General features: G+C 70.5%; 43 protein-coding genes (1 of these 43 cut by a window edge). 18 read left to right on the top strand and 25 right to left on the bottom strand.

The genetic code is table 11. The annotated features are described in order from the left end of the window. The 3 genes in view from C1A17_RS13205 to C1A17_RS13195 are tightly spaced (at most 1 nt apart) and all read left to right on the top strand, a layout consistent with a single transcriptional unit that may run on beyond the window. Window positions 1–474: the 3' portion of an ABC transporter permease gene (locus C1A17_RS13205; protein ID WP_101653410.1), read on the top strand. It extends 471 nt beyond the left edge of the window; 474 of the gene's 945 nt are visible here — the last part of the coding sequence; the start codon falls outside the window, past its left edge; it ends in the stop codon at window positions 472–474. 1 nt (window position 475) lies between these two features. After that, window positions 476–2,407, top strand: a complete 1,932-nt coding sequence (locus C1A17_RS13200) for a dipeptide ABC transporter ATP-binding protein (RefSeq protein ID WP_101653409.1) — start codon at window positions 476–478, stop codon at window positions 2,405–2,407. After that, on the top strand, window positions 2,404–3,849 hold the full coding sequence (locus C1A17_RS13195) for an LLM class flavin-dependent oxidoreductase (RefSeq protein ID WP_101653408.1): 1,446 nt from the start codon (window positions 2,404–2,406) through the stop codon (window positions 3,847–3,849). Before C1A17_RS13200 ends, C1A17_RS13195 begins: the two co-directional genes overlap by 4 nt. A 165-nt stretch (window positions 3,850–4,014) precedes the next feature. On the opposite strand, the gene C1A17_RS13190 is transcribed toward C1A17_RS13195, so the two are convergent. Together C1A17_RS13190 and C1A17_RS13185 are read right to left on the bottom strand one after the other, a co-directional pair. Further along, window positions 4,015–5,697, bottom strand: coding sequence for an acyl-CoA dehydrogenase family protein (locus C1A17_RS13190; protein ID WP_101653407.1), 1,683 nt, complete (start codon window positions 5,695–5,697; stop codon window positions 4,015–4,017). Beyond that, complete coding sequence (locus tag C1A17_RS13185) at window positions 5,694–6,314, bottom strand: TetR/AcrR family transcriptional regulator (protein WP_137319005.1); 621 nt, start codon at window positions 6,312–6,314, stop codon at window positions 5,694–5,696. Before C1A17_RS13185 ends, C1A17_RS13190 begins: the two co-directional genes overlap by 4 nt. Before the next feature lie 72 nt (window positions 6,315–6,386). Between C1A17_RS13185 and C1A17_RS13180 the strand changes: the two genes are divergently transcribed. Next, complete coding sequence (locus tag C1A17_RS13180) at window positions 6,387–7,922, top strand: class I adenylate-forming enzyme family protein (protein ID WP_101653405.1); 1,536 nt, start codon at window positions 6,387–6,389, stop codon at window positions 7,920–7,922. Between the two features lie 171 nt (window positions 7,923–8,093). On the opposite strand, the gene adhP is transcribed toward C1A17_RS13180, so the two are convergent. The 3 genes from adhP to C1A17_RS13165 form a co-directional block, all read right to left on the bottom strand. Further along, the gene (gene adhP / locus C1A17_RS13175) at window positions 8,094–9,116 is read right to left on the bottom strand and encodes an alcohol dehydrogenase AdhP (protein ID WP_101653404.1); all 1,023 of its coding nucleotides are present in this window, start codon (window positions 9,114–9,116) and stop codon (window positions 8,094–8,096) included. Between the two features lie 284 nt (window positions 9,117–9,400). Continuing rightward, complete coding sequence (gene exaC, locus C1A17_RS13170) at window positions 9,401–10,924, bottom strand: acetaldehyde dehydrogenase ExaC (RefSeq protein WP_101653403.1); 1,524 nt, start codon at window positions 10,922–10,924, stop codon at window positions 9,401–9,403. 158 nt (window positions 10,925–11,082) lie between these two features. After that, complete coding sequence (locus tag C1A17_RS13165; protein ID WP_101653402.1) at window positions 11,083–12,717, bottom strand: helix-turn-helix domain-containing protein; 1,635 nt, start codon at window positions 12,715–12,717, stop codon at window positions 11,083–11,085. Between the two features lie 204 nt (window positions 12,718–12,921). Here C1A17_RS13165 and C1A17_RS13160 point away from each other — a divergent pair, with 204 nt between their 5' ends. Beyond that, entirely contained in the window at window positions 12,922–14,355 is a 1,434-nt protein-coding gene (locus C1A17_RS13160) for a sodium/glutamate symporter (RefSeq protein WP_101653401.1), read from the top strand. Between the two features lie 546 nt (window positions 14,356–14,901). Here C1A17_RS13160 and C1A17_RS13155 read toward each other — a convergent pair. From C1A17_RS13155 to groES, 3 genes are all read right to left on the bottom strand, one after another. After that, entirely contained in the window at window positions 14,902–15,198 is a 297-nt protein-coding gene (locus tag C1A17_RS13155) for a DUF503 domain-containing protein (RefSeq protein WP_101653400.1), read from the bottom strand. 114 nt (window positions 15,199–15,312) lie between these two features. Then, window positions 15,313–16,905: a chaperonin GroEL gene (groL, locus tag C1A17_RS13150; protein WP_101653399.1), complete on the bottom strand. Its 1,593-nt coding sequence runs from the start codon at window positions 16,903–16,905 to the stop codon at window positions 15,313–15,315. Window positions 16,906–16,969: 64 nt separating this feature from the next. Then, the gene (gene groES, locus C1A17_RS13145) at window positions 16,970–17,263 is read right to left on the bottom strand and encodes a co-chaperone GroES (RefSeq protein WP_101653398.1); all 294 of its coding nucleotides are present in this window, start codon (window positions 17,261–17,263) and stop codon (window positions 16,970–16,972) included. 1,381 nt (window positions 17,264–18,644) lie between these two features. On the opposite strand from groES, the gene C1A17_RS14300 reads away from it, so the two are divergent. Beyond that, the gene (locus C1A17_RS14300) at window positions 18,645–20,441 is read left to right on the top strand and encodes an AMP-binding protein (protein WP_180953335.1); all 1,797 of its coding nucleotides are present in this window, start codon (window positions 18,645–18,647) and stop codon (window positions 20,439–20,441) included. Between the two features lie 17 nt (window positions 20,442–20,458). Here the strand turns inward: C1A17_RS14300 and C1A17_RS13135 are convergent, their stop codons facing one another. The 8 genes from C1A17_RS13135 to C1A17_RS14295 all read right to left on the bottom strand — a co-directional run bounded on the left by C1A17_RS13135 (window position 20,459) and on the right by C1A17_RS14295 (window position 28,666). Then, window positions 20,459–21,301, bottom strand: coding sequence for a formate/nitrite transporter family protein (locus C1A17_RS13135; RefSeq protein ID WP_101653690.1), 843 nt, complete (start codon window positions 21,299–21,301; stop codon window positions 20,459–20,461). Between the two features lie 85 nt (window positions 21,302–21,386). Then, on the bottom strand, window positions 21,387–22,610 hold the full coding sequence (locus C1A17_RS13130; RefSeq protein WP_101653397.1) for a resuscitation-promoting factor: 1,224 nt from the start codon (window positions 22,608–22,610) through the stop codon (window positions 21,387–21,389). Window positions 22,611–22,742: 132 nt separating this feature from the next. Then, complete coding sequence (locus C1A17_RS14730; protein ID WP_101653396.1) at window positions 22,743–24,005, bottom strand: resuscitation-promoting factor; 1,263 nt, start codon at window positions 24,003–24,005, stop codon at window positions 22,743–22,745. A 181-nt stretch (window positions 24,006–24,186) separates the two neighbouring features. Beyond that, window positions 24,187–25,107 carry a TatD family hydrolase gene (locus C1A17_RS13120; protein ID WP_101653395.1) on the bottom strand — a complete coding sequence of 307 codons (921 nt, stop codon included), beginning with the start codon at window positions 25,105–25,107 and terminating at the stop codon, window positions 24,187–24,189. Then, window positions 25,107–26,630, bottom strand: coding sequence for a methionine--tRNA ligase (gene metG / locus C1A17_RS13115; RefSeq protein WP_101653394.1), 1,524 nt, complete (start codon window positions 26,628–26,630; stop codon window positions 25,107–25,109). Before metG ends, C1A17_RS13120 begins: the two co-directional genes overlap by 1 nt. Before the next feature lie 113 nt (window positions 26,631–26,743). Then, window positions 26,744–27,619 (bottom strand): 16S rRNA (cytidine(1402)-2'-O)-methyltransferase, encoded by an 876-nt coding sequence (rsmI, locus tag C1A17_RS13110; RefSeq protein ID WP_101653393.1) that lies wholly within the window; start codon window positions 27,617–27,619, stop codon window positions 26,744–26,746. A 34-nt stretch (window positions 27,620–27,653) separates the two neighbouring features. Continuing rightward, window positions 27,654–28,169 (bottom strand): DUF4190 domain-containing protein, encoded by a 516-nt coding sequence (locus C1A17_RS13105; protein ID WP_101653392.1) that lies wholly within the window; start codon window positions 28,167–28,169, stop codon window positions 27,654–27,656. Between the two features lie 182 nt (window positions 28,170–28,351). Then, on the bottom strand, window positions 28,352–28,666 hold the full coding sequence (locus tag C1A17_RS14295) for a DUF4190 domain-containing protein (RefSeq protein ID WP_180953334.1): 315 nt from the start codon (window positions 28,664–28,666) through the stop codon (window positions 28,352–28,354). Window positions 28,667–28,967: 301 nt separating this feature from the next. On the opposite strand from C1A17_RS14295, the gene C1A17_RS13095 reads away from it, so the two are divergent. The 3 genes from C1A17_RS13095 to C1A17_RS13085 all read left to right on the top strand — a co-directional run bounded on the left by C1A17_RS13095 (window position 28,968) and on the right by C1A17_RS13085 (window position 32,844). Then, on the top strand, window positions 28,968–30,725 hold the full coding sequence (locus C1A17_RS13095) for a dolichyl-phosphate-mannose--protein mannosyltransferase (protein ID WP_245873756.1): 1,758 nt from the start codon (window positions 28,968–28,970) through the stop codon (window positions 30,723–30,725). A 36-nt stretch (window positions 30,726–30,761) separates the two neighbouring features. Continuing rightward, entirely contained in the window at window positions 30,762–31,898 is a 1,137-nt protein-coding gene (locus C1A17_RS13090; protein ID WP_101653390.1) for an acylneuraminate cytidylyltransferase, read from the top strand. A 61-nt stretch (window positions 31,899–31,959) separates the two neighbouring features. Continuing rightward, window positions 31,960–32,844 carry an N-acetylneuraminate synthase family protein gene (locus C1A17_RS13085; RefSeq protein WP_101653389.1) on the top strand — a complete coding sequence of 295 codons (885 nt, stop codon included), beginning with the start codon at window positions 31,960–31,962 and terminating at the stop codon, window positions 32,842–32,844. Window positions 32,845–32,906: 62 nt separating this feature from the next. Here C1A17_RS13085 and C1A17_RS13080 read toward each other — a convergent pair whose 3' ends face one another. Beyond that, a complete protein-coding gene (locus C1A17_RS13080; protein WP_101653388.1) occupies window positions 32,907–33,809 on the bottom strand; it encodes a hypothetical protein in 903 nt (300 codons plus the stop codon). Beyond that, on the bottom strand, window positions 33,806–35,395 hold the full coding sequence (locus C1A17_RS13075) for a polysaccharide pyruvyl transferase family protein (RefSeq protein WP_180953333.1): 1,590 nt from the start codon (window positions 35,393–35,395) through the stop codon (window positions 33,806–33,808). The genes C1A17_RS13080 and C1A17_RS13075 overlap by 4 nt, the downstream gene beginning before the upstream one ends. A 168-nt stretch (window positions 35,396–35,563) precedes the next feature. Between C1A17_RS13075 and C1A17_RS13070 the strand changes: the two genes are divergently transcribed. Further along, on the top strand, window positions 35,564–36,556 hold the full coding sequence (locus C1A17_RS13070; protein WP_180953332.1) for a glycosyltransferase family 2 protein: 993 nt from the start codon (window positions 35,564–35,566) through the stop codon (window positions 36,554–36,556). Then, window positions 36,553–37,944 (top strand): polysialyltransferase family glycosyltransferase, encoded by a 1,392-nt coding sequence (locus C1A17_RS13065; protein ID WP_101653385.1) that lies wholly within the window; start codon window positions 36,553–36,555, stop codon window positions 37,942–37,944. The genes C1A17_RS13070 and C1A17_RS13065 overlap by 4 nt, the downstream gene beginning before the upstream one ends. A gap of 7 nt (window positions 37,945–37,951) precedes the next feature. On the opposite strand, the gene C1A17_RS13060 is transcribed toward C1A17_RS13065, so the two are convergent. Continuing rightward, window positions 37,952–39,394: a hypothetical protein gene (locus C1A17_RS13060; RefSeq protein ID WP_101653384.1), complete on the bottom strand. Its 1,443-nt coding sequence runs from the start codon at window positions 39,392–39,394 to the stop codon at window positions 37,952–37,954. Window positions 39,395–39,582: 188 nt separating this feature from the next. Here C1A17_RS13060 and C1A17_RS13055 point away from each other — a divergent pair, with 188 nt between their 5' ends. Genes C1A17_RS13055 through C1A17_RS14285 form a run of 3 tightly spaced genes read left to right on the top strand, consistent with a single transcriptional unit; the run spans window position 39,583 to window position 44,215 of the window. Continuing rightward, complete coding sequence (locus C1A17_RS13055) at window positions 39,583–40,578, top strand: glycosyltransferase family 2 protein (RefSeq protein ID WP_101653383.1); 996 nt, start codon at window positions 39,583–39,585, stop codon at window positions 40,576–40,578. Beyond that, window positions 40,575–41,990, top strand: a complete 1,416-nt coding sequence (locus C1A17_RS13050; RefSeq protein WP_101653382.1) for a polysialyltransferase family glycosyltransferase — start codon at window positions 40,575–40,577, stop codon at window positions 41,988–41,990. The genes C1A17_RS13055 and C1A17_RS13050 overlap by 4 nt, the downstream gene beginning before the upstream one ends. After that, on the top strand, window positions 41,990–44,215 hold the full coding sequence (locus C1A17_RS14285) for a DUF6716 putative glycosyltransferase (protein ID WP_101653381.1): 2,226 nt from the start codon (window positions 41,990–41,992) through the stop codon (window positions 44,213–44,215). The genes C1A17_RS13050 and C1A17_RS14285 overlap by 1 nt, the downstream gene beginning before the upstream one ends. On the opposite strand, the gene C1A17_RS13040 is transcribed toward C1A17_RS14285, so the two are convergent. The 5 genes from C1A17_RS13040 to C1A17_RS13020 all read right to left on the bottom strand — a co-directional run bounded on the left by C1A17_RS13040 (window position 44,202) and on the right by C1A17_RS13020 (window position 51,925). Then, window positions 44,202–45,731, bottom strand: a complete 1,530-nt coding sequence (locus tag C1A17_RS13040; RefSeq protein WP_101653380.1) for a hypothetical protein — start codon at window positions 45,729–45,731, stop codon at window positions 44,202–44,204. The genes C1A17_RS14285 and C1A17_RS13040 overlap by 14 nt on opposite strands. Next, window positions 45,728–46,297: a GtrA family protein gene (locus C1A17_RS13035; RefSeq protein ID WP_101653379.1), complete on the bottom strand. Its 570-nt coding sequence runs from the start codon at window positions 46,295–46,297 to the stop codon at window positions 45,728–45,730. The genes C1A17_RS13040 and C1A17_RS13035 overlap by 4 nt, the downstream gene beginning before the upstream one ends. Further along, window positions 46,294–47,409 (bottom strand): glycosyltransferase, encoded by a 1,116-nt coding sequence (locus tag C1A17_RS13030; RefSeq protein WP_101653688.1) that lies wholly within the window; start codon window positions 47,407–47,409, stop codon window positions 46,294–46,296. Before C1A17_RS13030 ends, C1A17_RS13035 begins: the two co-directional genes overlap by 4 nt. 193 nt (window positions 47,410–47,602) lie before the next feature. After that, complete coding sequence (locus C1A17_RS14655) at window positions 47,603–49,582, bottom strand: N-acetylmuramoyl-L-alanine amidase (RefSeq protein WP_101653378.1); 1,980 nt, start codon at window positions 49,580–49,582, stop codon at window positions 47,603–47,605. Between the two features lie 192 nt (window positions 49,583–49,774). Then, window positions 49,775–51,925: an acyltransferase family protein gene (locus C1A17_RS13020; protein WP_180953331.1), complete on the bottom strand. Its 2,151-nt coding sequence runs from the start codon at window positions 51,923–51,925 to the stop codon at window positions 49,775–49,777. Window positions 51,926–52,218: 293 nt separating this feature from the next. Between C1A17_RS13020 and C1A17_RS13015 the strand changes: the two genes are divergently transcribed. The 4 genes from C1A17_RS13015 to C1A17_RS13000 all read left to right on the top strand — a co-directional run bounded on the left by C1A17_RS13015 (window position 52,219) and on the right by C1A17_RS13000 (window position 57,289). Next, window positions 52,219–53,178: a methionine ABC transporter ATP-binding protein gene (locus tag C1A17_RS13015; RefSeq protein ID WP_101653376.1), complete on the top strand. Its 960-nt coding sequence runs from the start codon at window positions 52,219–52,221 to the stop codon at window positions 53,176–53,178. Beyond that, window positions 53,175–53,849, top strand: coding sequence for a methionine ABC transporter permease (locus C1A17_RS13010; protein ID WP_101653375.1), 675 nt, complete (start codon window positions 53,175–53,177; stop codon window positions 53,847–53,849). The genes C1A17_RS13015 and C1A17_RS13010 overlap by 4 nt, the downstream gene beginning before the upstream one ends. Window positions 53,850–53,985: 136 nt before the next feature. Then, window positions 53,986–54,822 (top strand): MetQ/NlpA family ABC transporter substrate-binding protein, encoded by an 837-nt coding sequence (locus C1A17_RS13005; RefSeq protein WP_101653374.1) that lies wholly within the window; start codon window positions 53,986–53,988, stop codon window positions 54,820–54,822. A gap of 238 nt (window positions 54,823–55,060) precedes the next feature. Continuing rightward, window positions 55,061–57,289, top strand: coding sequence for an HNH endonuclease signature motif containing protein (locus C1A17_RS13000; RefSeq protein WP_146000641.1), 2,229 nt, complete (start codon window positions 55,061–55,063; stop codon window positions 57,287–57,289). Window positions 57,290–57,497: 208 nt separating this feature from the next. Here C1A17_RS13000 and C1A17_RS14650 read toward each other — a convergent pair whose 3' ends face one another. After that, window positions 57,498–57,626, bottom strand: a complete 129-nt coding sequence (locus tag C1A17_RS14650) for a DNA polymerase V family protein (protein WP_245873755.1) — start codon at window positions 57,624–57,626, stop codon at window positions 57,498–57,500. Window positions 57,627–57,671 lie beyond the last annotated feature (45 nt).

The raw sequence follows: 57,671 nt of genomic DNA, 5'->3' as shown, positions 1-57,671 counted from the left end.
TTCGCCTTCCCCACCCTGCTCCTCGCGCTGCTCCTCATCGCCACGCTCGGCCCCTCGCCGCTCAGCCTCGTGCTCGCCGTCGGGGTGGGCACCGCGCCGGGGTACGCACGGATCGTGCGCGGTCAGCTCCTCACCGCCCGCACCTCCGGGTACGTCGAGGCGGCCACGGCGCTCGGACACGGGCGCCGGCGGATCATCGGCCGCCACATCCTGCCGAACGCGCTGCGCCCCCTCGTCGGGATCTTCACGATGTCGATCGGCCAGTCGATCGTGTGGGCCTCGAGCCTCGCCTTCCTCGGCCTCGGCGTCGCCCCGCCGTCACCGGAATGGGGTGCGCTGCTCGATGCCGGGCGGACCTACCTCACCGCAGCCGGATGGCTCGTCATCATCCCCGGGCTCGTCATCGCGCTGCTCGCCCTCGCCGCCACCACCCTCGGCACCTCCATCCGGAACCGCCTCGAGACAGGAGACTGACATGACCTCCGAGATCCTCGCACCCGCCCGCTCGGGCCACGCCGCCCTCCCGACGCCTCCCGTTGCGGACGCGCTCCCGGCGGGCCCGCCTCCCCCGGCCGCCACCGAGCCGCGGCTGCAGGTGAGGAACCTCCACGTCGGATTCCGCCGCGACGGCGGGCTCCGGGAGATCGTCCACGGGCTGTCCTTCGACCTCCACCCCGGCCACTGCGTCGCGATCGTCGGCGAATCGGGGTCGGGGAAGAGCGTCACCGCCCGGACGCTCGTCGGCCTGCCCGGCCGCGGCGCCGAGGTCCGCGCCGACGCCCTGCGGCTCGGCTCCGACGACCTGCTCACCCGGGGCGAACGGGACTGGCGCCGGATCCGCGGCGCGCAGATCGGCTTCGTCCTCCAGGACGCTCTCGTGTCGCTCGATCCGCTGCGACCCGTGGGGTCCGAGATCGCCGAGGCGCTCCGGCTCCACGGCACCGGCCCGCGGTCCGCGCGCCGTCGTCGCGTCGTCGAGCTCCTCGCCGCCGCCGGTGTGCCCGAGCCGGAGGTCCGCGCCCGGCAGCGTCCCGGGGAGCTGTCCGGCGGACTCCGGCAGCGCGCGCTCATCGCCTCCGCGATCGCGCTCGGCCCGCAGGTGCTCATCGCCGACGAACCCACCACCGCCCTCGACGTCACCGTCCAGGCGCAGGTCCTCGGCGTGTTCGAGCAGATGAAGGCCGCCGGTCGGTCGCTCGTCCTCATCAGCCACGACCTGTCGGTCGTCGCCCACCTCGCCGACGAGGTGCTCGTCATGCGCGGCGGACATGTCGTCGAGCAGGGGCCGGTTGCCCAGGTGCTCGCCGACCCGGCGCACCCGTACACCCGGGCCCTCATCCGCGCGGTGCCGAGCGCCGCCACCCGCGGCCGGCGGCTGAGCGGCCCGGAGGCCGCCCCGCCTGCCGTCGCAGTACGCGGCACCGGGAGTGCGGGCGGCGCATCCGGTGCACCTGACGCCCGCCCGGCCGCCCCGGTGCCGGCCGTTCCGGAGCTCTCCGCGGCACTCCCTGCGATCGCCGCGGAACGGGCGACGGAGGTCGTGCTCGAGGTGCGCGACCTCGTCCGGGTGTTCCCCCGCCGCGGGGGGACGTCCCAGCGGGCCGTCGACGGCGTGTCGTTCCGCCTCCGACGCGGCGAGGTCCTCGGCATCGTCGGCGAATCGGGCTCCGGCAAGTCGACGACCGCCCGCATCGCCCTCGGGCTCGAGACCGCGGACTCCGGCGAGGTCATCCTCCTCGGGCACCCGTGGTCGGCGCTGTCCGAACGGCACCGCCGGGCCCTGCGCACCCGGATCTCCGTGGTGCACCAGGATCCGCTGAGCTCCTTCGACCCCCGCTTCACGGTCGAGCGCGTCATCCGCGACGCGCTGCCGGGCGGCCGAGGCGACGTGCACCGTCTCCTCGCGCTCGTCGGACTCGGTCCCGAGGTCGCCGGCCGGAACCCGGCGACGATGTCCGGCGGGCAGCGGCAGCGCGTCGCGATCGCCCGGGCGCTCGCCCCGGAACCGGACGTCCTCGTGCTCGACGAGGCGGTGTCCGCCCTCGACGTGTCCGTCCAGGCGCAGATCCTCGACCTGCTCGCCGACCTGCGGCGGGATCTGGGGACGAGCGTCCTCTTCATCTCCCACGACCTCGGCGTCATCAGCCATCTGAGCGACCGGGTGCTCGTGATGAAGGACGGGCGGGTCGTGGAGTCCGGCAGCCCGAGCGCGATCTTCGATGCCCCCGCCCACCCCTACACCCGCACGCTCGTCGACTCGCTCACCACGCTCGACCGGGCGGCGGCCACCGCCACCGCCCGCTCCCCCGCCGGAGATGCCCGACGATCCGCCGGTGCCCGCCTCCGACCACGCCCGACCCTGACCACGAGAACGAACCCGACACCTGAACCGAGGAGATCACCATGACCCGCCCGCTGCTCTTCAACGCTTTCCTCATGAACACCCCGTCCCACATCCAGCACGGCCAATGGCGCCACCCGGACGCCGGGCAGGTCGAGTACCAGGGCCTCAACCTGTGGCTCGACCTCGCACGGACCCTCGAGCGCGGCCTGTTCGATGCGATGTTCTTCGCCGACGTATCCGGCCTCTACGGCCCGGCCGGCGGCTCCTACGTCGACAACGTCCACGAGGGGCTGCAGATCCCGAGCAACGATCCGACCGTGCTGCTCGGAGCGCTCGCCGCGGTGACCGACCGCATCGGGCTGGCGACGACCTCGAACGTCATGCAGAATCCCCCGTTCAACTTCGCGCGCCAGATCTCCACCCTCGACCACCTGTCGAAGGGCCGCATCGCGTGGAACATCGTGACCTCGACACAGGAGAACGCGGCGCGGAACTTCGGCCTGCCGGGCCTCGTCGAGCACGACGCGCGCTACGACTGGGCCGACGAGTACGTCGACGTCGTCTACAAACTGTGGGAGGGGTCCTGGGACGAGGGCGCCCTGCTCAAGGACCGGGAGGGCGGACGCTTCGCCGACCCCGCCCGGATCCACAAGATCCACCACATCGGCGAGCGCTACCGGGTCGAAGGCCCGCACCTCCCGGCGCCGAGCCCGCAGCGGACCCCGCTGCTGTTCCAGGCCGGCGGCTCGCCGCGCGGCATCGCGTTCGCCGCCCGCCACGCAGAGGCCGTCTTCATCGCCACCCCGAACCCCGAGGTCGCCCGCGAGCACATCGACGGCGCCCGGCAGCAGGTCGTCGCCAACGGCCGCCGTGCGGACGACATCCGGTTCTTCCAGGGGATGAGCTTCGTCATCGGGAGCACCGAGGCCGAGGCGCAGGCGAAGAACCGCGACCTGCTCGACTATGCCTCCGACACCGGGTACGCGACGCACGCCTCGCTCGGCATCCTGCCCGACGGCACCCGGCTGCCCGCCGACACCCCGCTCAAGGACATCCCGAACAACGGCGGCCGCGGACACATCGACTGGCTGCGGGCCGCGACGCCGGGACGCGAGCCGGTGCTCGGGGACCTCGCCCGGAACCGGATGATCGGACAGTCGCTCGTCGGGACGCCCGAGCAGATCGCCGACCGGCTCGCGGAATGGCAGCGGGCCGGGGTCGACGGGATCAACGTCGTCAACTGGCGCCTCCCGGAGTCGTACACCGAGTTCATCGATCATCTGCTCCCGACCCTCCAGGAGCGCGGGCTCGCGAAGACCGAGTACGGCCCGGAGACCACTCTGCGCGGGCGGATCTTCGGCCACGACCGGCTGCCCGACCGGCACCCGGCGGCCCGCTACCGCGGAGCCTTCGGCGACCGGTCGGCCGCGGCAGCCGAGGCGAACACGGGGGCCGCAGAAGCGGATCCGGCGCGCACCCCGGCCCTGTCGGGCTCGCGCTCCTGAGCTCCCGCGAGGTCCCGGCCGGCTGCGCCTCGGGTTCGGCGCCTCGGGTCCCGGCCGGCCGCTCCCCGGGTGCAGCTCCCCGGGCGCGGCTCCGCGCCTCGGGTGCCGTCCCTCGGGTGCGGCGCCCCGGTTCCCGGCCGGCCGTCCCGGGACCCGCATCGCTCCCTACGCCCGGTCGACGAGGAGGTCGATGTCGACCCCGGCGGGCAGTGCGCCGTACTCGCGCCCGCGATCGGCCCCGAGGCGGGCGGCGACGAAGCTCGTCGCCACCGCCTCGGGCGCGGATCCGAGGAGGATCGCGGCCTGGAGGAGCAGCGCCATCTGCTCGACGAGCACCCGGCCGCCGCCCTGCACCCCGGCGAGGGCCGCGGCGTCGCCGCCGGACACCGCGGTGAGCGCCGACTGCAGCGCGCCGGCGAGCGCCTCGTAGGCGCGGTCGTACTCCGGCAGGCGGCCGAGGCCGGTCTCGAGGAAGCCGAGGAACGCCTTCGCCGAGTGCGGCTCCCGGGCGAGCGCGCGGAGCACGTCGAGGACGATGACGTTGCCGGACCCCTCCCAGACCGCCATCACCGGCTGCTCCCGGTAGCGCCGGGCGAGCGGGAACGCCTCGGTGTAGCCGTTGCCACCCAGGCACTCGAGCGCCTCGTAGGCGTGCTCCGGGCCGCGCTTGCACACCCAGTACTTCGCGACCGCGGTGGCGAGCCGTCGGAAGTCCGCGCGCTCGGATCCCGCCGACCGCCCCGGATCCGCCCCCGCCGCGGCGTCGTCCGCGTCGTGCGCCCCGGCGATATGGAGCGCCGTCCAGGTCGCAGCCTCGGCCTCGAGCTGGAGGTCGGCGAGGACCGCGCGCATGAGCGGCTGATCGATGAGGGTCGCGCCGAACGCCGCGCGGTGCCGGGCGTGCCAGGCCGCCTCCGCGACGCCCTGCCGCATGCCGGCCGCGGAGCCGAGGATGCAGTCGAGCCGGGTGCGCGACACCATCTCGATGATCGTGCGCACCCCGCGCCCGGGCTCGCCGAGCAGGCGGCCCCGGGTGCCGTCGAACTCGACCTCGGAGGACGCGTTGGACCGGTTGCCGAGCTTGTCCTTGAGGCGCTGGATGCGGAAGGGGTTGAGCTCGCCGCCGGGCAGCACGCGGGGCACGACGAAGCAGCTGAGCCCCTCGGGCAGCTGGGCGAGGACGAGGAACGCGTCGGACTGGGGCGCGGAGCAGAACCACTTGTGCCCGGTGATGAGGTGGTCGTCCCCGTCCGGGACCGCGGTGGTGGTGTTCGCGCGGACATCGGACCCGCCCTGCTTCTCCGTCATCGCCATCCCGAAAGTCACCGCGGACTTCTCCGCCGGGTCGATGCGGCGCGGGTCGTAGGCGGCGGCCGTCGCCCGGGGCACCCAGAACTCCGCGAGCGCGGGGTCGGCGCGCAGCGAGGGAACGACGGCGTGCGTCATGGACACCGGGCACGCGTGGCCCGGCTCCACCTGGGAGAACAGCATGAAGCGGGCGGCGCGCTCCGCCTCGGCCCCGGCTCCGCCCTGCGTCCAGGCGAGCGCGTGGGTGCCCGCCTGCAGGGACTCGTCGATGATCCGGTGGTAGGCGGGGTGGAACTCGATGTCATCGACCCGGTGGCCCCAGCGGTCGTGGGTGTGGAGCCGGGGCGTGTGCTCGTTCGCCAGGCGTGCGTCGTCCTGGAACCCGGCGCTGCCGACGACGCGTCCGATCCGGCCGAGTTCCTCCGTGTCCGCCTGCAGCGCGTACCGGGCCACCGCCTCCTGCAGCGCGGTGTCGAGGGCGAACTCGTCGACGTCCGTGCGGGGCGCGGACTGGTTGAGGACGGTGTGTGTGACGGTCATGGCGCTCCTAGGGCTCGGCGGGAGTGGCGGGTGATCGCGCGGACGAGGTGGTCGACGGCCGGCGGCTCGGGGCTCGGCAGCGCGTCGTCGAGGACGTCGATGAGGTTCTCGGAGATCGTGCCGACGAGCGCCCGCGCGGCGATCACCGCGTCCGGCCCGGCGATCGGCGTTCGGCCCGCGCCGGCACTCGTCCGGGACAGCCCGGCGGCGATGAGCTCGGCATAGGACCGGCGCAGCCGCAGGCGCTCGCGCTGCACCGCCTCCGGAACGGGCTCGATGAGCAGGGCATGGGCGAGGCGGCGGCCGGCCACGGCGCGCTCGATGAACACGCGGACCACCGCGCCGGCGCACTCCTCCGGGGTGCGGGCGTCCGCGATCCCCCGGGCGACGGCCTCGAGCTCGTGCTCGGCGGCCTCGGCGAACACCGCGGCGAGGAGCGAATCGCGGTTGCGGAAGTAGGAGTAGACGAGCCCGGTGCTGCACCCGGCCCGGCGGGCGACCTCGGCGACGCTCGCCGCACCGAATCCGCCCTCGGCCACGAGATGGCGTGCGGCTCGCCGGATCCGGGCACGACGTGCGGCGGCGTTGGCCCGCGTCCGCGTCGTCTCCCGGTACACCCGGCCCCCTTCCGGCAAGAACTGAATCGTGGTTCAATATTTGCAGTGTGGCACCGATCACAAGGAGAAGCAATGAAGCTCAGCACACTGCTCGACGCCTCCGTCCGCTGCGATCCGGACAAGGAGGCCCTCGTCTACGGCTCGGAGCGGGTGGCCTATCGGGACCTGCGCGACCGCGCCCTGCGGGCGGCGAGCGTGCTCCGCGCCAACGGGATCGAGGCCGGGGACACCATCGGGATCATGACCTTCAACGTGCCGGGGTTCGTCTACGCCGCCTTCGGCGCCTGGTACCTCGGCGCCACCGTGGTGCCGGTGAATCACAAGATGCAGCCGCCCGAGGTCGCGTACACGATCGGGCACTCGAAGGCGAAGCTCGGCATCGTCAGCGCGGAGCTCGCCGAGATCGCCCGCACCGGGGCGCCGGACATCCCCTGGCTCGCGACTGAGTCCGAGGAGCCGGAGAGCTTCGACGCGCAGCTCGCCGCCGCGACCCCTGCGGACCCGGCGGAGCTCGCGGACTTCGACGACGAGGCGGTCGCCCAGGTCCTCTACACCTCGGGCACGACGAGCGCCCCCAAGGGCTGCATCCATCCGCACCGGAACATCGCCCAGGTCGCCATGCTCATCGCGCTCAACATGGGTTACCGGGCCGATGACCGCTTCCTCATCTGCATGCCGATCTGGCACTCGGCACCGCTCAACATCAGCCTCATGCCGATGATGCTCGTCGGCGGCACGGTCGTCCTCCAGCGCGAGTACCACCCGGTGGAGTCGATGAAGATCCTCGCCGCGGAGCGGATCACCACCTTCTTCGGACCGACGATCGCCTATGTCGCCCCGATCCTCACCGCGAAGAAGCTCGGCATCGACTTCTCCTCCTACGACTTCTCCACCGTCCGCCGCTGGACCTACGGCGGCGCACCGATCGATCGGGAGACGGCGAAGATGCTCATCGACACCTACGGCACCGATCAGTTCTACAACCTCTTCGGGATGAGCGAGATGGGTCCCACCGGGTGCCTGCTCCCGCCCGAGGACCAGGTGCGCAAGGCCGGGTCGGTGGGCCGGGCGGCGATGGTCGGCAACGAGATGCGGGTGGTCAAGGCCGACGGCACCGAGGCGGGCCCGGGAGAGACCGGGGAGATCTGGTTCTCCGGGGACTGCCGGATGCGCGGCTACCTCGACAACCCCGCGGCGACGGAGGCGGCGTTCGAGGGCGACTGGTACCGCTCGGGCGATGTCGCCCGGATCGACGAGGACGGCTACCTCTACATCGTCGACCGGATGAAGGACGTCATCATCGTCGGCGGCGAGAACGTCTATTCGCTCGAGGTCGAGGAGGCGATCATCGCGCACCCGGACGTCGTCGACGTCGCGGTCGTCGGCCGACCGGATCCGGAGTGGGGCGAGCAGGTGGTGGCGGTCGTGACGACCGCGGACGGCGCGGAGCTCGACGTCGAGACGCTGCGCGACCACCTGTCCGACAAGCTCGCCCGGTACAAGCTCCCGCGCGAGGTCATCGTCACCGAGGCGCTGCCGCGCAATCCGTCCGGCAAGCTCCTCAAGCACCGCCTCCGTGACGAGGTCGCCCACCCCTCCGACGCCTGAGCAGTCAGACGCCTGAGCCGTCAGGCGCCTGAGCCGGACTCCGCCGCGCTCGACGCGCATGCAGCAGGCGGCCGTCGGCCCGTGGAATCGACTGCGATTCCACGGGCCGACGGCCGCCTGGGCGATCCTCGGGGCGTCCGGTGCGTTCCTCACCTGCCCCGGACGTGCGCCTCAGTACTCGATGACGACGCGGCCCTCGATCTTGCCGTGCTCCATCTCGTCGAAGACGGCGTTGATGTCCTCGAGCGGGCGCTTGCTGTACGTCGGCTTGATCTTGCCGGCGGCGTAGAAGGCGAGCGCCTCGTCCATGTCCTGGCGGGTGCCGACGATCGAGCCGCGGATCGTCAGTCCCTTGAGGACGATGTCGAAGATCGGCGCCGGGAACTCGCCCGGGGGCAGCCCGTTGAACACGATCGTGCCGCCGCGCCGCGTCATGTCGATCGCCTGGCGGAACGCCGCCGGGTGGACGGCGGTGACGAGCACGCCGTGCGCTCCCCCGGTCTTCTCCTGGATCTCCTCCGCGGGGTCGACCGCGAAGGCGTTGACGGTGAGCTCCGCGCCGTGCTTCTCCGCGAGGGCGAGCTTGTCGTCGGCGACGTCGACCGCGACGACCCGCATGCCCATCGCGACCGCGTACTGCACCGCGATGTGGCCCAGGCCGCCGATGCCGGAGATCACGACCCACTGGCCGGGGCGCACCTCGGTCCGCTTGAGCCCCTTGTAGACGGTGACTCCCGCGCACAGCACCGGGGCCACCTCGTACGGGTCGGCGCCCTCGGGGATCTTCGCGGCGAAGTCGGCGTCGACGAGCATGTACTCCCCGAACGAGCCGTCGACGGAGTAGCCGCCGTTGGTCTGCTGCTCGCACAGGGTCTCCCAGCCGGTGCGGCAGTACTCGCACTGCCCGCAGCCCGAGGCGAGCCAGGCGTTGCCGACCATGTCGCCGACCGCCACGGACGTCACGCCCTCGCCGACCTCCTCGACGACTCCCACGCCCTCGTGGCCGGGGATGAAGGGCGGTTCGGGCTTGACCGGCCAGTCGCCGTGGAGGGCGTGGAGGTCGGTGTGGCAGACGCCGCTGGCGATGAGCTTGACGAGGGCCTGGCCGCGGCCGGGCGTGGGCTTCTCGACGTTCTCATCGACGGTGATGGAATCGCCGAACTGTTCGACCACTGCTGCTTTCATGATGATCATCCTTCTCGTGTCGGTTCTGTCGGGGATGGGTCGGGACGCTGCCGGGGATTCATCGGAGACGGGTCCCCGGGTGATGCGTCGGTGGGTCGGGTGGTGCGTCCCGGGCGTCGGTGACCGGGACGGGGGAACGGTGGGCCGGCCGAGGGATGCCCTCGGGTCGACGAGGGACAGAGGCCCGGTCGCACCTCGGCCGAGGGGGGGCCGGGGGCGCCCGGTGGGGCGTCGGATCCGCTGCCGGGCCGGCGGACCCGGCCGGGACGTTCGACGTCCCGGCCGGGCGCGGCTCAGAAGAACCCGAGCGCGTTCTCGGAGTAGCTCACCAGCAGGTTCTTCGTCTGCTGGTAGTGATCGAGCATCATCAGGTGGTTCTCACGTCCGATGCCCGAGCTCTTGTACCCGCCGAATGCCGCGTGCGCGGGGTAGTTGTGGTAGTTGTTCACCCACACGCGACCGGCCTGGATCTCGCGGCCCGCCCGGTAGGCGGTGTTCGCCTCACGGCTCCACACGCCGGCGCCGAGGCCGTAGAGGGTGTCGTTGGCGACGGCCATCGCCTCGGCGTAGTCCTCGAACGAGGTGAGCGCGAGGACCGGGCCGAAGATCTCCTCCTGGAAGATCCGCATCGAGTTGTCGCCCTGGAACACCGTCGGGGAGACGTAGAACCCGTCGGCGAGGTCGCCGTCGAGGTGGGCCTGCTCGCCGCCGATGAGGACCTTCGCACCCTCCTGCTTGCCGATGTCGAGGTAGGACTTGATCTTCTCGAGCTGGTCGTTCGAGGCCTGCGCTCCCACCTGGGTGTCGGTGTCGAGCGGGTTGCCCTGCTTGACCGACTTCACGCGCTCGATGCCGGCGGCGACGAAGTCGTCGAAGATCGACTTCTGGACGAGGGCGCGCGACGGGCACGTGCAGACCTCGCCCTGGTTGAGGCCGAACATCGCGAAGCCCTCGAGGGCCTTGTCGTAGAACGCGTCCTTCTCCCGCGCCACGTCGGCGAAGAAGATGTTCGGGCTCTTGCCGCCGAGCTCGAGGGTCACCGGGATGAGGTTCTGCGAGGCGTACTGCATGATGAGGCGGCCGGTCGTCGTCTCGCCGGTGAAGGCGATCTTGCGGATCCGCTTGTTCGAGGCGAGCGGCTTGCCGCACTCGACGCCGAAGCCGTTGACGATGTTGAGCACGCCCGGGGGCAGCAGATCGCCGATGAGCTCGACGAGCACGAGGATCGATGCCGGGGTCTGCTCGGCGGGCTTGAGCACCACCGCATTGCCGGCTGCGAGCGCCGGGGCGAGCTTCCACACCGCCATGAGGATCGGGAAGTTCCACGGGATGATCTGGCCGACGACGCCGAGCGGCTCGTGGAAGTGGTAGGCCACGGTGTCGTCGTCGATCTGGGACAGCGTGCCCTCCTGGGCGCGGATCGCCCCGGCGAAGTACCGGAAGTGATCGACGGCGAGCGGCAGGTCCGCATTGAGCGGCTCCCGGATCGCCTTGCCGTTGTCCCAGGTCTCGGCGACCGCGAGCATCTGGAGGTTCTCCTCGATCCGGTCGGCGATCCGGTTGAGGATGACGCCGCGCTCGGCCGGGGACGTCTCCCCCCAGGCGGGCGCCGCCTTGTGCGCGGCATCGAGGGCGACCTCGATGTCCTCCGCGGTGGACTGCGCCACTTCGCAGAACGGCTTGCCGTTGACGGGGCTGATGTTCTCGAAATAGTTCCCCTTGACCGGGGCGACCCATTCCCCGCCGATCCAGTTGTCGTAGCGGGACTTGAACGTGACCTTCGAGCCCTCGGTTCCGGGCTGTGCGTAAACGACCATGCCAACTCCTTCGTCGTCATCGTGTCCGTCCCCGGCACCGTTGCCGGGAGATGCGTCCACGCTAATGCGCCGGAGGTTGCCTCAAGGTTGCAACGAGGCGAGGACGGGTCACGGTCCGGCCGGCGAGGCTGCTCGGGACCCGGCGGAGCGCGGTCCGCTCATCCTCCGCCGAGGAGCTCCTCGAGATGCGCGACGACGAGGCTGCGCTTGGGCGACCGGGCGGGCAGGATCCGCAGCCCCAGGCGCCACGCCTCCTCGTCGTGCCGGGCCTCGGGGCGCTGGAGGTAGTCGAAGAGCTCGTCGGCGGTGGCGCTCTCGAGCACCGCGGTCCGCACCACGGCCGCGAGCCGGACGCGCTCCTCGCCGACGGCCGCGGACTCCGAGGCCGGCAGCAGCTCACCCCGGTAGTCGGCGAGGGCGGCGCCGATGTCCCCGCGCGCGAGCGCGGCGGTGACGCGTGTGAAGTCGGCTGTGACCCCGGGCGGCAGGCGATAGGGACGGGAAGGCAGCTCGGTGTCGGGGCACCACCGGTCGAACACCTTGCGCAGGCGGGTGATCTCCGCGCGGAGCGTGACCCCGGTGAGCGGGTCGCCGTCGGCCGAGAGCAGGTGCGCGAGGTCCGCGCTCGTCACGCCCTCCGGGTGCAGTGCGAGCAGGGCGAGGATCTCGGCGTGCCGCAGGCGCAGGCGCACCGAGCCGCCGGGGACCTCGAGCAGGGGCACCGTGCCGCCGACGAGCCGGACGACCGCCCGCGGCAGCGGTTCGGAGCGGTGTGCATCCGGGGAGTCGTGTGCGGCTGCGGGGCCGTGTGCGGCGGCGGGGCCGGTGGCGGCCGGGACGCCCTGTGTGTCCGCAGGGTCGGCAGTGGTCGGGAAGCCGAGGGTGGTCATGGCGCCGGAGGTGAGCGCGGTCCCGCCGGTGAGCCCGATTCCGGCGGTGGTCGTGGCGTCAGCGGCAATCGCCGATCCGGCGACGATCGTGGATCCGGCCGCTGCACGGACGCCACCGCCGCCGATGCCGCGGGGCACGGACAGCGAGCCGGGCGCGGTGGCAGGGATCGCCTCGGGCCCGGCACCGGGTTTGGGGTGGCCGCCGGGTCCGGGGTGACCGCCGGTCGCGGCACCGAGCTCGGGGACGAATCCGCTCTCCTGAGTCGTGTCCGCCTCCCGGTGGAGCAGCATCCGCATCTCCGCCTGTGCCGCGGCGACCGCCGCCTCGACGAGCGGCTGGCTGTGGCGGGCGACCGCCTTCTCGTCCCCGGTGAGATCGACGACGCCGAGGATCCGCCGGGTGCGGGGATCGCGGATCGGCACCGCGGTGCAGCTCCACGGGTGGACGGAGCGCGCGAAGTGCTCGGGCCCGGTGATCTGGACCGATGACCCGGTGGCGAGCGCGGTCCCCGGGGCCGAGGTCCCGATCGACTCCTCCGACCAGTCCATCCCCGGCTCGAACCCCATGCCCGCGGCCCGGCGAAGTGCGTCGTCGTCCCCGAGGATCCAGAGCATCCGGCCGTGGGCATCGGCGATCGCGACGAGCAGACCGGTGCCCGCGGCGGGCGCGGCGTGCAGCTGCTCGAACACCGGGAGGACGTGCCGGAGCGGGTGGGCACTGCGCGCCTCGGCGAGGGCGGAGGCGTCGAAGGCGTGGACCGGCCGACTCCGCTCGGGGTCGCGCCGGTGGTCGAGGGACCGCTGCCACGAGGAGCGCACGATCTCGCGCAGGCCGCTCACCGCGGTCAGTCGACCGGTGTCGAGCTGCTCATGGGCACTGAGCACATTCGACGGGTTCGCCATCGTCGGGCACCTCGCAGGGGATCCGCGGCGCGCATCGACGCGCCGGTCCGGCGGACGACGGTGTCCGCGGGTGCCACCAGTGTAGGCGCGAACCCGGCGCCCGACCAGGTTCGGCGGCGATCCCGCTGGTCGCCGGACTGCACAGCACGGCAGGCCACCCTGTACTCTGTGAGAACTCGGACCGCTTGCTGAAAGGCTCCTGAGATGTCTCCTTCGACCGTCGGCCTCGCCCTCCTTCTCCTCGGCATCTTCGCGATCGTCGGCACGCTGATCCGTGTCAGGAGCCGCAGGACCCAGAAGCTCTTCCTCCCGGTGTCGATCATCGCCGGGTTCATCGCGCTCATCCTCGGGCCCGAGGTGCTCGGCCGGCTCGCCGGTCTCGTCGGCCTCGACGCGCTCACCGAGGGCGGTCTGTTCGGCGCCGACGTGATGAGCGTGTGGTCCGAGCTCCCCGGCCTCCTCATCTCGGTCGTCTTCGCCACGATGTTCCTCGGCGAGGCCATCCCCTCCCCCAAGCGCGCGGTCACCCTGCTCGGCCCGCAGCTGTCCCTCGGCGTGACCTTCGGCGCCGGTCAGTACGTCGTCGGCATCCTCGTCGCAGTGCTCCTCCTCGTCCCTCTCTTCGACATCAGCCCGATGTTCGGCGCGCTGATCGAGATCGGCTTCGAGGGCGGGCACGGCACCGCGGCCGGCATGGCCCCGGTGATGGCGGAGCTCGGCTTCGAGGAGGGCGGCGACCTCGCGCTCGCGATGGCCACCGTCGGCATCGTCAGCGGCATCCTCATCGGCGTCATCGCGGTCAACTGGGCGGCCCGCACCGGGCACTCGCAGTTCCTCGACTCGAAGGCCGAGCTGCCCGAGGACGAGCAGCGCGGCGTCTACGCCGGCGACGACCAGCCCTCGGGCGGCAAGCTCACCGTGCGGGCCTCCTCGCTCGAATCCCTCACCCTCCACATCGGCATCGTCGGGCTCGCCATCGTCATCGGCCAGCTCCTCCTCATGGGCATGCAGGCGATCGAGCGCGCACTGTGGGCCGACTTCGTCGAGATCTTCGCCTACGTCCCGCTGTTCCCCCTCGCCATGCTCGGTGGAGTGATCATCCAGCTCGTCATCGACCGGACCGGACGCGGCGACCTGCTCGACCGCGGGACCATGGAGCGGATCCAGGGCGCCTCGCTCGACCTCCTCATCATCGCGGCGCTCGCCACGCTGTCCCTCGATGCGATCGCGAACAACTTCGGTCCCTTCGCGATCCTCGCCGTCGTCGGCATCGCGTGGAACGTGTTCGTCCTCTTCGTGCTCGCCCCGCGCTACATCTCCCGCTTCTGGTTCGAGCGCGGCATCGGCGACTTCGGCCAGTCGATGGGCGTCACCGCGACCGGCCTTCTCCTCATGCGGATGGCCGACCCGAACCGGAAGAGCCCGGCCTACGAATCGTTCGGCTACAAGCAGCTCGTGTTCGAGCCGTTCTTCGGCGGCGGCATCATCACCGCGGCCGCGATCCCGCTCATCGTGCAGTTCGGACCGTTCCCGTTCCTCATCGGCATGAGCATCCTGCTCATCGCCGCGATCCTCTCCGGACTGCTGTACTTCGGCAGGAACCCCCGCTTCGGCGACTTCGAGACCAAAGCCGACTGACCGGAGCCCGGTTCGATCCTGTGCCCGGCACGGCCCTGCACCCCCGACTCGGCCTACCCGTCCACCCGGCACGGCCCTGCACCTCCGACTCGGCCTACCCGTCCACCCAGCACGGCCCTGCACCTCCGAGACTCGGCACGGCCCTGCACCCCCGAGACCCTGCACGGCCCTGCACCCCCGACACCCGGCACGATTTACCCGTCCACCCGAGACGCACCTCCGGCACCCGGCACCCCCTGATGCCTCCGCACCCATCGACTGGTCACTTGTGGTCGGATACTCGCGAGTACTCGGCCGAATGTGACCACTCGAGTTGCCCCACCGGGAACGTGCGTCCAGGGCCTCAAGGGGTATGTCCCGAGGCTTCTGTATGTGTCTCAGAGCCTTCCGGGTGCATGCCTCCAGCGCCTCCGGCACCTCTGATGCCCCCGTACCCGTCGAGTGGTCACTTGTGTTCGGATACTCGCGAGTACTCAACCGAACTTGAACACTCGACGCGTGGTGTCGCTCACCTGACAGGAAGAGGCAACCTTCGGATGGGTAAGTTCAGTCGTCCTCGGTGGTGCGAAGTCCGCGGCCGACGGACAGGAGCTCGATCTCGGGGCGCTCGGCCACCAGCCGCTCGACCGAGTCGAGGACCCGCACCACGTGCTCCCTGTCCGCTCCCACGGCCGAGGCGCCGATCGCCGCGCGGCGATGCAGGTCGAGGTGGTCGACCTCGCCGACGCTGACCTGGAACCTGCGTCGCACCTCGGCGATGATGGGCCGCACGACCGAGCGCTTGGCCTTGAGCGAGTGCACGTCCCCGAGGCGCAGGTCGACCTCGATCCATCCCATCCACATGGTTCCAGGGTGGCAGACGCGGCCTCCTGAATGCGCTGCGGGCCCGGAACCGCAGTTCCGGGCCCGCAGCGGTCTCACCTCATGGGGTGATCACCGAAGGGTGCGGGGCGACGATCAGTCGTCGTCCTCGTCCTCCTTCTTCTCGACCACGAGGGTCTCGGTGGTGAGCACGAGGGCCGCGATCGAGGCCGCATTGCGCAGCGCCGAACGGGTGACCTTGACCGGGTCGATGATGCCGGCGCCGATGAGGTCGCCGTACTCGCCGGTCGCGGCGTTGTAGCCCTGGCCGGACTCGAGCTCCGCGACCTTCGAGGCCACGACGTAGCCGTCCTGGCCCGCGTTCTCGGCGATCCAGCGGAGCGGCTCGACGACGGCCTTGCGGAGGATGGCGACACCGGTGGCGGCGTCATCGCTCAGGCCGAGGTCGTTGCCCTCGAGCGCCTTGACGGCGTGGACGAGAGCGGAGCCGCCGCCTGCGACGACGCCTTCCTCGATGGCCGCACGGGTGGCGGACACGGCGTCCTCCACACGGTGCTTGCGCTCCTTGAGCTCCACCTCGGTGGCGGCGCCGACCTTGATGACCGCAACACCGCCGGCGAGCTTCGCCAGGCGCTCCTGCAGCTTCTCCCGATCCCAGTCGGAATCGGTGTTGGCGACCTCGCCGCGGATCTGCGCGACCCGGCCGGCGACGTCCTCATCGGATCCGGCACCGTCGATGACAGTGGTGGCGTCCTTGGTGATCGTCACGGTGCGGGCACTGCCGAGCTGCTCCAGGGTCACCTGGTCGAGCTTCATGCCCATGTCCGCGGTGATGACCTGGCCGCCGGTGAGGACGGCGAGGTCCTCGAGGATCGCCTTGCGGCGGTCGCCGAAGCCCGGGGCCTTGACCGCGGCGACGTTGAGGATGCCGCGGATCTTGTTGACGACCAGGGTCGACAGCGCCTCACCCTCGATGTCCTCGGCGATGATGAACAGCGGCTTGCCGGCCTGCTGCACCTTCTCGAGCACCGGGAGCAGATCCTGGATGTTCGAGATCTTACCCTGGTTGATGAGGATGTAGGGATCGCTGAGGACGGCTTCCTGGCGGTCGGCGTCGGTCACGAAGTACGGAGACAGGTAGCCCTTGTCGAACTGCATGCCTTCGGTGAACTCGAGCTCGACCGAGGAGGCCTGGCTCTCGTCGATGGTGATGACGCCGTCCTTGCCGACCTTGTCGAAGGCCTCGGCGATGAGCTCGCCGATCTCGTTCGACTGGGCGGACAGGGCTGCGACGTGGGCGATCTCCTGGGAGTCGGCCACCTCGCGGGCGATCTTCTTCAGCTGCTCCTCGACGACCTCGACGGCCTTCTCGATGCCGGTCTTGAGCTGACCGGGAGCAGCGCCTGCGGCCACGTTGCGCAGACCCTCGTGGACGAGGGCCTGGGCGAGCACGGTCGCGGTGGTGGTTCCGTCGCCGGCGACGTCGTTCGTCTTGGTGGCGACCTCCTTGGCGAGCTGGGCGCCGAGGTTCTCGTAGGGGTCGTCGAGCTCGACCTCGCGGGCGATGGTCACACCATCGTTGGTGATGGTGGGCGCACCCCACTGCTTGTCGAGCACGACGTTGCGGCCGCGCGGGCCGAGCGTCACCTTGACGGTGTTGGCGAGGACGTCCACGCCGCGCTCGAGCGCCTTGCGCGCCTCATCGTCGAACTGCAGAGTCTTGGGCATACGTCACTTCCTTGAGATTGCGTGTGGAATCCGGTGAACGGAGTGGAATCCGGTCGGAAGCGGTTCAGCCGATGACGGCGAGCACGTCGCGCGCCGACAGGACGAGGTACTCCTCGCCCTGGTACTTGACCTCGGTCCCGCCGTACTTGGAGTAGATGACCTTGTCGCCGACGTTGACGTCGAGCGGCACGCGGTTGCCGTTGTCGGCGACGCGACCGGGGCCCACGGCGACGACCTCGCCCTCCTGGGGCTTCTCCTTGGCGGTGTCGGGGATGACCAGACCGGAAGCGGTGGTCTGCTCAGCCTCGACCTGACGGATGACGAGCCGATCGTCGAGCGGCTTGATGGAGACCGACATGTTCGGCACTCTCCTTCGTAAGTAGTCGTTTCGAAATCCCGGGGTCGGGGCCGTTCCGGACGGCCGCGCAGGTGCGCGGACGCCCCGTTCGGATCCTGCCGGTCGCTCGTCGTCGCGGGTGCCGAGCAGCCGGATTCCGGCCCGGGGTCCTGTTAGCACTCACTGGTGTGCTGTGCTAATTCGACTCTAGATCCGGGCTTGGCACTCGGTCAACTCGAGTGCCAGAAACCGCCTCGGCCCATAGCGAACACGGCCGAGGTCCGGTGCGGCTGGGCAGACGGTCAGGCGGGGAAGCAGGCTGGCAGCGGCGAGGCGCACTGCCGACGGGACGCGGACCCCTGCCGGCTGGGGTGACCGGCGGGTAAGCATGCCGCTGGCGGGATGCGGACCCCTGGCGGCTCGGGGGCCCGAGGTCGGGGCCCGGGGCGAGCGTAGCGGGCCGGGAGCTCCACGGTCGGGCGACAGGTGCGGACGCACCCTGGCCCGAGGCCACGCGGGCCCCGAGTTCCGTCATCAGGTGACAGCCGCGGATGCGCGCCTGGCCCGAGGTTGCGTGCGGCGGCAGCTCCACGACCCGGCCACAGCGGCGGACCTACACCTGACCCGAGGTTGCGCGGGCCGGCAGCTCCACGACCCGGCCACAGCGGCGGACGTGCTCCAGACCCGAGGGTGCTCGAGCCGGGTGGAGGTCGCAACGTGGGAGCACATCGAAAGTGCAACGCATACTGCGATTGCACGCACGGACTGCGCATTCTGCGCCCGCCACTGCAGTTTTCGTCGCATGTCCACGGCACCCCTGAAGGCTGCGTCGGCAATCGCAGTTTCCGTCGCATGCTCACGGCACCCCTGAAGGCTGCGCCCGCCACCGCAGTTTCCGTCGCATGTCCACGGCACCGCCGAAGGTTTCGCCCGCCATCGCAGTTTCCGCTGCAGGGCAAGCGACGTGCTGACTGCTGGCGCATAGCCGGGAGCGATCCAGCTCCGGGGTGCACGTGATCTGGAACAGTCCGTCCCCGAAGTGCGGGCATACCGGAAGCCCGCGCCGACGAGCAGATTCCTGACAAACCGTTTGTCGCCCCGAGGTGCGGGCACCTGACAAGCCGCCGAACCAAGGCCAACCGAAGCGGCCCGAACCAAAGCCCTCCGACCCGAGGCCAGTCGACCCGATCCGAACCGAAGCTCACCGACCCCAACCCGGTCAGTGCACACGCCCGGGTTGCGGACGCCCGCCCTGCATTCTTGACGCCCGTCCTAAAATCGCCCTAGCGATCATTCACCGTGTCGTGAATCGCACGGTGAATCGCTCCGTGAACCGCACCAGTATCCCGGTCCGCGCGTCACCCGCCGGACCCACCGCTGAACACCGTCGTTTGGAGGCCCCATGTTCACCACGTCCGCCGAGATCTACGAGCACTCGTTCCGGATCCACGCCACCCGCACCGCCGTCCGCGAGGACGACCGCGAGTTCACCTATCGCGACATCTGGGCCTGGTCGGACGCGACGATCGATCTGCTCCGTGAGCTCGGCGTGCAGGAGGGCGACGTGGTCGCGATGTACGCCGGCAACCGCGCCGAGTGGATCGTCTACGATTCGGCCACCGCACGCCTCGGCGCGGTGAAGACCCCTGCGAACTACATGTCCGCGCTCGACACCGTGATCTACCAGCTCGAGTTCGCCGGCGCCTCGGTCGTCATCACCGACTATGAGCTCGGCAGCGCGCTCGCTGCACGCCTAGCAGAAGCACCCGGATCCGCCTCCCCGGACGCCGATGGCACCGCACCCGGTTCCGCCACCTCCTCCCCCGCCCGGCCCACGATCATCCAGCTCTCCGACCCGGAGGGTCGCATGATCCCCGGCGCCGTGCCGTTCCCCGAGGTCCCCGGCCCGGACCACGCGCTGCGCACGGGCGAGAACCCCGGCGACCCGGAGGCGCGCTCGCATCTCAACTTCACCGGCGGCACCACCGGTCGGCCCAAGGCGGTCGCCCACACGCGGCGCTCGGCGGCGTCCGCGTCGTACATCCAGATGATCGAGGCCGAGATCTCCGTCGGCGAGCAGATGCTCGTCATGTCGCCCCTCGCACACGCGGCCGGGGCCCTCGCGCTCGCTGGTATCGGCCGCGGGGCGACGGTGCGCATCCTCACCGCCTTCGATGCCGAGCGCGTCGTCGAGCTCCTCATCGACGAGGGCATCACCTGGACCTTCATGGTGCCGACGATGATCTATCGCGTCCTCGACATCATCGACGCGCTCGACGAGCTCCCCGAGCTGCGGCTCCGCACGATCGTCTACGGCGCCGCGCCGATGTCACCCACCCGGCTCGAGCACGGCATGCGGATCTTCGGCCAGGTCTTCATCCAGCTCTTCGGCCAGACCGAGGCGCCCCAGTTCTGCACCCGGCTGTCCAAGCTCGACCACGACCTCGAGCGCCCGCACCTGCTCGCCTCATGCGGCAATCCGTCGCTGTTCACCGACGTCAAGGTCACCGACGACCGGGGCGAGGAGCTGCCGATCGGCGAGTTCGGCGAGATCACGGTGAAGACGCCCTTCGCCCTCACCGAGTACGTCGGCAACCCCGGGGCTACCGCGGAGAAGTTCTGGGGCGAGTGGGTCCGCACCGGCGACATGGGCGTGATGGACGCCAAGGGCTACGTCTACCTCAAGGACCGCCGCAACGACATGATCATCTCCGGCGGGTTCAACGTCTACTCCCGCGAGGTCGAGGACGTGCTCGCCGGACATCCGCAGGTGTCGCAGGCCGCGGTGATCGGGGTCCCGCACCCCGACTGGGGCGAGGCGGTGCACGCCGTCGTCGTGCGCCGCGCGCCCGAGGCCCCGGGCGCCGACGCCGCGGACGGCACCGCTGCCGAGGTCGCCCCGGGAACCGCTCCCGCCGCCGATTACGCCGCGGGAACCGCTCCCGCCGCCGGCTCTCCCGCCGCCGAGGTGGCCCCTGCTGCCGCGGCAGGCGCAGGTGCCGGGGAATCCGCGACACCGGGCACCGGTGAGCTCACCGCGGAGGCCCTCATCGACCACTGCCGCGGGAAGGTCGCGAACTACGCCCGGCCGAAGACCGTGGAGTTCGTCGACGAGCTTCCGCAGACCCCGTTCGGCAAGATCGACAAGAAGGTGCTCCGCGCTCCGCACTGGGAGGGCCGCGACCGCGCGATCGGCTGAGTCCGGCAGGGCGCCGCTCAGCTCGCCTCCTCCTCGAGGTCCTCGAGGGAGAGGTCGCCGCGGCGCACCGCGGACAGGATCCTGCGGGTGCGGAGGAGACGCGGCAGGGTGATGATCGCGAGACCGCCGAGCATGTTGAGCGGGATGACGACGACGAACCAGCCGAGGAAGTCGAGCACCGTGATGTCCGCCCCGGCGAGCATCGCTCCGAAGATGATCATCGCGTTGAGCGCCCCGTGGAGCATGCCGAAGCCGATGACGAGGAATCCGGAGATCATGCAGAGCAGCGCGACGACGACATCGTTCGAGGTGCCCTGCTGCATGCGGGTCGACAGCGTGATCGTGGCGCCCGCGAGCAGCGCGAGCCCGATCGTCGTGCCGACGGAGCCGGTGTCGAGGTAGCCGTTCGCGGTGTCGATGATCGTCCCGTGGTAGTCCGGCAGCGCGAGCACGGTGAGCCAGGCGAACACGAGCCCGCCGGCGAGGTTGCACACGAGCGTCACCGACCACAGCCGGAGCAGCTGCACCCACGTCCCCTGCCCGGCGACGATCGCGTTGATGGGGAGGAGGAACTCCTCGGTGAAGAGCTCGGAGTGTGCCATCTTGAGGGCGAGGAGACCCACACCGAACGCCATGCCGGCGAGGATGTCGGAGTCGGTGGCCTGCTTGACGAGGATCATCGCGAGGATCCCGAGGCCGATGTCGATGCCGCCGAACAGTCCGGTGACGATGAGCTCGACCCAGGTGCGATTGAGCCGCTCGGTCCCCTCGGTCACCGTGAAGGCCGCTTCGCCGAGCAGCTCCTCCTCGATGTCGAGGTCGGTGTCGCCCATCCGCTCGCGCTGCTTCTTCTCATCCACCATGGGAGAAGACTACGGGTCCGCCACGTCGGTGGACGCGGCGGACCCGTGAGGTCCGGGAGCGGCGGTCAGGCCGCCGGCGGGATCAGGCGCAGGCCCACTGGCTCCAGCCGGCCTTCTCCTGGAGGATCTTGGCGCGCTTGAACTGCTCCTGCGGGCTCGCATCGATCGGGTTGCCCTTGCCGCCCACCGACTGCCAGGTGGCGAGCTTGAACTGGAACAGGCCGAAGTGGGCGCGGTTCTGCTGATTGACCGCCCGCGGGTTGAACTCCGATTCGCACTTGACGATTGTGTACCAACGGGTGCCGGGACCGCCGAGCATGTCGATGATCTCCTGCTTGCTCATCGTGCCGCCGGAGTCGCCGGAGTCGGAGCCGCCGGATCCCGAATCGGAGCCCGAGTCGCCCGACGAACCGGAATCGGAGCCGCCGCCGGTGGAGGAGTCGTCTTCGGGTGCGGCCGGGCGCGGTGCGCGGGTGCCCTTGACGACGACCTCGTCGACCGGCTCCGAGACGACCTTCTCCGACACCTTCTCCTTCTTGACCTCGGCGCCGTCGACCGTGCGGATGTCGTACACGACCTCCCGCACGCCGTCCTTGCCCTCGGTTTCGACCTTCGTCTCACCGCGATCCATCGACGCGGACTCCTTGACGGTGGTCTTCTTCTCGATCTTCTCCTCGACGGTCGTGGTCTCGTTCTTCACCCGCAGCACGTCGACAACCTGGCCATCGGACACCGGAGCGGTGAGCGGAGCGGACACGATGTCCTCGTCCGCCACCTCGATACCGGCCTCGGACAGCACCTCGGACACCGTCGCGGCGGCGGCGTTGACGACCTTCTGCTCACCATCGGCCTTCACGGTCACCCCCTTCGGGGTCACCACCTCGATCGCCGCACCGTCCTCGGTGAGCGTCTCGTCGAGCGGCACCGACACCTCGGCGCCCTCGGCCTCGACGCCGAGGTCCGCAAGGGCCTGGCCGACAGTGTTCGCCGTCGTCCACTCCTCGACCGGCACGCCGTCGACGGTGAGATCGAGATCCTTCGCGGTGTTCACCACGATCGTCATGTCCCGCTCGACGCGCGTCTCCGCGCCGGGCTGCACGGCATCGCGCTCATCGACCTCGAGACCCTGCGCCTCGAGCACATCGCCCACCGAGGAGCCGAACGTCCGAACCTGCTCGGACTGCCCGTCGACGGAGAGGTTCACCGACTTGTTGAGCGCCACGAACGCACCCGTACCGCCGACGAGCGCGGTGATGATCACCGCCTGGCCGGCGATCTGAACCTTGCGATTGCGCAGGATGTCCATGTATCTCCTCGAAGTGCTGCCGGCGAGGGTCGCTCACCGGGTCGCGCTTGTCATGTCTCTGCAGGTCCTCGGCCGAGGTTCCCGCGGGTCGTGCGTGCGATGGTCGGTCCGTCGTGCTCCTCGGTGCGGGGCTCAGCGGATGCCGAGCTTGCGGGTGCAGGTCGGCCACGCGCCCCAGCCCTGGGAGGCCTGCACCTTCTTCGCGATGTCGATCTGCTGCTCGCGGGTCGCCTGGTGGGCGTTGGGGGCGTACTTGTGGCCGCCGAAGGCCTTCCACGTCGGCGCCGAGAACTGCAGGCCGCCGTAGTAGCCGTTGCCGGTGTTGATCGACCAGTTGCCGCCGGACTCGCACTTCGCGAGCCGATCCCACACGCTGCCGTCGTCGACGCTCGGAGCCTTCTCGCCGGAGTTGCCGCCGCCGGATTCCTTCTTCTCCGAGGACTCCTTCTTCTCCGAGGACTCCTTCTTCGAGTCGGAGTCCTTCTTCGAGTCGTCCTTCTTCTCGGAGCCGCCGGTCGTATCCCGGTCCGGAGCGGGAGCGGCGGGACGCGGTGCGCGGGTGCCCTTGACGACGACTGCGTCGACGGGCTCCGAGACGACCTTCTCCGACACCTTCTCCTTCTTGACCTCGGCGCCGTCGACCGTGCGGATGTCGTACACGACCTCCCGCACGCCGTCCTTGCCCGCGGTCTCGACCTTCGTCTCACCGCGATCCATCGACGCGGACTCCTTGACGGTCGTCTTCTTCTCGATCTTCTCCTCGACCGTCGTCGTCTCCGACTTCACGCGGAGCACATCGAGCACCTGTCCGTCGGTGACCGGAGCGGTGAGCGGAGCGGACACGATGTCCTCGCCCGCCACCTCGACGCCGGCCTCGGACAGCACCTCGGACACGGTGGCAGCGGTCGCCTCGACGATCATCTGCTCGCCGTCGGCCACCACAGTCACGCCCTTGGGGGTGACGACGTCGACGATCGCGCCGTCCTCGGTGAGGGCCTCGTCGAGCGGCAGGGAGACCTCGGCACCCTCGGCGTCCACGCCGAGGTCGGCGAGCGCCTGGCCGACGGTGTTCGCGGTGGTCCATTCGTCGAGGGCGATCCCGTCGACGGTGAGATCGAGATCCTTGGCGGTGTTGACGACGATGTTCATGTCCCGCTCGATACGGGTGTCCGCGCCGGGCTGCACGGCATCGCGCTCGTCGACCTCGAGGCCCTGCGCGGTGAGCACGTCGCCCACGGTCGACCCGAAGGTGCGCACCTGCTCGGACTGCCCGTCGACGGTGAGGTTCACCGACTTGTTGAGCGCGACGAACGATCCGGCGCCGCCGACGAGCGCGGTGATGACCACGGCCTGGCCGGCGATCTGGACCTTGCGATTGCGCAGAATCGAGTGCACGCGGGTTCCTCCGAGGGAGTATGGGGGCAGGAAGAAGACTGCACCAAGCGTAACCGGTTCGTTATCAAAATGGCAATCCTGTTACATGCGCGAGACAACGCCCGAGGTCAGGGCCGCAGCACCGGTCGCTCACCGGGTCACGGCGCAGGTCACGAAAGGGTGTCGTCGCCTGCTCCCGGCGTCACAGCTCCCAGGTGCCGAAGGCCTGCTCGGCGTTCGCGCTCACCTGCTCACACACCTCGGCGAGGGGTTCCTCGCGCACCTCGGCGAGCTTTCGCAGGGTCACCGCAGTGAGGTATGGCCCACCAGGGCGGCCGCGGTGCGGGTGCGGGGTGAGGAACGGTGCATCGGTCTCGCTCAGCAGCAGGCGGGGCGGGACCACGGCGGCCGCGTGGCGCAGGTCGGCGGCATTCTTGAACGTGATGTTCCCCGCGAAGGACATGAAGAAGCCGCGCTCGGCGCAGGCCCGGGCGAACTCCGCGTCCCCGGAGAAGCAGTGGAACACCGTGACATCCGGCGCCCCCTCCTCGTCGAGGATCCGGAGCACGTCGGCGTGGGCGTTCCGGTCGTGGATCTGGAGCGCGAGCCCCTGCCGCTTGGCGATCTCGATGTGGGCGCGGAACGACTCCTGCTGCGCGGCGATGCCGTCGTCCTCGGTGCGGAAGTAGTCGAGTCCGGTCTCCCCCACGACGCGGATCCTCTCCCCCGCGGCGAGCTGCTCGATCTCGGTGAGCGACTCCTCGAGGAGGCCCACCGCGGCCAGCCGCGGCGCCTCGTTCGGGTGGATCGCCACCCCGCCGAGCATCCAGTCCCGGCCGGCGGCGGCCTCGGCGGCGACGACCTCGGCGGTCCAGCGCGCCGAGCGCATGTCGCACCCGATCTGCACGATCCGGGTGACCCCCGCCTGCTGGGCGGTGTCGTGGAAGAACGCGAGCGGCGGGAACTCCTCGTCAGCTCCCGGCTCGACCTCCGGCGCGGGCTCGCCCGACTTGATCGGACCGCGGGCACCGGTGCAGATGTCGAGGTGGGTATGGGTGTCGACGCCCGGAACCGGGAGCGGTTCGGGCACCTCAGGGTAGTCTCCTGCGGCGCGCGAGGCCATCAGTCCTCCTGGAACTTGGGGAACACCGGGACGGGCGCGGGCAGCGGAGTGCCGGCGACGAGCGGGGTGTCGAGGGCGGCGAAGTCGCGCGCGTCCGCGGGCACCGCGAGCAGGTCGAGGAGGCGGGCGGTGGACTCCGGCATCACCGGCTGGACGAGCAGGGTGATGATGCGCACGACCTCGATCGTCACCCACAGCACCGTGGCCATCCGCGTCTCGTCGGTCTTCCGGAGCTTCCACGGCTCCTGCGCGCTGAAGTACTTGTTCGCCGCCGCGAGCACCTTCCAGCACGCCTCGAGGTAGAGGTGGAGGCTCTGTGTGCCGACGTGCTCGGCGGCCTGCGCGTAGGCGCCGCGGGCGGCGGCGAGGAGCGCCTCGTCGTCGGCGGTGAGCTCGCCCGGGGTCGGGACGGCGCCGCCGCAGTTCTTCGCCACCATCGACAGCGAGCGCTGGGCGAGGTTGCCGTACTCATTGGCGAGGTCGGTGTTCTTGCGGGTGACGATGCCCTCGTGGGAATACGAACCGTCCTGGCCGTAGGAGAACTCGCGGAGCACGAAGAAGCGGACGGTGTCGAGCCCGTAGCCCTCGACGAGCGCATAGGGATCGACGACGTTGCCCACCGACTTCGACATCTTCTCGCCCTTGTTGAAGAGGAAGCCGTGGGCGTGGACGCGGCGGGGCAGCTCGATCCCGGCGCTCATGAGGAAGGCCGGCCAGTAGATCGCGTGGAAGCGGGCGATGTCCTTGCCGATGATGTGGACGTCGGCGGGCCACCAGCGCTCGAAGGCGGCCGGGTCGTGCGGGAACCCGGCCCCGGTGAGGTAGTTGGTGAGCGCGTCGACCCACACGTACATCACGTGCTTCTCGTCCCCGGGGACCGGGATCCCCCAGTCGAAGGTCGTCCGCGAGATCGAGAGGTCCTTGAGACCGGAGGCGACGAACGAGGCGACCTCGTTGCGGCGCACGTCCGGGCCGACGAACTCGGGGTGCTCGCGGTAGAGCTCGAGCAGCGGCTCCTGGTACTTCGAGAGGCGGAAGAAGTAGGACTCCTCCTCCGTCCACGTCACCTCGGCGCCGGAGGACTGGGCGACGCGGATGCCGTCGACGACCTCGGTCTCGTCCTCGGCGAAGTACGCCTCGTCCCGCACCGAGTACCACCCGGAGTAGGAGTCGAGGTAGATGTCGCCGTTGGCCTCCATCCGCCGCCACAGCTCCTGGCAGGTGGCCCGGTGGTCGGCGTCGGTGGTGCGGATGAAGCGGTCGTAGGACACGCCGAGCATGTCGTCGAGCGCCCGGAAGGCCGCGGAGTTCGTGTCGGCGAGCTCCTGGGTGCTCACCCCGAGCTTCTGCGCCGTCTGCTGCATCTTGAGGCCGTGCTCGTCGGTGCCCGTCATGAAGAAGACGTCCTCGCCGGCGAGCCGGTGGAATCGCGCGATGGTGTCTGCGGCGATGTACTCGTAGGCGTGCCCGATGTGCGGGGCGCCGTTCGGGTACGCGATGGCGGTGGTGATGTAGAAGCTCATGGACACCCAGTCTACTGATCGCACCGGGGCGCTCGGGCCCGCGTCCGCGGTGCTCGGCCCGGTCCCCGCGGGCCGCCGATCCGCAGTGCGCACACCGCTGATCCGCGCCCCGCTCAGTCCTCGGCGTGGAGGTACTCCTCGTACATCGCGCGGGTGGAGATCCTATGGCGCTCGGCGACCTCGGCCGCGGCCTTCTTCGCCCGCATCCCGCCGTCGACGAGGCGTCGCATCTCGGCGAGGTGGTCGGCGGGCTCGGCGGCATCCCCCGGGTGTCCGGCGACGACGAGGGTGAGTTCGCCGCGCAGCCCCTCCGCCGCGCGGTCGCGGAGCTCGGAGGCGGTCCCGCGGAGCACCTCCTCGTAGGTCTTCGTGAGCTCGCGCGAGATCGTCATCGGCCGGTCGGGGCCGAAGGCGGCGACGATGTCGTCGAGCGCCGCGGCGATCCGGTGGGGGCTCTCGAAGAAGACGAGCGTGCGCTCCTCGCGGGCGAGCGCGGCGAGAGCGCGGGATCGCTCCCCGGCCTTCCGGGGAAGGAATCCCTCGAAGGCGAAGCGGTCCGAGGGGAGGCCGGACAGCGCGAGCGCGGTGAGCACGGCGGACGGGCCGGGCGCCGAGGTGACGGGCAGGTCGCGGTCGGCGACCGCGCGCACCACCCGGTAGCCGGGGTCGGACACCGCGGGCATCCCCGCGTCGGTGAGGAGCACGACCCGCTTGCCCGCAGCGACGGCGTCGGCGATGTCGGCGGCCTTCGCGTCCTCGTTGTGGTCGAAGAGGCTGATGATCGCCGAGGTGTGGGCGAGCCCCAGCCGATCGGCCAGCCCGAGGAAGCGCCGGGTGTCCTCGGCGGCGATGAGGTCGGCGGCCCCGATCTCGTGCCGCAGCCGCTCCGAGGCGTCGCCGAGGTTCCCGATCGGGGTCCCGACGAGCACGAGGCACCCGTCCCCGGTGCGGGGGGCGGGCGCCTCGGGCGCGGGATCGGCAGGGGTCACGGTGCGAACCGGATGCGGCAGGGCGGGTGCGGGGTCAGTAGCCGGCGGTCGAGCCCCAGATGGCGAGCCCGAACATCCCGACGAAGAACAGGATGTAGAGGACCCAGAACAGCACCCACAGGCCGAGCACGACGTAGCCGACGATGAGCCCCCACAGCGCCATCTGCTCGCCGGCCTCGCCGGTCCGCTTGATCTGGCTCTTGCCGAGGTGACCGAAGATGATGCCGAGGATCGAGGTCATGCCGCCGGTGGCGATGCCGACGAGCGACATGATGAGCGACAGGAGCGCCATGGTGTTCGTCGGCCGCGTCTGCACGTAGCCGCCGGGGGCGCCGTAGCTCTGCGGTGCGGCGTAGCCGGACTGCGCGGCGTAGGGGTCGCCGCCGTAGGACGCGCTCTGGCCGTAGCCGGCGTCGCCGTACTGGGCGCCCGCCGGAGCGGACCCGTACGCCGGGGCGGCGTAGGCGTCGTAGGCCGCAGCGCCGCCGGGATAGCCGGCGGAACCGCCGCTCGTGCCGTAGGGATCGGGCTGGTAGCCGTTGCTGGACATGTGGGGACTCTCTTCTCTCTCGACCGTCTGGGATCAACGGTAGGCCGTCGCGGACGGCCCCGGCAATCGGAGGATGTCACGGTTCGGCAATATCCGCGTCGAACCTGTCGCACAGCAGACCGGGCGCAGGGCGAACGGGGCGGACGGAAGGCGAGCAACCGGCGGACGGGCCGGCAGGACGCTCAGAGCCGCCCGGTCATCCCGAGGAACACCCCGAGTCCGATCGCGAGGAGGAACAGCAGGATGCACAGGGCGGCGACGGCGTAGCCGATGATGATGCCGGTGAGGGCCATGCCGCCGCCCTCCCGACCGGTCCGCTTGATCTGCGACCGGGCGATGTGCCCGGTGACGACCGCGCCGACGGCTGCGAGGAAGGCGAGCGGGATGAGGATGCCGAGGAACAGTCCGAGGAATCCGAATGCCCCGGCCCCGATCCCGAGGAGCATCGAGGTCAGGGCGAGCGGGTGCGCCGGGGACGGGGCGGGTGCCCCGCCCATCGGCGCCATGGTCGGCGATGCCGCGTAGGGGTGCGGGTGCGGGTACTGCGGCGCGGGGTGGCCGGGCGCCTGCTGCCCTCCGGGATACCCGCCCTGCGGGGCTCTGGGATACCCCGGCTGCGGGACACCGTGTCCGTCCGGCGATCCTCCGGCGGAGGGGATGTTCGGGTCGTGCGCCATGGCTGCGTCAGCTGCTTCCGGTCGGGGTCGAGGGTTCCCAGCCTATGCGCCGGTCGCGGCATCGACCACCCCCCGGGCGAGAGGACCCGAGCCCCGCTCGCGGCTGTCTACACTGATCCGTGTGAGCTTCTCGACCCTCGGATCCCGACTGCTGCCCGTGCGCTCCCCGCACGCGCTGCTCGGCTGGCTCATCCCGGCGCTGCTCGCGGTCCTCGGCGGGGCGCTCCGGTTCCACCGGCTCGAGTTCCCCTCCCGCCTCGTGTTCGACGAGACCTACTACGTCAAGGACGCCTATTCGCTCACCCGGTTCGGCTACGAGCGGGACTGGCCCGACGAGCCCAATGCGGCCTTCGAGGCCGGGGACGCAGACATCATCCTCGACTCCCCCGCGTACGTCGTCCACCCGCCGCTGGGCAAGTGGATCCTCGGCTCCGGCATCGAGCTGTTCGGCGCGGACTCCTCGTTCGGCTGGCGGTTCGGCGCCGCCCTCATCGGGGCGCTGTCGATCTTCCTCCTCGCCCGCATCGCGATCCGCCTGTTCTCCTCGCTGTGGATCGGCTCGATCGCCGGCCTGCTCCTCGCGGTGGACGGCGAGCACTTCGTCCACTCCCGCACCGGTCTGCTCGACATCTTCCTCATGTTCTTCATCCTGCTCGCCTTCGGATTCCTCGTCCTCGATCGCGAGTGGGCCGACCGGAGGCTCGTCGAGCGGATGACCCGGGCACCGGACTCTCCCGGGTCCGGCGGTCCCCGGCCGCGCGCCGAGGTGCCGGCGGCCCCCGCTGCGGGGTCCGGTGCTGCCTACGCGCAGCCGGCCTCGGTCGCCACCCGCCCACAGTCGGCCTCGGTCGCCGAGCGGCTCCGGCCGCAGCCGCTGCGCTTCGTCTCCGAAGTCCTCGACTCCGCGACGCGCGGCGGCGCGGCGACCCGCCGACTGCTCGTCTCCCCCGAGTTCGGGCCCTCCCTGGGCCTGCGGCCGTGGCGGCTGGCCGCCGGGATCAGCCTCGGCCTGGCGATGGGCGTCAAGTGGTCCGGGCTCTACGCCCTCGCGGTGTTCGGGATCCTCGCGGTCCTGTGGGACGTCGGCGCCCGGCGCCGCGCCGGCGTGCGTCGTCCGTGGACGGCCGCCCTCGTCAAGGACTCCGTCCCCGCCTTCCTCTCCCTCGTGCCCGTCGCCCTCGTCGTCTACGTCGTGTGCTGGCTGGGCTGGATCCTCAATCCCGGCGGCTGGGACCGGTCCTGGGCGGCGGACAACCGCGGCTGGTGGTCGTTCCTGCCCGACTGGCTCGCGAGCCTCGGGCACTACCACTACACCGCCTACACCTTCCACGTCGGGCTCGACTCCGAGCACCCGTACATGTCGAACCCGTGGGGCTGGATCGTCCAATGGCGCCCGACCTCCTTCTTCTACGAATCCTTCGAGCAGGGGGAAGCCGGCTGCGTCGCCGAGCGCTGCTCGCAGGCGATCACCTCGCTCGGCAACCCGGTGATCTGGGGACTCGCACCCGTCGCGATCGTCCTCGTGCTCGGCGCCTGGCTGCTCCGCCGCGACCGGCGGGCCGGTGCGATCCTCGCGGGACTCCTCGCCACCTGGGTCCCGTGGTTCTTCTACCAGGACCGGACGATCTTCACCTTCTACACCATCGTCATGGTGCCCTTCGTCGTCCTCGCCCTCGCCTACTGCCTGGGTCTGCTGTGGGGCGAACCGGACGCCGGGCGCGACCGCACCGATCGCGTGCTCCTCGGCAGGCGCCTCGCGGTGGGCCTCGTCGTCGCGTGCGCGATCCTCGCGTTCGCCTGGTTCTACCCCGTCTACACCGGGCAGATGCTGCCGTACGAGGACTGGCGTGCACGAATGTGGAACCCGACGTGGGTGTAGTACGCTGAAAGCCTTGTGACTCAACAGCTGAACTCGATGCGGACGGTTGCGATCATCCCCGCCCGCGGCGGATCCAAGGGCATCCCGCTCAAGAACCTCCAGAAGGTCGCCGGCACCACCCTGCTCGCGCGGGCGGTCGAAGCCGCCTCGCAGGCGACCCGGGTCGACCTCGTCGTCGTCTCCACCGATCACGACGGCATCGCCGCGGAGGCCGAGCGCGCCGGAGCGACCGTCGTCCGCCGTCCCGACGAGATCTCCGGGGACCTGGCGAGCAGCGAGGAGGCCCTCCTCTACACCATCGACCAGCTCCCCGAGGACTACGCCATCACCGCGTTCCTCCAGTGCACCTCGCCGTTCATCGACCCGCAGTCGATCGACAGCGCGATCGAGCGGGTCGCCTCCGACGAGGCCGACGTCGTGTTCTCCGCGGTCGAGGACCACAGCTTCCTGTGGACGCTCGACGACGCCGCCCGGGCGCAGGCCGTCGGCCACGACGCCGCCTTCCGACCGCGCCGCCAGGACCGCAAGATCCACTACAACGAGACCGGCGCCTTCTACATCATGCGCACGGCCGGGCTGCAGGAGCACCGCCACCGGTTCTTCGGCCGGATCGAGATCGAGGAAGTTCCTCTCGAGCAGGCCCGCGAGATCGACACCATGGCCGACCTCACCCTCGTCCGCGCGATCGCCGCGGCCGGCGGCAGCCCCACGGTCCTCGACGTCGACGCCCTCGTCACCGATTTCGACGGCGTCCACACCGACGATGCGGGATACGTCAACGAGCACGGGGACGAGATGGTCCGCGTGCACCGCGGCGACGGGATGGGCGTGAGCCGACTCGTCAAGCACGGCGTGCCGTTCCTCATCCTGTCGAAGGAGCGCAACCCCGTCGTCACCCGCAGGGCGGAGAAACTTCACGTCGAGGTCGCCCAGGGGATCGACAATAAGGCCGATGTGCTCCTCTCGTGGATGCGGGAGAAGGACCTCGATCCGGAGCGCGTCGCCTACGTCGGCAACGACATCAACGACCTCGAGGCGTTCTCCGTCGTCGGCTGGCCCGTCGCGGTGGCCGACGCACATCCCGAGGTGCTCCTCGCCGCGCGGCTGGTATTGTCGCACCGCGGAGGGCACGGGGCGGTCCGCGAAGTGTGCGACCTCATCCCGGCGGAATGAACGACTGCATGATCCAGCACGAGCACCACCGAGCCCGTACACCTACCAGAAAGAAGGTCTCATGTCTGTGAACGAGATCAAGCCGGTAGCCATCGGCGACATCCTCGTCGGCCCCGGCCAGCCGGTCTACATGATCGGCGAGATCGGCATCAACCACAACGGTGACGTCGAGATCGCCAAGCAGCTCATGGACGTCGCTGCGAAGGCGGGCGCCCAGGCGGTCAAGTTCCAGAAGCGGAACCCCGATGTCGCGGTCCCGGAGGACCAGAAGTCCAAGCCGCGCGACACCCCGTGGGGCGAGATGACCTACCTCGAGTACAAGTTCCGCGTCGAATTCGAGGACGAGGAGTACACCGAGATCGACCGCTACGCGCGCGAGATCGGCATCCAGTGGTTCGCCTCGCCGTGGGACATCGACTCGGTGAAGTTCCTCGATCGCTTCGATGCCGTGACCTACAAGATCGCGTCCGCCTCGGTCACCGACATCCCGCTCCTCGAAGCCGTCAAGGCCACCGGGAAGCCGGTGATCCTGTCGACCGGGATGTCGACCCTCGAGCAGATCGACAAGGCCGTGGCGACCCTCGGCACCGAGAACCTCGTGATGATGCACGCCACCTCGACCTACCCGCTGCCGCCGGAGGAGGTCAACCTGCTGGCCATCCCGGCCCTGCGCGAGCGCTACAACGTGCCGGTCGGCTACTCGGGACACGAGATCGGCACCGCGATCTCGATCGCTGCGGTGGCACTCGGCGCCGTCACGGTCGAGCGCCACATCACCCTCGACACCGACATGTGGGGTTCGGACCAGAAGGCGTCGATGGAGCCCGACGAGTTCATCCAGCTCGTCGCCGACATCCGCACCGTCGAGACCGCCCTGGGCGATGGCAAGAAGCGCGTCATGCCCGGCGAGGAGTCGAAGATCGAATCGCTCCGCGTGGTCAAGTGATCACCCGCCGCTGACGGCCTCGACCGCCGCCCCTGACCTCACCGGTCGGGGGCGGCCGTCATTCACCGGCGGGGTGCGAGCACCGCGTCGAACGGCTCGGGGAAGTGCCGGTGGACGTCCGCGACGTCCCTGCTCCCGAGGTAGTGGAGCAGGACGGCGCGGCGCCGCACCTCCGGATCGCCGAGGTCGACCATCGAGCGCAGGGTGTTGATCCCGGGCGGGAGCAGCCCCGCTCCCGCGGTCCGGCGCACGGCGAGGCTCATGCACACCTGGTCGAAGAAGTGTCCGAGGCGCGGCACGGTCTCGAGCAGCCCCGCCGCCCGGATCTGGTCCCCGATCTCGACCATGAGCGCGGCGAAGCCGTCGCGCTCGGCGCGGCGGACGAGCACCGCGCCGTTGTTGAGGAAGGGCATGTCGGAGGACTCCCCGCGGAGGAACCAGTCGTCGTAGGAGTACGCCGCGAGCGCCTCCGGACTCACCGGCCGGGCGCCGGCGACCGCGCACAGTCGGTTCCAGGTGTCCGCGTCGAAGGCGTGATTGCCCGCGTAGGTCGCTGCCACCGGGGCGCTGAGATCGAGGTCGGGGCGACCGGTGAGGATCATGTCGGAGTCGAGGTAGAGCTGTGAGCCGGCCCGGCCGACGCCGTAGCCGGCGAGCCGGTCGTGGAACCGCTCGAGCTCCGGCGGCCCCGGGCGGCGCTGCGCGTGCACGACCTCCCAGCCGTTCGCGGTGAGCCGGCTGCGCTGCGGCGGATCGAGCGGCTGGGTGTGCACCGCGTACCGCCGCACGCGGGGCAGATGGACCCGGGCCGAGGCCCCGAGCACGCACAGCTGGTCGACGAACCCGATCGGGGTGCCGGAGAGGGTGCGCGGCGCGTACTCGCGCTTCGCCCCGTAGTCGACCTCGTTGAAGGTCACCACGATGTCGAAGCCGGGAGCGCGCCGGAACGGGTTCCAGCCGCTCATCCGGACCGCTCCTCCCCCGGACCGCCGCGGTGGTCCGGATCCTCCGTGCGGGTCTCGTCCCTTGCGCGTCCGGGCCGCGCCGCACCGAGCGTGCGCCCCACCCGCCGAAGCCGCCACCGGGCCGCGTGCACCGTGCGTCTGCCGAGCGCGGCGGCCTCCTCGCCGTAGCCCCGCGAACGCAGCGCGGAGAGCTCAGCGCGGGTCGAGTCGTGGGCGGAGCGGGAGTCGGCGAGCTCCGTCCCGACGGTTCGCAGGCGCTCCTCCGCGGAATCGGCGCTCGCCCGCGCCTCGTCGCGCTCGCGCTCGACCCGGCCGATCCGCTCCTCGAGCTCGCGCAGCTGCCGGCGCAATGTCCTCTCGGTCGCCCGGGTGGTGCGATCCGCGGACACCCGGTCCTCCTCGGCTCCGCCGGCGGAGCGGACGTGGAAGCTCTCGACGTCGGTGTGCTCGGCCGCCACCGGCCGGAACGGGAGGGGATCCGCCGTCCCGCCGTCGAGGACGGAATGGATGCGTGCGAGGTTGCCCAGGGTCGTCTCCCACATCCGATCCTGCTGGGCGTCGATGTCGGAGCGGAGAGCCGCGCGCTCCTCCCAGGCTCCCTCGACCGCCGCGACGATCCGGTCGGCGAGGTCGGGGGCCTGCGGGTCGAGGACGAGCTCGGGGTGGCCGATGTCGGCGGCGAAGAAGCCGAGCTTCGCGTGGAGATCGAGCGACAGCGGCACGCTGCCGACCCCGAACGGGATCATCTGCGCGTGGCCGCGCGCGCCGAGCACGAAGGGGATCCGGGAGAACAGCTCGATGCCCTCGCGGTAGTCGATGTCGTACCCGTACAGCGGGCGGGTGCGATCGGCCGGCAGCCGCGCGGCGAGTGCATCGGAGAACTGCCGGTCGTCGGGATGGAAGGGCGTGTTCCACACGTCCCAGCCGTCCTCGTGCAGGCGGAGCACCGCGTCGAGGGTCGCCGCGTGGATCGCCTCGGCGTCGAATCCGGCGTCCTGCTGGCGCCGGTGCACGAGCATCTGCACCGCGAGCGCCCGGGTCTCCGGCGGCCGCACCCCCTCGAGGTCCCGGTAGATGCGGGATTCGAGGGTCGTCGGACACGGCTGGTAGGCGATGCCCTCCGCGCCGCCGGGCAGCAGGCGCCCCATGCTCTCGATCGACCCGGTGTTGCGCAGTCCGAAGAAGACGGCGCGCTCCTTCACCGCGCTCGCGTGCTCGATGAGGAGGTCGTCGAAGTCGGGCTGTCCGGGGAACCGGTTGTTCCCGACGGCGAACACGACGATCGGCACCCGCAGCCGGTCGAGCGCCTCGCGGGAGATGTTCCACTGCCAACCGGAGTTCCGGTTGGGGTTGGTGTCCTGGAGGAACAGCCCCCCACCGCCGACCACCACGGCATCGGCGCAGGCGTTGATGTGGTCGACGAGATCGAGCCCGACCTCCTTGCGCAGCGGAGCCGAGCCGACGAACCGGAACGCCTCGCCCTCCCCGTATCCGTGGAACAGATCCCGGATCACCGGGTAGAGGACCTTGTCCCCGTAGTTGCCCCAGGTCGGGATGTCGAAATGGAACAGGCGCACGCGTTTCATACCTCTCATCCTGCCCTACGTGTGAGAGTCTGGACAGCGATACCCGCACCGGGACCCCGTTCGCGAGCGCCGCTCCATCCGCCTGCGACCACCGCCCTGGCCGCGCACGCACGCCGGCGGTCGGATCCCGGAACCGCCCGCAACCGAGACCGAGGACAGCAGAGGACGATGTCGCAGCCAGCAGTGAGCGTCGTGATCCCCGCGAAGGACGCCGAAGCCTATCTCGCCGAGGCCCTGGAGAGCCTGACCACGCAGGGCCTGCCGGCCGCTGAGATCGAGGTGCTCGTCATCGACGACGGCTCGACCGACGACACCGTCGCGATCGCGGAGTCGTGGACGTCACGGCTGCCCCGGCTCCGGGTGCTCCGCAACCCCGGTCCGCACGGACCCTCGGCCGCCCGGAACGTCGGCATCGCCGCCGCCGAGGGGCGCGCCATCACCTTCCTCGACAGCGACGACTGGTTCGGCCCCGGGCACCTCGCAAGGATGATAGAGGTGCTGAACCGCCTTGGTGTCGACTTTGTTCGTTCGGACATTGTTCAAGTCGAAGGTAAGCGTCGTCAGTTGAGTTCAGCTCCAGTTGCACGGCGCGGAGTACGTCTTCACACTCGCGATTTCGTTGTCGATCGCGCCGAACGCACCATGGTCGACTTTCCGAACGCCTCGTGCGGCGTCTACGCGAGCCGATTGCGCGAGGCAGGCCTCCTCTATTTTCCGGCCCAGTTCATCACTGCCGAAGATCGCTACTGGAACTGGAGAATCTTCATTGCAGAGTTGACGTTCGCTGTAGTCGATTCTCAGGGATACTTCTACCGCAGAGGCGTCAGCGGTTCACTCACAGCGGTCTACGACGAAAGACAACTCGGGTTCGCGCACGTGTTCGACACTCTCATTCGGGAAATTAGGTCCGAGCCGGAGAATGAACGATATCTCACAAAGGCAGTTCACAACCTGATTTCGCTCTATCACTGGCACTTGAAGCGGGAGGAGATGATTCCTCCCAAACTATTAGCTGCGATGTCGCAATCAGTTGTGGCTACCGCGGCCAGCGTAGACCCCGAGGTCATCGAGAGGGTGTGGTCGACGTTCACCGAGGCGCGGCAGCAGGACCTCGCCCGCGTCCGGCGGCGGATCGCCGCGGAGAGGAAGGTCCCGGCATGAAGCAGCTCTTCTTCGTCTCCTCCCCGTTCCAGCTCGTCACGCTCGTCGCCGCGATCGAGGCGGATCTCATCGCCGAGGCCGAGGAGCGGATCGTCGTCATCGCCGACAACCGCATCGCCTACGAGGTCGGCGAGGGGTTCTACCGCTCGGAGATGTCCCAGCTCCTGCTCGCCCGCTTCGATCGCTGGGTGCTGCTCAACGACGCGCTCAAGCCGTACAGCTGCAGCCAGTGGAGCCCGCGCGAGAGCGACCTCATCATCCTCGAGCGCACCTTCCGCGCCCTGTGGGACCTCGGCGACGGCCCGCTCGAGCTCTACGTCGAGTCGATCCAGGCCCCTCCGGCGACGTCCTTCTCCCGGATCTTCCGCACTGCGCTCATCACCGTCTACGCCGACGGGCTCATGGTCTACGGGCCCACCCGCACGGCTCCCGGGACGACGATCCGCCAGCGGATCGGCCGTCTCCTCTATCTCGACCTCATCCCCGGACTGCGGCCCGCGCTGCTCGAGGAGATCGGCGCGCCGGCGTCCTCGATCGACGCGCAGCGCTTCGCCGACGTCCTCCGCTCGCTCGCCGGGCAGCTCTCTCCCGCGGACGAGGCACCGGCCCCGGGGACCGACGCCCCGGCCGGTCCGCCCGCCCTCATCGTCGGTCAGTACCTCAGCGACATCGGTCTCATCACCGTCGAAGAGGAGTCCGACCTCTACTTCCGGATGGTCGAGCTCGCACGCGACCGCGGGTTCGGGTCGGTGCTCTTCAAACGGCACCCGGCCGCGTCCTACGCCGCGGAGAGCGCCGTGCGCGCCCGCTGCGAGGAGATCGGCATCGCCTTCGAGATCCTCGACACCCCGGAGCTCGTCGAGATCACCGCTCTGCGCCGCGAGCCCGGCCTCGTGATCGGATGCTTCTCGACCGCCCTCATGACGCTGCGCACCGCGTTCGGCGTCCCAGTCGTGTCGCTCGGCACCGCGGAGCTCCTCGAGGCCGTCGCGCCGTACGAGAACAGCAATCGCGTGCCCCTCGTCCTCACCCACCGTCTCCTCGACCCCGCGAACGCGGACACCCCGGCTCGGCCCGAGGAGCTGCGGAGCCTGCTCGACGCGGTCGCCTACTGCATGCAGCCGGAGCTGCGCGCCGACCTCCGCGACCGGGCGGTCGAGTTCCTCACCCCGACCCCGCTCGACACGATCCGCACCTACTTCAAGCGCCGTCGGCTCACCGCACTCGATCTGCCCGGCCGACTGCCGCCGCGGGCTCCCGCCCGCGGTCTCCGGGCCCGGGCTCGCGGCGTCGCGCGTCGTCTCGCCTCCGCCTCCGCGGATGTGCGGCACGGACTCCGCGAGCGAGCGGCCTCGCCGCGGAAGGATCGCGGCGGGCCCCGGCGCTGATGCCGTCTCAGCCGGCCTCCGGGCTCTCTGCGGCGGCCGCCTCGGACCGAGCGGCCCGCCGGTCCCGGACCATCTCCGCAAGCAGCACGAGCCCGCCGATGACCACGGAGAGCGCGGACCAGCAGATGTACCGGTAGTCCGCCGCCGGAGCCGTGGGGAAGAATCCCACGAGGTAGAGGATGCCGGAGAGGAAGATCATCCCGGCGGTCGGCGACGGTCGCCATCGGCTGAGCGCGATCGCGCAACCGGCGACTCCGAGCACCAGCCAGAACCAGCCGCGGAACAGCCATGCGCCCCAGCCCTCCGCGCCACCCATGACGTAGGCCGCGAGGCCGCGATCGAGCTCGGGTGCGGCCGGCGGGACCCCGTGCTCGGCGTCCTCCGCCGTGATGACGAACTCGAGATCCGAGGTCGACAGCAGCTCCCCGGTCGTCATGAGCCGGTACCGGATGTACTCCGGGAGATGCCGAGGGATCTGCTCGAACCACAGGGCGGAGACCTCGTCGACGTGCTCGATCGCGGTGAACCCCCGGCCGTTCGCACCGGCACCGTAGCAGTCCCAGTACGCGTCCCAGATCACGCCCTTCTCGCGGCACTCGGCGCGGGCGACGGCGAGCTTGCCGATGAGCTCGGGCGGGGCCTTCTCGCTCGCCGCGATCGACTCGGGCGGCACGGCGAAGATCAGGTCGTCGAGCATGACCTGGGTGAATTGGCTGTTCGACGTCGCCCCGGTGGCCGCGCTCACCGCACTCCCGATGCCGAGCACCGCGCCGCCGAGCACCGCGAGCGCAGCGGCACCGGTCGCAGCTGCGCGGCGGAGGGTGACAGCGCCGCGGAGCCGCACGCGGAGCACCGAGGCCAGGAGCAGCAGCGGGAGCACCGCGAGCACCGCGTTCTTCCGGACGAGGGTGGCGTACACGAGGGCTGCGAACGCCGTCCCGAGCAGCACCCGGCAGCTGCTCCCTCCCCTGCACATGCGCGCGAGGAGCAGGCACCCCACGGCGAGGCCGAGGGCGAGCGCCATCTGGGTGTCCTTCCACACCGTCCCGAGGATGTTCACCGAGTTCGGCAGCACGAGGACGAGCAGCCCGCCGAGCGACACGATGCGGCTCCCCGATGCCGCGAGCAGGAACCACGACAGCAGAACGGCGACGAGCCAGGCCACGGCGATCTGCGCGACCGCCATCGCGCCGATCGAGCCGGTGAGTGCGATGAGCGCCCTCCAGATCACGCTCATGACGACCGGGTGCCAGTCGTTGAAGGGGACGCTGCCGCGCGCCTGAGCGAGCTGGAAGTAGCTGTCCTTCGTCATCCCGCCGGGGTACACCGCCACCGCGAGGACGGCGGCCAGAACGCCGGCGATCGCCGCCACGCACCCGAGCCAGACCCACTGCCCGCGTTCGAACGGAACGGGGCGGTCGATGGCGACGCGCTGGAGGAAGGCGGTCACCGGACCGCCGCGATCACCGGTCCCGGCGCCCGGGTCAGGGCGCCTTCAGCGGATTCTTCATCGTCCTCGCATGCTCCCCGACCGATCGGGCCGGCGGTCGGGTCGATCACCGGGAGCGGCACCCGATCCGATCCGCCCCGCCGGTCGGTACGATTGTGGTGTCCATCAGTATGCCAGGGAGATCCGACGTGCCCAGACCGCAGCTCAGCATCATCATCCCCGCAAAGGACGGCGCACCGTATCTCGCGACGATGTTCCGATCGCTCCACCAGCAGTCGCTCGACCTCGACCGGACCCAGGTGATCTTCGTCGACGACGGGTCCGTCGATGAGACGCCCGAGCTCCTCGCGGAGTTCGGGCCCGCCTTCCCGGACTTCACCGTCATCACCAACCCGACGGCCGTCGGCCTGGCGAACGGCCGGAACATGGGCCTCGACATCGCGACCGGGGAGCACATCGCGTTCCTCGACGGCGACGACTGGCTGGCCCCCGATCATCTGTCGCGCACGCTCGCGGCGATCCGTCACCTCGACGTCGATTTCGTCCGCTGCGATCACGTGCAGGTCCAGGGCGGCTCCCGCGAGCTGCGGCGCGCCCCGATGGCGATCCGCAACCGGGCGCTCGATCCCCGCGTCGGCATCCTCCCGGTCCACGATTCGACGATGGTCGACTACCCGTTCGCCTGGGCGGGGATGTTCCACCGGCGGCTCGCCGACTCCGGGATGCTCCGGTTCCCCGCCGACTTCATGACCGCCGAGGATCGCTCCTGGATCTGGAACCTCCATCTCAACGCCGGCTCGTTCGCAGTCGTCGACGTCCCCGGGATCTGCTACCGGCGCGGCCTCACCACCTCGCTCAGCCAGGTGCTCGACCACCGCCAGCTCCTGTTCATCGAGGCGTTCGAGCAGATCTTCGCCCTCGTCGACCGGGATCCCGAATCCGAGCGATTCATGCCCAAGGCGGTGCGCAACTGGCTCGCAATCCTCCATCATCAGGCCGAGCGCTTCGCACAGTCGGATCCGGAGCTCACCCGGCGGATCGCCGAAGGCGCGCGCAGGGTGTCGGCCGAGCTGCCGTGGCCGATCCTCAAGGAGCAGTTCCTCGGCTCCCGCCGGCCCCGACGCCTCGCCGTCTTCCAGTTCATGCCCCACCGCACGGAGCTCGTCAAGGAGTTCATCCGATGAAACAGATCTTCCTCGCCTCGACGTTCTTCGAACTCGTGTGCCTGGCCGCAGGCATCGACTCCGGCGCCTACGACACCCGCGTCCTCCCCGCAGTGCTCCGCACCCCCGGGGAGGAGCCCGCCCGGGATCCGCTCGACATCTCCGAGCGGATCCTTCTCGCATCGAACAACGCGCTCGTCATCGAGCAGGCCACCGGGCTCACCGACACCCCGGGCGCCGAGACTCTGCTCGAACGCTTCGACCGCGTGCTCGTCCTCAACGACCTCATCGCCCCGCAGCACCCGTCGTCGTGGTCCCCGGCGGAGCGCGATCTCCCCATGCTCCAGCGGCTGATCCGGAAGGAATGGGATCTCGGAGCGGAAGAGGTCGAGCTCGTCCTCGAATCGCCCCAGGTCAATCCCGCGATCGCCCTGAGCCGGGTGTTCTCCGACGCGTTCATCCGCGTGCACGCCGACGGGCTCATGAGCTACGGTCCCACGCGCAGCCGCATCCCGCTCGGCATGGGGCAGAGGCTCACCGAGCTCCACTGCCTGCCGCTCGTCGAGGGTCTCCGCCCCCTGCTGCTCCGCGAGTACGGGATCCACCCCGGCTTCGTGCCCGGCAGCGCCTTCACCGCGGTCGTCGACGAGCTCGCCGCGGCTCTCGACGACGAGGTCGCAGCCCTTGTCGGCGACCTCGACGGGGCCGACACCGCGTTCGCCGTCGGACAGTACCTCTCCGCGCTCGGGCTCATCACCTTCGAGGAGGAGGAGGCGCTCCACCTCGAGATGATCGAGAAGGCGGCCCGGTCGGGCTGCACCGCCGTGGTGTTCAAGCCGCATCCTGCCGCACCCCACTCCGCACGCGCCGTCCTCGAGGCCGCAGCCGCCTCCCACGGCATCGCACTCACCGTGATCGATTCGCCGATCATCACCGAGGTGCTCCTCCACCGGCTGCAACCGCGCCTGATGATCGGGGTGTTCTCCACCGCGCTGGCCACCGCCCGCGCGATCTACGGCATCGAGACCGCGACCGTCGGCACCGAGCTCCTGCTCGACCGGATCGCGCCGTACCAGAACTCCAACCGGGTGCCGCTCACCATCATCGACCGGCTCGACCGGACCGGCGCCGCCGAGCTCAGCGCGGCGCAGGCCGCCGAGCTCCAATCGCTCGTCGAGGCGGTCGCGTACTGCATGCAGCCGATCATCGCGCAGGATCTCCGCCCGGTCGCCCAGAACGTCCTCGCGCTCACCGCCGGCACCCCGGAGATGCGGTACTTCAAGAAGCGCCGGCTGATGAAGCTCGGCCTGCCCGGCGGTCTGCGCCCCACGCGCAATCCCAAGACCATCGCCCGGCGCCTCGGCGGGGTCGGACTGCGTCTGGGGAGGCAGCGGCTCCGCTCACGCCTGCCGGGCTCGCGCGAGCGCTCCTGATGGCGGCGCTCGCCTGGGTCGAGTCCCCTCTCCAGCTGCTCTCCGCCCTCGAGGCCGCCCACCCCGGTGAGCAGCTCGAGATCCAGGTGCGCGGCGATGCCCCGGGGATCGCCGAGTTCCTCGACCGGTTCGATCGAGCGTGGCTGCCCGCGGGCACGACGCTGCGCACCGGACTGCACGGCCCCACCGCGCCGCTGGCGTCCTCCGGCACGGGAGCCGCCGCCCCGGTCGACCGCCTGCTGCTCGGGGATCCCTGCTCGGGGCGGTTCCAGGCCGCCCTCGCGCGCCGCCGGTTCCCGCTCCCGCCACGGGTCACCCTTATCGACGACGGCCTCGCCACCGAGCACGCGGTCCGCCTCCTCACCGCGGCCCGGCCCGCGCCCCTGCAGCGGGCGCGCCAGCGCCTCTCCCCCGCCCGGCGCGCCCTCGCGCTCACCGCCGCCCTCCGCCTCCGCGGGCTCCTCCGGGCCGGGCGGCTGACGTGGACCACCGCCCTTTCCGTGGCCCCGGACCTCGGATCCCGGTTCGCCGCGGCCGGCGGGACGCTCGACCGGCACACCTTCGACCGGCTCCGGGCCCTCGACCTCACGACCCCCGACCTGCCCGGGACGATCGTCCTCGGGTCCTCGCTCGCCGCGGACGGACTCATCGACCCCGCCGCCTACCTCGACTGGGTGGGATCCGTCGCGGCGGACACCACGTGCGCCTACCTGCCGCACCGCCGGGAGCGAGCGGCCGACCTCGCGGCGATCGCCGCGCTGCCCGGGATCACCGTCCATCCGGCGGGCCTGCCGGTCGAGCTCCGCCTCGCCGCCGCCCCGCGGGGCGCCCGCCTCCTCAGCCTGCCGACCACGGCCGCCGCGAACCTCGCCCTGACCATGGACTCTCCCGACATCCGGGTGAGCCCGATCCCGCAGGACTGGTGGACCGGAAGCGCCCCCGACGCGCTCCGCCGGGACCTCAATCGGTCCGCCGCACCCCGCGGATACACTGACCGAATGAGTCGTTTCAGCGTCGTGGCCGTGTCCGACAGCGAGTCCTACCTCAAGTGGGCCGCCCGCACGATGGATGCGCTCGGACCCGGGTTCGATGCCCAGCTGTGGCTCATGGAGAGCCCGATCCTCCCGACCGGGGAGCAGATCCGCAATGCGCTCATCGGCTCCTCATGGGAGGGCCGGGAGATCCCGGTGATCGCCCGCCGCGAGCTCGAGGACGAGCTCGCTCGGATCGTCCCCGACGTCGTCCTCGCCGCCGCCACCGGCCCGGTGGTCCAGCAGATCTATGCCTCCGCGGCGCGTCTGCCCCGGCGCCCCGGCCTCGTGTCCGGACTCCCCGGCGTCGGCCTGCCCGCGACGAGCAAGGGCATGCGCTACCGGCGCATCGGGGACATGTTCATCACCCACTCGCACCACGAGCGCGCCGAGTACGAGTTCGTCACGCAGAAGGTGCGCGTGCCCGTCGAGGTCGTCGTCGCCCGGCTGCCCCTCCTGTCCTCCGTCGAGCCGCCCGACCCGCAGTTCGACCCGGCCGACGCCCCGGACCGGATCGTGTTCGCCACCCAGGCCAAGGTGCCCGTCGAGCGCGCCGACCGGATCCGGATCCTCCTCGCGCTCGCCGAGTACCGACGCCGGCACCCGGAGTCCGAGGTCATCGTCAAGGTGCGCTCGCGCCCGGGTGAGCAGGAGACCCACCACGAGGAGTTCACCTACCTCGCGCTCATCGACGAGCTCGTCGCCGACGGTCGCCTCGCCGAGGGCGAGCTCACCACCGCGGTCGGCGCGATGTCGCTCTTCCTCACTCCCGGCTCCGCGCTCGTCACCGTGTCGTCCACCGCAGCCCTCGAGGCGATCGACCGCGGACTGCCGACCCTGATCCTCGACGATTTCGGGGTGAGCGAGAAGATGCTCAACCTCGCCTTCGAGGACTCCGGGATCATCGGCTCGCTCGCGGACATGGTGGACGGGCGGATCGGGTTCCCCACCCGGGACTGGCTCAGGCAGAACTACTTCCAGGAGCCGAACACCGAGCTCGTCGACGCGGTGACCCTGCTCGCGGTGCGCTCCCGCGAGGAGCAGCTCCCCGATCTCCGACGCGCCGCCCGGGTGCAGGACCTGCGCCGCGTGCGCGCCGAGCTCCGGACGATGGCGCCCGCACCGGTGGTCACCGCCTACCGGGCGGTGGCGAACCGTGCGCGGGCCGCCGGACGGTGGCTCAAGGAGTCCTGAGCGGACTCGGCCGCCGGGTGCGCCACGCGGCGAGCACGAGGACGAGGGCTGCGGTGACGGCGAGCGCCGGCCAGTACGTGTACCGGAAGTGGTTGGCCGGAACGATCGGGATGTAGCCCAGGATGTAGCACAGCGCCGAGGTCGAGAGCATCGCGATCTCCGCCCGGAGCATCCGGAGCCGGGGCAGCAGCGCCAGGCACACGACGGCGCCGACGAACCAGAACCACGGCTTGAAGAGCATGGGGAAGGTACCGAGCGCGAAGTCCTCGACGTAGGGGCGGATGATGTACTCGCCGTTCCGCGAGCCCTCGCCCAGCCCGACGGTCGAGGCGTCCCCGTCCCACTCCATCGGCCAGTACTCGAACCGCGAGCTGAAGAAGTAGTGGGAGAACACCGCCATCCGGTACTCGAGATAGCGCACGGGGTGGGTCGGCACGGTCTGCAACCACAGGCTCGTGAGCTCCTCGCGATGCTCGATCGGGGCGAAGCCCTTGCCCCCGATCCCGCGCCCATAGCAGTTCCAGTAGGCGTCCCAGATCTCGCCCATCTCGATGCACACGTCGCGCGCGCCGCTGATCCGCTCCTTGAGCTCGTCCGGGGCGTCGGCGGCGCGGAGCTCGGACTCCGGCACGGAGAACATCACGTCGTCGAGCATGATCTGCGAAATCTGCCCCGTCGACTGCACGTCCTTGGTGGCGACGAGCACCCGGTCGATGCCGACAGTCCCGGCGCCGAGCACGGCGAGCACAGCGAGCGAAGCGCCGGCGAGTGCGAGCAGGCGCCGGGCGGCGAACCGCGGCAGCGGGCTGGAGTCGTCGGACTCCGCGCTGTCGGTGCTCGCGCCGGACGTCGACCCGGCAGCATCCGGCACCGCGGCGGGCCGGTACCCGTGGGACCGGAACACCGCACGGAGGAGGAGCCAGGCGATGTACACCGCGATCGGCATGATCGCGAACACCGCGTTCTTCCGCGCCCCGATCGCGAACAGGAGCAGGAGGCCGGAGGGGACGAGGAGGAGCAGGCTCAGCCGCCGCTCGGGCCGGATGAGGAACAGGAGGACGACGGCCAGCAGGAGCGCCACCGCCATCTGCGTGTCCTTCCACAGCATCCCGATCTGGCTCAGCGCCCACGGGAGCAGCGGGAGCGCGACTCCCAGCAGGGACAGCGCACGGCGGCCGGTCCGCCGGTGGAGGAGAGCGGCGAGGAGCCAGGCGGCGAGGAACAGCAAACCCACCTGGACGACGAGCAGGGAGCCGATCTCCCCGGTGAGGTCGATGAGAGTCTCCCACACCGCGGAGACAAGCGGTGGATGCCAATCCGAGTACGGTTCCTCGCCGAGCGCCTGACGGGCCTGGGAGGCGATGTCGACGTTCGCCCGCCCCGGGTAGTAGACGCGGACGACAGCGAGGGCGAGGAGGCCGCTGAGCACCGCGGTGAGCGCGTCCCAGATCCAGGGCCGGCTCAGCGCACCGCGCAGCAGCCCGGTCTCCTCGAGGCGCGTCGGAGAGCCCGTCACCGGGCGTCCCTGCGCCCGGGCGCCGGGGCCGGCTGCTCGGGTGCGGCGTCCCGGTGGGGGCTGTCGAGCGTCGGGGGGACGATGATGTCGAGCTCGATCGTCTCCGCCTTGGGGTGCTTCTTGAACACCCAGGTGCGGTAGGCGTAGAACCGGAACACCATCGCCAGGCCGATCCCGATGACGTTCGTCGAGATGTTATAGCTGATCGGATCGCGCAGGCCCAGCAGGTACCAGGTGACGCCGAGCGGGAGCACCGCGATGACCATGCCGATCGCGTTGACGACGAAGAACAGGGTGATGCCGCGCAGGTTGGAGCCCACCTGCCGGTCGCTGTAGGTCCACAGGCGGTTGCCGAGCCAGGCGACGACGACCGAGGCGATGGTGGAGATGATCTTCGCCTTGAGCGGGCTGTCCGACATGAGCGCCGGGATGCCGAACGGCCCGAACCCGTAGACGAGCAGGTTCGACAGTCCGACGTCGACGATGTAGCCGAGCCCGCCGACCATGAGGAAGCGGAAGACCTCGGCTGCGAGCGAGCGCCAGCGGGCGGGCAGGCGATGCATCATCCGGCGGTCGTCGGTCCCTGCGCCGGCTGCTGACCTGCCCGAGCGGCGGTGCGGTGCGGGATCTCCCGGGCGTACTCCGTCCGCGCGGCGGGGTCGTCGAGCGTGGGGCCGACGACGTCGCTCTCGGTGAAGGTTCCCGGCAGCGGCGAGCGCACCGGGACGGGCGCGGGGTTGGTCTCCACCGCGGGGTCGAGGGACAGGTAGCGCAGGCGGGCGGACTCGCGGCGGGCGCGGCGCAGGCCGTCGAGCACGAGGCCCACGGACCCCATGAGGAAGGCGAGGCCCATGAGCGCGGCGGCGAGGACCGCCGTGGGGAAGCGCGGCACGAGCCCGGTCTGCGCGTACTCGACGACGAGCGGGATCGCGAGGATCACGGAGAGCAGGGCGAAGATCAGCGTGAGGATCCCGTAGAACAGGGTGGGGCGCTCGTGCCGGACGAGCGAGCCGATGAGTCCGAGGATCCGGAACCCGTCGCCGAACGTCGAGAGTTTCGACTCGCTGCCCTCCGGCCGGTCCCGGAAACCGATCGGGTACTCCGCGCACGGCAGGCGCAGCGCCATCATGTGGACGGTGAGCTCGGTCTCGATCTCGAACTGCTTGCTGATCGCGGGGAACGACTTGACGAACCGCCGCGAGAACACGCGGTAGCCCGACAGCATGTCCGAGACCTCGGACTTGAACAGCCACCCGGTGAGGCGGTTGAACATCCGGTTCCCGGCCTCGTGCCCGGGACGGTAGGAGGACGTGTCCTGGGTGTCCTGCCGGACGCCGAGCACATGGTCGTAGGGGCCGGAGAGGAGGAGCTCGATCATGCCGGGGAGGTCGGCGGCCTCATAGGTGTCGTCGCCGTCGATGGTGACGTAGAGGTCCGCGTCGATGTCCGCGAACGCCCGCCGGATGACATTGCCCTTGCCCTTGAAGCGCTCCTGGCGGACGATGGCGCCGGCCCGTGCGGCGAGCTCGGAGGTGCGGTCGGTGCTGTTGTTGTCGTAGACGTACACGGTCATGCCCGGGACCGCCGCCTTGAGGTCGGTGACGACCTTCTCGACGGTGATCTCCTCGTTGTGGCACGGCACGATCGCCGCGATCCGCAGCGCGCCGGTGTCGGTCATCGACGGCATTGATCCCCGATCCTCGGTGTTCCCGCGGCCGGCCCGGGTGCGGGCGGGACGGCAGATGGTCTGATGACGCCAAGTCTAGGGCCTGGGACGGCCCCGATCCGTCCGCGGCGGCGCGTGTCAGGCGCGCGGACGCGGCGCGGGGCCGGTACCGGGAACCTCCGGCACCGGCCCCGCATCCGGTCGGTCAGCGGTGGGTGATGTGGGCGCGGCCGCCGCGCCACTCGATGAACCCGCCCTGGAAGTCCTGCCGGGTGACCCCGTTCCGCTGGTACTCCGCGGAGGTCGGGTAGCCCAGTCGGCCGTTCTCGTAGCCCTGCTTACCCCAGGCCGTGCGGATGCCGCCCCACGTGGGGTGGGCGCCGGTGGCCGGGGACCAATGGATATCTCCACCCTGAAATGACTGGTAAGCGCCTCCGTTCTTCAGACCGCCCTGCTCCCATGAGCGCGGGTAGCCGAGCTTTCCGTTCTCCCAGCCGGTGGAGCGCCAGGCGTTGCGGATCCCGCCCCACGTGGGGTTGGCACCGGTCGCGCTCGACCAGTGGATGGAGCCCCCCTGGAAGTTCTGGTAGGAACCGCCGTGCTTCAGGCCCTTCCGCTCATCGGTGGTCGGGTATCCGAGTCGACCGTTCTCCCAATCGCGCTTGCTCCACGCGGTACGGATCGCGTACTGCGTCGCGTGCGCGCCTGTGGCTCTGGTCCAATGGATGGTTCCGCGCTGGAACTGCTGGTAAGCACCGCCTTCCTTGAGCCCGCCATACTCTCGAGTATTGGGCGCGCCGAGGCGCTCCATGCCGTTGTTCGCCCGGTAGTAGTTGCCGATCGCGCCGGCGACGGGGAACAGCACCATGTTCGCGGCCTCCTTCTTGCCGTTGGTGCGGAAGCGGCTGAGCTGGGAGTACAGGCCGTTGCCGGGGCAGTCGGTCGTCGACACGTCACGATGGCCGAACACCCGGTTGAGCGAGACCTTGCGGCCGCTCGGGTAGCGGGTGCTGCCGCCGGAGGTCATGGTGACCTTGGTAGTCGGGTCGTAGCCCCAGAGCGCGGCCTGCCAGCCGACGATCCGGTCGATCGCGCCGAGTGCGCTCCATGGGGTGGCACTCGAGTAGGTGCCCATCACCGCGACGCCGAACGCCGAGGTGTTGAAGCCGCCGGCGTGCGCGCCGACGATCGCGCGGTCGACGCCGCCGGCGCGGCCCTCGTAGATCGTGCCGAAGCGGTCGACGAGCATATTGTAGCCGACGTCGCACCAACCGCGGCTCTGCGTGTGGTAGGACAGGATGCCGCGCAGGATGCCCGGCACCTGCGACTTGCTGTAGCTCGAGGCGCCGGCGGTGTGGTGGATCGTCACCGCGCGGTTGACCGAGGTGGTGTCCGACTCGCACCGTTTGAGCGACTCGTTCGCACCCCACTCCTTGCGGCTGACGAAGGAACCCAGGCCCGTGGTCGAGGCGACGGTCTGTGCGGACGCGCCGCCGGCGGCGCCGGACGGTGCGGCGGTGTAGTTCGAGCCGTTGATCCGCGGCTTCTCCGCCTCCTCGGCCGGGGCGGACGGCTCGCCGGGCGTGCCCTCGTCCGAATCGCCGCGCGGGAGCTCGGGCTCCGACGGCGTGGGGGCCGGCTGGGTCGGCTCCTCGACGGAGTCGGCGATCTCCTGGTCCGCGGTCGTGGGCTCGGCGGAGAACACGTCGACGCGCATGTCGTCGGTGTCGGCGGCGGGCTCCTCGGAGCGGATCTGGATCTGCTCGGCGTCGGTGACCGCGAGCGGCTCCGTGCCATCGACGGCACCCGCGGCCTCGGCGCTGCCCGGTTCGGGACCGGCGCCGTCCTCGACCGGGACCGCGTGCCAGCTCTGCCATTCGCCGTCCTGCTTGACGCGGTACTCGGCGGACGGGTTCTCCCCGTCCCAGGTGACGCCGACGACGGCCGTCGCGTCGACATCGATGGTGACGGTCCGGTCCGGAGCGGTCAGCTCGGTGGTTCGGTGCACCTCGGCGCTCGAGTTGTCGAAGCGCGGGGCGGCGCCATCGGAGAACACCGATGCGCCGGGCTCCACGGGCCGGAGGTCGAAGCCGGCAGTCCCGGGAGCTGCGAGCGCCGGTCCGGCGAGCAGCACGCCGGCAGCGGCGAGTGCGGTGGAGGTCGTCAGAAGATGTCCGAGCGACATGGGAAGGGTCCTTCCGAACGCACCACTGCGGGTGCGGAGATCGATTCGGATGATCACGGACCATTGAAACCTGGATCACCTGACGGATCGCCCGCAGTCCCGATGCGGGGAGTCATCGTTACCCGATCGTGACGCTACTGGCGAGGAATTGCAGAACTGCGATGGTAAATGCTCAACCGAGCAGGGCCGCGATCAGCGCAGCCCGAGCAGCCGTTCGTCGAGAGTGTCCGCAACGGTCCGGCCGTAGAGGCCGGTGATGTGGTTCGCGTCCCGGTAGACGAGGACCGAGCCGACGAGCGCCGGGCAGAAGTCCTCGGTGCAGAAGCTGTCATGGAGGCCGACGAGCCGCACCTCGGGCACCCGCTCGGCGGCGGCGCGCATCGCAGCACCCAGCCGCTCCCCCTCGTACGTCCCGTCGCGAGGGAACCCGCATTCCTCCGGATCATCCGGATGCGCGGCGATGCAGTCGGGGAGGCGTTCGTCGGTGGGCGGGAGCGGCGTCGGCTCGAGAGCGAGGACCTCGATCCCGGCATCGACCAGCGGCTGCCAGACGTCGACGTAGCCCTGGGTGCCGGGCACCTCCTCGGTGCTGTCCGGCGCGATGTCGGCGGCGTTGTAGTTCGTCGTGAAGACCTTGTCCGGGTCCATGGCGAGGACTCGCTCGAGCGTCCGCGCGTTCGGGGTCGTGCACTCGAGCTCGCCGCCGACCTCGTAGCCGCGCGGCTCGGCGTTGAACGGACACGAGTCGTGAAGGAACACCGTGACCTTCCAGTCCGTGCCTTCTGCGAGATCCCGCACCGCCGGCATCCACATCGCCGCGTGCGAGTCCCCGACGACGACGAGCGAGCGGGAGCCCTCGGGGTTCCCGATGACGCATTCGGCCGTGGACGTCGCGGTGGCCCCGTTCGGGACGTCGGCGCACTCGGGGAACTCCGGCTTGTCATCGCGAGCCTCGACGGGCGGCGGCGCGATGATGCCGGCGAACCCGTCGGCGTACTGCGCGTAGTCGGTCTCCCCCATCGAGCCGGCACCGGCCGACTCCGGCAGGGTCTGCACGAGCGTCTCGATGTCCCCGGCGTCCTCCTCCGACTGGAGGGCGAGCACGCCCTGGGGGACCACGGCGACGACCGCGGCGAGCGCCATCGCGGCGACGGCGGCCTCGGCGGTGAGCCAGCGGTGGCGCTGCAGGGTCCAGCTCCGCCGGACGGGCTCCTCGACGAACCGGTGGCTCGCGACCGCGAGGACGAGCGAGATCGCGGCGAGCCCGATCCCGTCGACGAATCCCGGGTGCGCGCCGGCGACGGCGACGTAGAAGACGATGACCGGAAAGTGCCACAGGTACAGGGAGTACGACCAGGCGCCGAGGCGCTGCACCGGGCGCGAGTCGACGAGCGGGGTGAGCGAACCCGGTCCCGTCGTGCGGCCGGCGGCGATGACGGCCGCGCAGCCGAGGGTGGGGAGGAGCGCCGCGAGCCCGGGGAACGGGGTCGCGCCGGTGTAGAGGATGCAGGCCGCAGCGATCGCCCCGAGGCCGACGAGCGCCAGGACGCTGCGGAGGAGCGGAGCCCGGCGCGGGTCGCCGAGCACGCAGGCGAGCAGGCCGCCGATGCCGAGCTCCCACACCCGGGTCCAGGTGACGAAGTAGGCCGCCGGGTCGGCGGCGTTCACCTCGAGGACGCTGATGACGAACGAGGCGAGGACGACGACGCCGAACACCGCGAAGGCCACCGTGCGGTAGCGTCGCGGGTCGACGAGCACCTCGACCGGTCGGGCGCCGCGCGTCGCGGGCGACCGGCCGGCGCGCGCCGCATGCCGGGCCGCCGCCTGTCCGCCGGTCCGGCTGCCGGTGCGCGGCCGGGCGAGGACGAAGGCGAGGAGCGCGAGCAGCGGCCAGAAGAGGTAGAACTGCTCCTCGACCGACAGCGACCAGAAGTGCTGGAACGGGGTGTCGGCGACGTCCTGCTGGAGATAGTCCACCGAGTTCCCGGCGAGCACGAGGTTCTGCACGTAGAACGCCGAGGCGATCCCCTGGATCGCGGTGTCCGTCCACTGCGTGGCGGGCAGGAAGAACGGGGCGGCGACGGCGGTGACGAGGATCGCGACGGTGGCCGCGGGAAGGATCCGCCGAGCGCGGTTGGTCCAGAACTCGAGGAGCGAGAGCCGCCCGCGGACCTCGATCTCGCGGAGGATGTGCGAGGTGATGAGGTAGCCGGAGATCACGAAGAACACGTCGACGCCCACGAACCCGCCCGGCAGCCAGGCGGGATTGAGGTGGTAGAGGACGACGGCGCTCACGGCGACGGCGCGCAGGAGCTGGATCTCGGGACGGAAGCGGCGGGTCATGGTGGCGGGCGGACGGTCTTCCTCGGTGGTGACGGGGTCGTGGATCGCAGCGGGCGGGTCGCCGTGCCGGAGCATGAGGCGGCCCCGGGACGACGGTGCGACTGCCCGATTCTACGGCACTCGTAATGTGACCTTGGCGACTTCCGCGCCGAAATGCGTCGTTTCGTGTCATTCGCCGCCGTCCGCTCCCCCGCGCTGGTCGAGCATGGAAGGCGGCTCGGTGCGAGCCGTCGTCATCCGCGCGCGCCCGCACCCCCGAGGACACCATCCCCCTGCACATCCGAGGAGTACCCGTGATCGAACTGCGCGGTCTGCGCAAGGAGTTCGCCGGCACCGTGGCGCTCGAGAACATCGACCTGTCCGTGCCCGCCGGCGAGATCCACGGCATCGTCGGCCGGTCCGGCGCCGGGAAGTCGACCCTCATCCGGTGCCTCACCGGCCTGGAGCGGCCCACCGCCGGCACGGTCACCATCGACGGCGTCGAGATCAGCGGCCGCCGCGGCGAAGAGCTCCGCCGCGCCCGCCGGAACATCGGCATGGTGTTCCAGCACGCGAACCTCCTCGATTCGCGCACCGCGCTCGGCAACGTCGAGCACCCGCTCGAGATCGCCGGGACGGGCAAGCGCGAGCGCCGCGCCCGCGCCCAGGAGCTCCTCGAGGTCGTCGGCCTGGCCGACCGGGCGGGCAACCACCCCGCCCAGCTCTCCGGCGGTCAGCAGCAGCGCGTCGGGATCGCCCGCGCGCTCGCCGCCGATCCCCGCATCCTGCTGTGCGACGAGCCGACCTCGGCGCTCGACTCCGGCACCACCCGGCAGATCCTCGAGCTCATCCGCTCGCTCCGCGAGCGCCTGGGGATCACCGTTCTCATCATCACCCACGAGATGTCGGTGGTGCGCGAGGTCTGCGATTCGGTGACCCTGCTGGAGAACGGCCGGATCGCCCGCACCGGCACCCTCCTCGACGTCATCCGGGACACCGACTCCCCCCTCGGGCGCGAGCTCCTCCCGCTGCCTCCGGGCGGCGCGGGCGAGGGCACCGCGATCGAGGTGCTCCTCACCGACGTGCCGCTGCGCCGGCTGCTCGACATCGTCGACCGGCATTCGGCCGACGCGCACATCGACTCCGGTGCCATCGAGACGATCACCGGCTCCCCGGTGAGCCGGCTCCGCTTCACCGTGGGCGACCCCGGCGCCGCCCGCGCTCTCGTCGCCGACCTCGACGCCGCCGGCATCCACGCGGAGGTGACCCGATGAACACGCCCACCTGGTTCGACAACCCCGCCATCACCGTCGAGCTCCTGCCCTCGCTCGGCGAGACGATCGCGATGACCGCGTGGTCGACCGCGATCGCGATCCTCATCGGCCTGCCCCTGGGCATCTGGCTGTTCGTCACCACGAAGCACTCGCTCGCCCCGAACGCCGTCCTCCATCAGGTGCTGTCGACGATCGTCAACATCGGGCGCTCGATCCCCTTCATCATCCTCATCATCGCGCTCATCCCGTTCACCCGGTTCGTCGTCGGCACCGCGCTCGGCTGGCAGGCCGCGGTCGTCGCGCTCACCATCAGCGCGATCCCGTTCTACGCCCGGCTCGTCGAGATCTCGCTCCACGAGGTCGCCGGCGGCAAGGTCGAGGCCGCGCAGATGATGGGCGCCTCGCGCGGGCAGATCATCCGCCAGGTGCTCGTCCCCGAGGCGCTCCCGGGACTCATCAGCGGCGCCACGGTGACCGCCGTCGCTCTCGTCAACTACACCGCGATGGCCGGTGCGGTGGGCGGCGGCGGCCTGGGCGACCTCGCGATCTCCTACGGCTACAACCGCTACCAGGCCGACGTCATGCTCGCCTGCGTCGTCCTGCTCGTCGCCTTCGTCGGGCTGATCCAGCTCGCAGGCGACCGCCTGGCGCGCCTCGTCGACCACCGCTGAGGGGTCGCGCCCGCGCCCCGCGGCGCTCTGCCCCTCGCCCGCGGCACCGCACCGCGAGCCACCGCACCGCCAGCCCGCCCACCACCGACCATCCGTTCCACCGATCCGATCCGCCCTTCCTCATCCAAGGAGAACCATGAAGCTCACCCTCGCAGCGCTCGCCGCGACCTCCGTCCTCGCCCTCACCGGCTGCGGCCTCACCGGCGGCTCCGACGAGGTCGGCACCGAGTCCGGCGGCGTCACCACGCTCACCATCGGCACCTCGGTCACCCCGCACGGCGACATCTGGCGCTTCATCGACGAGAACCTCGCCGCCGACGCCGGCCTCGACCTTGAGATCAAGGAGTTCACCGACTACTCGCTGCCCAACCGCGCGCTCGTCGACGGGGAGCTCGACGCGAACTACTTCCAGCACCTGCCGTACCTCGACTCCGAGCGCGAGGGACAGGGCTACGACCTGTACCACTTCGAGCAGGGCCTCCACATCGAGCCCTTCGCCCTCTACTCGGAGAAGCACGGCTCCGTCGAGGACCTGCCCGACGGCGCCTCGATCGGCATCAACAACGACCCGGCCAACCAGGGCCGCGCCCTCAAGCTCCTCGCCGACAACGGGCTCATCAGCCTGGCCGACGGAGTCGACCCGATCACCGCGACGATCCACGACGTGGCGGAGAACCCCAAGAACCTCGAGTTCATCGAGGCCGAGGCCGCCCAGCTCGCGCGCACCCTCGCCGACACCGACGCCTCGGTGATCAACGGCAACAACGCCCTCAACGCGGGCCTGTCGTCCAAGGAGGACGGCCTGCTCGTCGAGACCCCGGAGGACAACCCGTACCAGAACATCCTCGTCGTGCGCGCCGGGGACGAGGAGAACGAGGCGATCCAGAAGCTCAACGAGATCGCCCACGACGACTCCGTGCGGACGTTCATCGAGGAGACCTGGCCCCAGGGTGAGGTCATCCCGGCGTTCTGATCCGGACCGCACCCGCGCTGCGCACACAGGGCCGTGACCGTCGATGGTCGCGGCCCTGTGTGCGCCGGTCCGCCTGTGTACGGGAGGGTAGCCGGTGCCGAACGCATCGGACCTGTTCCGGTCGGTTCCGGTCGGTTCTGGACGGGTCCGGTCGGTTCAGACTGGTTCAGACTGATTCGAATCGTCACCTCCCCTGAAGGGATTTTCCGAACCTCCGGAGGGCCTGCTCACCAGTACGGTGCGCAGGCCCTCCGGCGTTCATCTGCTGTGTACGGCGGGCAACTCGGCGAGCGCGATTCCGCGTCTCCGGGCACACCTCCAAATTGTCGAACAGGCCCCGCGGCGCAGGACTCCGAGGCAGATAGTTCAGCGCGAAGGGCACGGGACGAGGACCTCGGCGCTACGACCTCGGAGCAGACACCATCCATTCGGGTACGCGGGCGGCACCATGAGGTTCTCGTTCGAAATTGTATTCGTACAACACTTGCTTTTGACGATGCTCGATATTAGAATGGAATCGAACATGGCGGCGGTACCGGATGCTGACGAATCTCCAAATGTGGATCACCACTTCTGGAACCGCATCACACAGACACGGGAGGTGGTCGACATGGCGACGGTGCTCTGCCCGGTCGAGCTCGTCGATGAGAGCGGTGTCTGCGACTGGTCCGCACACGAGCCCTCAGACGGCCGCGCGGTGGTCCCCCCGGGCAGCACGCCCACCACCTTCACTGCGTCCACTTCACATCCCGACGACGTTCGCCTCCTCGGTGGAACCAGCGACCGCCCTTCCGTGCGCCCTGACGAGTCCGAGCACCCTTCCGTGCTCGAGCACCCCACCGCGAACCCGGCGCCCGCACTGCTCAAGCGAGCAGATCTCGATCGCGTCCGCACCGTCTTCCCCGAGCTGCTGGGCATGATCGATTCACTGCGCTCGCTCGAAGGGGAGATCCGCGATGGCGGACGCGCCGCATCTGCGGAGGACACCATGTCGGCACTCTCCGCGATCGAGGCGATGAATCGCGTGACGGAGTCCATCCAGGCCTCGCTCCTCTCGCGCTTCCACCGGGAAGGCGTGCCGGAGAAGTACGGCGCACGCTCCGCCCGGGCGTTGCTGCAGGAGCGCCTCAAGCTGTCGACGCGGGAAGCCAACCGTCGGGATGCCCTCGCGCGGAACGTCGGCGAGCGGGTGGGACTCGACGGCGGTCTCATGGAGCCCGAGTACCCGCTGCTCGCCGAGGCCCTGCGGTCGAGCGCCGTCTCCACCGACCAGGTCGAGGCGATCACCCGGTCGGTGACGAAGCTCCCGCCCACTCTCCGCAGCCTGCACCGGGCGGCCGCGGAGAAGATCCTGCTCGAGTCGTCCCGGGACCTCCAGGTCAAAGACATCCCGGTGCTCGGCCGCCGCATCGTCGATCATGTCGACCCGGACGGCCGCTGCCCGCGTGACGAGACGGATCCGGAGGCCTATCACGTCACGGTGGCGCCGCTCGCCAACGGCGACTGGCGGCTGACCGGTCTGCTCGACGCAGTCTCCGGCACGATGCTGCGCTCCCTCCTCGACGAGCGCTGGTCCACGGCGAGCACCGACGGGAGCGGGACGTGCACTGCCAACGGTGGGGCTGGCACCGACGGGGGCGCGACGTGCACTGGCGAGCGCGGTGCGAGCACCAACGGAACTGGGACATCCATTGGCGAGGGCGGGGCGAGCACCGAAGCGGGACGGGCGAACCGTCCGGGCTGGTGTGATCGCGCGACCAGCTCCACCGATCCGCGCACCGGCTTCGCCCCGTCGACGGCCGGGCGGATCGGTTCACCGAAACCGATGGCGACCGATCAGGCAACTCCCCTGCTGCCGGACACGCGTCCACCCGGGGTGCGACGGCACGATCGGTTCAGCCATCTCATGACACGCTGCGCCCGGGACCGGGTCGCGCACGATGGGGCGTACGCCGTCGTTGTCACCGCGACAGCCGAGCAGCTCGCGGCCGGCAGAGCCGAGGTCGAGACGCAGTACGGCACGCCGATCCGGCTCGAGGACCTCCTCCGACTGTCCGCCGCCGGCAAATTCTTCTACCACTCGATGGGTTCACGTGCTCGCCCCGCTCGGGTTCGCACCGAGAGTCGGTTCGCGAGCGCCACGCAGGTCGCGCTACTCACCGCTCGGGACCGCGGATGCACCTTCCCCGACTGCGACGCCCCACCCGGATGGTGCGATTCGCACCATATGATCCCGCATGCACGGGGCGGGCCGACCGCCCTGTCGAACCTCACGCAGGTGTGCACCTTCCACCATCACTGGCACGAACGATACGGCTGGGAGTCGGTCATGGCCCGCGGTCTGCCCGCGTGGATCCCGCCGCCGGACATCGATCCGCTGCAGCACCCGATCCACCACTCGAAGTTCCGCGCTCAGTTGGACGATGTCCAACTGCCGCTGTTCGACGCCGACGCCGGCCCGGGGTGACCTTTTCAAGCGCCTTGGCCGGTGTGACCGTATTGGGTGCTTTGTCCGGTGTGACCGTATTCGGCGCCGATCCGGGGTGACGATTTCGAGCGCCTTGTCCGGGGTGAGAGCGCTCGGTCCGGGGAACGCCCTGGATCTTGATCTCGAGTTGAGCCCTTCGGGTATCCGGTCCGGGGCACGCCCCAGAATCCTGATCTCGATCCGTCGCTCAGTCGTCGGAGTCGTCTCCGAGCATCTCGTTCTCGCCACCGTCGTCGGTGTCGTCCTCATTGCCGGAGCCGGGATCGTCCTCGTCACCGGAGCCGGGATCGTCCTCATCGTCCGAGTCCCACGGCATCGAATCGCCTGGGGGTTCGTCACCCGGTTCGGTGACGCCGGTACG

The sequence above is a fragment of the Brevibacterium ihuae genome (assembly GCF_900184225.1).
GTDB lineage: Bacteria > Actinomycetota > Actinomycetes > Actinomycetales > Brevibacteriaceae > Brevibacterium > Brevibacterium ihuae.
The sequence above is the reverse complement of the archived record's forward strand: the minus strand, read 5'-3'. Positions and strand labels throughout refer to the sequence as shown.

What these genes read in the sequence shown, in the direction of transcription:
- C1A17_RS13200 (WP_101653409.1), top strand. Translation starts at nt 476, where the DNA reads ATGACCTCCGAGATCCTCGCACCCGCCCGCTCGGGCCACGCCGCCCTC.
- C1A17_RS13195 (WP_101653408.1), top strand. Translation starts at nt 2,404, where the DNA reads ATGACCCGCCCGCTGCTCTTCAACGCTTTCCTCATGAACACCCCGTCC.
- C1A17_RS13190 (WP_101653407.1), bottom strand. Translation starts at nt 5,697, where the DNA reads ATGACCGTCACACACACCGTCCTCAACCAGTCCGCGCCCCGCACGGAC.
- C1A17_RS13180 (WP_101653405.1), top strand. Translation starts at nt 6,387, where the DNA reads ATGAAGCTCAGCACACTGCTCGACGCCTCCGTCCGCTGCGATCCGGAC.
- adhP (WP_101653404.1), bottom strand. Translation starts at nt 9,116, where the DNA reads ATGATCATCATGAAAGCAGCAGTGGTCGAACAGTTCGGCGATTCCATC.
- exaC (WP_101653403.1), bottom strand. Translation starts at nt 10,924, where the DNA reads ATGGTCGTTTACGCACAGCCCGGAACCGAGGGCTCGAAGGTCACGTTC.
- C1A17_RS13165 (WP_101653402.1), bottom strand. Translation starts at nt 12,717, where the DNA reads ATGGCGAACCCGTCGAATGTGCTCAGTGCCCATGAGCAGCTCGACACC.
- C1A17_RS13160 (WP_101653401.1), top strand. Translation starts at nt 12,922, where the DNA reads ATGTCTCCTTCGACCGTCGGCCTCGCCCTCCTTCTCCTCGGCATCTTC.
- C1A17_RS13155 (WP_101653400.1), bottom strand. Translation starts at nt 15,198, where the DNA reads ATGTGGATGGGATGGATCGAGGTCGACCTGCGCCTCGGGGACGTGCAC.
- groL (WP_101653399.1), bottom strand. Translation starts at nt 16,905, where the DNA reads ATGCCCAAGACTCTGCAGTTCGACGATGAGGCGCGCAAGGCGCTCGAG.
- groES (WP_101653398.1), bottom strand. Translation starts at nt 17,263, where the DNA reads ATGTCGGTCTCCATCAAGCCGCTCGACGATCGGCTCGTCATCCGTCAG.
- C1A17_RS14300 (WP_180953335.1), top strand. Translation starts at nt 18,645, where the DNA reads ATGTTCACCACGTCCGCCGAGATCTACGAGCACTCGTTCCGGATCCAC.
- C1A17_RS13130 (WP_101653397.1), bottom strand. Translation starts at nt 22,610, where the DNA reads ATGGACATCCTGCGCAATCGCAAGGTTCAGATCGCCGGCCAGGCGGTG.
- C1A17_RS13120 (WP_101653395.1), bottom strand. Translation starts at nt 25,107, where the DNA reads ATGGCCTCGCGCGCCGCAGGAGACTACCCTGAGGTGCCCGAACCGCTC.
- metG (WP_101653394.1), bottom strand. Translation starts at nt 26,630, where the DNA reads ATGAGCTTCTACATCACCACCGCCATCGCGTACCCGAACGGCGCCCCG.
- C1A17_RS13105 (WP_101653392.1), bottom strand. Translation starts at nt 28,169, where the DNA reads ATGTCCAGCAACGGCTACCAGCCCGATCCCTACGGCACGAGCGGCGGT.
- C1A17_RS14295 (WP_180953334.1), bottom strand. Translation starts at nt 28,666, where the DNA reads ATGGGCGGGGCACCCGCCCCGTCCCCGGCGCACCCGCTCGCCCTGACC.
- C1A17_RS13090 (WP_101653390.1), top strand. Translation starts at nt 30,762, where the DNA reads ATGCGGACGGTTGCGATCATCCCCGCCCGCGGCGGATCCAAGGGCATC.
- C1A17_RS13085 (WP_101653389.1), top strand. Translation starts at nt 31,960, where the DNA reads ATGTCTGTGAACGAGATCAAGCCGGTAGCCATCGGCGACATCCTCGTC.
- C1A17_RS13080 (WP_101653388.1), bottom strand. Translation starts at nt 33,809, where the DNA reads ATGAGCGGCTGGAACCCGTTCCGGCGCGCTCCCGGCTTCGACATCGTG.
- C1A17_RS13075 (WP_180953333.1), bottom strand. Translation starts at nt 35,395, where the DNA reads ATGAAACGCGTGCGCCTGTTCCATTTCGACATCCCGACCTGGGGCAAC.
- C1A17_RS13070 (WP_180953332.1), top strand. Translation starts at nt 35,564, where the DNA reads ATGTCGCAGCCAGCAGTGAGCGTCGTGATCCCCGCGAAGGACGCCGAA.
- C1A17_RS13065 (WP_101653385.1), top strand. Translation starts at nt 36,553, where the DNA reads ATGAAGCAGCTCTTCTTCGTCTCCTCCCCGTTCCAGCTCGTCACGCTC.
- C1A17_RS13050 (WP_101653382.1), top strand. Translation starts at nt 40,575, where the DNA reads ATGAAACAGATCTTCCTCGCCTCGACGTTCTTCGAACTCGTGTGCCTG.
- C1A17_RS14285 (WP_101653381.1), top strand. Translation starts at nt 41,990, where the DNA reads ATGGCGGCGCTCGCCTGGGTCGAGTCCCCTCTCCAGCTGCTCTCCGCC.
- C1A17_RS13035 (WP_101653379.1), bottom strand. Translation starts at nt 46,297, where the DNA reads ATGATGCATCGCCTGCCCGCCCGCTGGCGCTCGCTCGCAGCCGAGGTC.
- C1A17_RS13030 (WP_101653688.1), bottom strand. Translation starts at nt 47,409, where the DNA reads ATGACCGACACCGGCGCGCTGCGGATCGCGGCGATCGTGCCGTGCCAC.
- C1A17_RS14655 (WP_101653378.1), bottom strand. Translation starts at nt 49,582, where the DNA reads ATGTCGCTCGGACATCTTCTGACGACCTCCACCGCACTCGCCGCTGCC.
- C1A17_RS13020 (WP_180953331.1), bottom strand. Translation starts at nt 51,925, where the DNA reads ATGACCCGCCGCTTCCGTCCCGAGATCCAGCTCCTGCGCGCCGTCGCC.
- C1A17_RS13010 (WP_101653375.1), top strand. Translation starts at nt 53,175, where the DNA reads ATGAACACGCCCACCTGGTTCGACAACCCCGCCATCACCGTCGAGCTC.
- C1A17_RS13005 (WP_101653374.1), top strand. Translation starts at nt 53,986, where the DNA reads ATGAAGCTCACCCTCGCAGCGCTCGCCGCGACCTCCGTCCTCGCCCTC.
- C1A17_RS14650 (WP_245873755.1), bottom strand. Translation starts at nt 57,626, where the DNA reads ATGCCGTGGGACTCGGACGATGAGGACGATCCCGGCTCCGGTGACGAG.